This window comes from Xanthomonas sp. CFBP 8151 (genome assembly GCF_011761885.1).
Lineage (GTDB): Bacteria > Pseudomonadota > Gammaproteobacteria > Xanthomonadales > Xanthomonadaceae > Xanthomonas > Xanthomonas arboricola_B.
On record NZ_JAASQZ010000006.1, the window covers coordinates 1 to 57,671 of the forward strand.

The following is a 57,671-nucleotide window of genomic DNA, read 5'->3' on the forward strand; positions in this document are numbered from 1 at the left end:
GCGCTCGGCCCCGGCAAACAGACTGATCATCGGCTCTTACCCTGGATGGCGGTGGAACTATGATGCCAAGGATCGGGGGTTTTTAGAGCTGCCCTTAGGAGGCGTGATGTCCTTACCGGTTCCGGGACCCTTGGCGGCATGGATGCCGCCAAGGAGCCTCCACGGACGGATTCACGGCGTGTCCCGGAAGTGGTGAGGGCATCGCGTCCTCGACCAACCGGCTTTGCTGGTTTGAAACGGCAGACAGAGCTCAAAAGCAGGTTGTCCTGAGCTCAGGCTGCACGCTATGGAAGAAGCGAACACAGCGCACCTGATCTGGCGCTTCGATGCAGGGCCCTTGCCCGCCCACCATCGCAGGACACGCCGCAAGTACGTCCGTCTAGGCTCTTACGCGGCATCCATGCCGCGTAAGGTCCCGCGACGGTGGGCGGGCAAGGACCAAGTGAGGTGGCCGGTGCTCATGGTTGCAAGCAGCGCCAAGTGAGGTGGCCGGTGCTCATGGTTGCAAGCAACGCATGATGTCGTTCTGATCGCCAGATCAGCAGCACATCATTAGAGCGATGCCTGTGCCTGGACGCTGCCTTCAGGCGCGCGCCTTTCCATCCGCGTCGAATCCGATGCCACGGTGCGCTTCAACCAACCCAGCAACTGCGCGGTGACGAACGCCGGATTCTCCAGTGATGCGATATGCCCGGCATCGGGGATCAGCTCGTAGTCGCAACCGATCACCTCGGCCATCAGCCACAGCTCTTCGGGCGGGCGCGGAATATCGTCTGCACCGCCGAGCAGAAACGTGCTGGCCGGATTCAGCGCAGACATCGCCTCCAGGCGATCCGCGCGCCCGAAGATCAGCCGGCCCAGCGGCACGATCGAGGTGCGCAACTGCTCGGCCGGCATCGCCGCCAGGCGCTGCGCAAACGCAGCCGGCAGCGCGGAATTCAGATCGATGCCGGGGCGGAAAAAGATTGGCACGATCGCCTCGATCAACGCAGGCGTCACCTGCCCGGCCGCTTCGATCGCATCCAGCAGAGCGAAATAACGCGTTTGCGTGGCCTGCGGCTCGGCACCCAGGAAGGTATCCATCAGCACCAGGCTGCGCACGCGCTGCGGTGCCAGCAGCGCCAGCTCGGCGCCCCACATGCCACCGACCGACAGGCCGACCACTGCGCAGTGCGGCAGTTCCAGCGCATCCAGCAACAGCAGCATCTGTTTGGCAAGATCGCCCACCGTCTGCGTGCACGTTGGCAGGGCTGCCGATTGCCCGTGCCCCCACAGCTCGGGAACAATGACCCGATAGTGCTGCGAAAGCGCCTGGATCTGCGGTTCCCACATCGCCGCGTCCCAGAGATAACTGTGGCCAAGCAGAACCGGAAACCCTTGACCGTAGTGTGCGTAATGCAGCGTTTGACCAGCGATCGTGCAAGTGGGCATTGGAGATCATCAGAGCGGTGGGAGCGGCGCCACTGTAGACCTCGCGACTTCAGATTTTTGTTGCAATGCGGCAGGCGGGTTAACTGCGATTGCCTTAACTTCCGGCATTGCGCACCCAAGACGAAGTCATCGCCCGAATAACGAAAAACGCCCGGCATTGCCGGGCGTTTTTGAACATGCAGACGACTGGCCGGGTCAGGCAGCGACGGTGTCGGCGACGTCCTGATACTCCTGGATCTGATCGAAGTTCATGTAGCGGTAGATCTGATCGCCACTGGTCTTGATCGCGCCCACATCGGCCATGTACTCGTCCTTGGTCGGGATGCGGCCCAGACGCGAACAGATCGCGGCCAGTTCCGCCGAACCCAGGTACACATTGGTGTTGCGGCCGAGACGGTTGGGGAAGTTACGCGTGGAGGTGGAGAACACCGTGGCGCCCTCGCGTGCCTGCGCCTGGTTGCCCATGCACAGCGAGCAGCCCGGCATTTCCATGCGTGCACCGGCCGCGCCGAAGGTGCCGTAATGGCCTTCCTTGGTCAGCTCGGAGGCGTCCATCTTGGTCGGCGGCGCAACCCACAGACGTGTGGGGATATCCCGCTTGCCTTCCAGCAACTTGGCAGCCGCGCGGAAGTGACCGATGTTGGTCATGCACGAACCGATGAACACCTCGTCGATCGCCGCACCGGCCACGTCGGACAGCGTCTTGACGTCGTCCGGATCGTTCGGGCACGCCACGATCGGTTCAACGATGTCGGCCAGATCGATCTCGATGACGGCGGCGTACTCGGCGTCGGCATCGGGCTGCAGCAGCTGCGGATCGGCCAGCCACTCTTCCATCTTCTTGATGCGGCGGCCCAGCGTGCGCGCATCGGCATAGCCTTCGGCAATCATCCAGCGCAGCAGGGTGATGTTGCTGGTCAGGTATTCGATGATCGGCGCCTTGTCCAGGTGCACGGTGCAACCGGCCGCCGAACGCTCGGCCGAGGCATCGGACAGCTCGAACGCCTGTTCCACCTTCAGGTTCGGCAGGCCTTCGATTTCCAGGATGCGGCCGGAGAAGATGTTCTTCTTGCCCTGCTTGGCCACGGTCAGCAGGCCGTCCTTGATCGCGTACAGCGGAATCGCGTTGACCAGGTCGCGCAGGGTCACGCCCGGCTGCATCTGCCCCTTGAAGCGCACCAGCACGCTCTCGGGCATGTCCAGCGGCATCACACCGGTGGCGGCCGCGAAGGCCACCAGACCGGAACCAGCCGGGAACGAAATGCCGATCGGGAAACGCGTATGCGAGTCGCCGCCGGTGCCGACCGTATCGGGCAGCAGCATGCGATTGAGCCAGCTGTGGATCACGCCATCGCCCGGACGCAGCGACACGCCGCCACGGGTGGAGATGAACTCCGGCAGGGTGTGGTGGGTCTTGACGTCGACCGGCTTCGGGTACGCGGCGGTGTGGCAGAACGACTGCATCACCAAATCCGCCGAAAAGCCCAGGCAGGCCAGATCCTTCAACTCGTCGCGCGTCATCGGGCCGGTGGTGTCCTGCGAGCCCACCGAGGTCATTTTCGGCTCGCAATAGGTACCTGGGCGCATGCCCTGGCCTTCCGGCAGACCGCAGGCACGGCCCACCATCTTCTGCGCCAGCGAGAAACCCTTGCCGGTGTCCGGCGGGTCCATCGGCAGGCGAAACAGATCCGAGGCCGGCAGGCCCAGGAACTCGCGCGCCTTGGCGGTCAGGCCGCGGCCGACGATCAGCGGAATGCGGCCACCGGCGCGCACTTCGTCGAACAGCACGTCCGACTTCATCGCGAACTCGGCGATCACCTGCCCGTCCTTCAGCGCCTTGCCGTCGTACGGCCGCAGCTCGACCACATCGCCGTGCCCCATCTGCGACACGTCCAGCTCGATCGGCAACGCGCCGGCGTCTTCCATCGTGTTGTAGAAGATCGGTGCGATCTTGCTGCCCAGGCACACGCCACCAAACCGCTTGTTCGGAATGAACGGAATGTCTTCGCCGGTCCACCACAGCACCGAGTTGGTCGCCGACTTGCGCGAGGAACCGGTACCGACCACATCGCCCACGTAGGCGACCAGATGGCCCTTGTCCTTGAGATCGGCGATGGCCTGGATCGGGCCGCGCTTGCCGTCTTCTTCCGGTTCGAAGGCCGCGCCATCGCGGGCGTTCTTCAGCATCGCCAGCGCGTGCAGCGGGATGTCCGGGCGCGTGGTCGCATCCGGGGCCGGCGACAGGTCGTCGGTGTTGGTCTCACCCGGCACCTTGAACACGGTGACGGTCATGCTCTGCGGCACTTCCGGCTTGCTGGTGAACCACTCGGCATCGGCCCAGCTCTGCAGCACGGCCTTGGCATGCGCGTTTCCGGCTTCGGCCTTTTCCTGCACGTCGTGGAACGCGTCGAACACCAGCAAGGTGTGCTTGAGCGCTTCGGCGGCGGTGGCGCCCAGCTCGGCGTTGTCGAGCAGATCGATCAGCGGCTGGATGTTGTAGCCACCCAGCATGGTGCCGAGCAGCTCGGTCGCACGCGTCGGGCTGATCAGCGCGGTCTTCTCGGTGCCGAAGGCCACTGCGGCCAGGTACGAAGCCTTGACCTTGGCGGCATCGTCGACGCCGGCCGGCACGCGCTGGCTGAGCAGCTCGACCAGGAACGCCTCTTCGCCCGCCGGCGGAGCCTTCAACAGCTCGATGACCTCGGCGGTCTGCTGCGCGCTCAGCGGCAGCGGCGGGATACCGAGCGCGGCGCGCTCTGCAACGTGGTGGCGGTAGGCTTCCAACATGCGGATTCTCCGAAAGACAACAGTGAATGTGTAGACGCGAAACGTGGATCAGCTTGCGGGTTTGGGAACAACGATCTTCAAACCCTTGAAGTAGTCGCGGAAAAAGCCCTCGTCGCGGGTGATCAACCCGTCGCACTGGAGCATCGCGTGGGCGCCGATCAGAAAATCGGCCACCACCCGCTCGCGCTTGCCGCCGCGCGCGCGGAAGCGCTTGTTCATATGGCCGGCGCGCACCGCCGCCGCTTCCTGGGTAGCTTCGTAACGCACCCCGATCGAGGCCAGGGTCTCCATCAGGTCGACCTGGGTATCGAGCATGGCCAGCACCTCGGCCACCACCGCATCGCAGACCACCACCTCGTCGCGCGCCAGCGCATCGCCGATACAGATCTCCGACACCTCGCCGTAGACCGCGTCGCCGACCAGGATGTCGAGCAGCACCGAGGAATCCAGAGCGATCATGGGTCGAACGGATCCCCGGGGGCGCGGCCACGGATGGCGCGCATCGCCTCGTCGGTGCTGGTCAACCCGTCGACCAGCTTGAACTTGCCGCGCACCTTGCGCAGCGCCTCGCTGACGTCCTTGCGCAGGATGATGCGCCCGCCGTCTAGCTCGATCTTGAGCGTGGTGCCCTTGGTCAGGCCCAGGGCATCGCGCACGGCCTTGGGCAGCGTGATCTGCCCGCGTTCGGCAACTGTGGCTTCCATGGAGGTGGCCCCGGCAGAAAGTATGCAGCGATTTTACATACTTGACTTGTCGTACTCAAGGCCACATACCCCGTCCTGCAACCGAACGTACACACTGAACCGGTCACACTGGTCGAAACAGACCTACAGCCTGCAGCCATAGGAGTGATGCATGAGCGATTCCTTTTCTACCCGCACCTCGCTTGAGGTCCACGGTCAGCGCTACGAGTACTACAGCCTGCCGAAGCTGGGCGAGCGCTTCGAGATCGGCCACCTGCCCTATTCGATGAAGATCCTGCTGGAGAACCTGCTCCGGCACGAGGACGGTGGTGCCACCGTCGGCAAGGACCATATCGAAGCGGTCGCCAAGTGGGACCCCACGGCAGAACCCGATATCGAAATCGCCTTCATGCCGGCCCGCGTGGTGCTGCAGGACTTCACCGGCGTGCCGTGCGTGGTCGACCTGGCCGCGATGCGCGATGCCGTGGTCAAGCTCGGCGGCAACGCCGACCAGATCAACCCGCAGATTCCCTCCGAGCTGGTCATCGACCACTCGGTGCAGGTGGATGTGTTCGGCTCGGCTGATGCGCTCGACCTCAACGGCAAGATCGAGTTCCAACGCAACCAGGAACGCTACGGTTTCCTGCGCTGGGGCCAGAAAGCGTTCGAAAACTTCAAGGTGGTGCCGCCCAACACCGGCATCGTCCACCAGGTCAACCTGGAAAATCTGGCGCGCGTGGTGATGAGCGCGGACAGGGACGGGACCCGGATCGCGTACCCGGACACCGTGTTCGGCACCGACAGCCACACCACCATGATCAACGGCATCGGCGTGCTGGGCTGGGGCGTGGGCGGGATCGAGGCCGAGGCGGCGATGCTGGGGCAGCCCTCGTCCATGCTGATCCCGCAGGTGGTCGGCTTCAAGCTCAGCGGCAAGCTGCCAGAAGGCGCGACCGCCACCGATCTGGTGCTCACCGTCACCCAGATGTTGCGCAAGGCCGGCGTGGTCGGCAAGTTCGTGGAGTTCTACGGCGGAGGCCTGCAGCATCTGCCGCTGGCCGATCGCGCCACCATCGGCAACATGGCACCGGAATACGGCGCCACCTGCGGCATCTTCCCGGTCGACGAGGAATCGCTGACCTATCTGCGCCTGTCCGGCCGCAGCGAGGAGCAGATCGCGCTGGTCGAGGCCTATGCCAAGGCGCAGGGCCTGTGGCACGACGCCAATACCCCGCCGGCGCAGTACAGCGCCACGCTGGAGCTGGACATGGGCGAGGTCAAGCCGTCGCTGGCCGGCCCCAAGCGCCCGCAGGACCGTGTGCTGCTGGAAGACATGCAATCCAACTTCCGCGAGAGTCTCAAGCCGTTCGTGGATGCGCGCAGCAAGCGCCCGACCGATATCAAACAGGAAGATCGCCTGAAGAACGAAGGCGGCGGTGGCACTGCGGTCGGCGCCAAGGCCGCGCAAGCCGAGAGTTCCACCGACAGCGGTGCCGGCTGGCAGCTGCGTGACGGCTCGGTGGTGATCGCCGCGATCACCTCCTGCACAAACACCTCCAATCCGGCAGTGATGCTGGGCGCCGGCCTGCTCGCACGTAACGCGGCGGCCAAGGGGCTGAAGGCGCAGCCGTGGGTGAAGACTTCGCTCGGGCCGGGCTCGCGCGTGGTCACCGATTACCTGAGCAAGGCCGGCGTGCTCGCCGATCTGGAAAAGCTCGGTTTCTACGTGGTCGGCTATGGCTGCACCACCTGCATCGGCAACTCCGGCCCGCTACCGGACGATGTCTCTGCGGCGATCGCCGAGGACGACCTGGTGGTGTCTTCGGTGTTGTCGGGCAACCGCAACTTCGAAGGCCGCGTGCATCCCGAAGTGAAGATGAACTACCTCGCCTCGCCGCCGCTGGTGGTGGCGTATGCGATCGCCGGCACCACCGACATCAACCTCACCACCGACCCGCTGGGTACCTGTAGCGACGGGCAGCCGGTGTATCTGCGCGACATCTGGCCGAGCAACAAGGAAATCGGCGACACCATCGCCGCCACCGTCGGCCCGGAGATGTTCAAGCAGAACTACGCCGACGTGTTCAAGGGCGACAGCCGCTGGAACACCATCGCCTCCCCGGATGGCGCGCTGTACGCATGGGACGCGGCCTCGACCTACATCAAGAATCCGCCCTACTTCGACGGCATGACCATGCAGGTCGGCCATGTTGAGGACGTGCACGGGGCGCGCATCATGGGCCTGTTCGGCGACTCGATCACCACCGACCACATCTCGCCGGCCGGCAACATCAAGAAGGATTCGCCGGCGGGCCGCTTCCTGCAGGAACGCGGCGTGCAACCGGCCGACTTCAACAGCTACGGCAGCCGCCGCGGCAACGACGACGTGATGGTGCGCGGTACGTTCGCCAACATCCGCATCAAGAACCTGATGTTCGGCGGCGAAGAAGGCGGCAACACCCTGTACTACGGAAAGGACGGCGCGGCGCCCGAAAAACTGGCGATCTACGATGCGGCAGTGAAGTACAAGGCCGACGGCGTGCCGCTGGTGGTGCTGGCCGGCAAGGAATACGGCACCGGCTCCTCGCGCGACTGGGCGGCCAAGGGCACCAACCTGCTCGGCGTCAAGGCGGTGATCGCCGAGAGCTTCGAGCGCATCCATCGCTCCAACCTGGTCGGCATGGGCGTGCTGCCGCTGCAGTTCCTCGAGAACGAAAACGCGCAGACGCTGGGCCTGGATGGTTCGGAAGTGCTGGACATCACCGGCCTGCAGGACGGCGCCAGCCGCCGTGCCACGGTGGATGCCACAAAGTCCGACGGCAGCGTCAAGCAGTTCCAGGTCAAGGTGCTGCTGCTGACGCCCAAGGAAGTGGAGTACTTCAAGCACGGCGGCCTGCTGCAGTACGTGCTGCGCCAACTGGCCGCACGCAAGGCGGCCTGATCGCAAGGCGCGCTGCGCCATTGGCTCGAAAACACTCCCGCCGCCTGGCGGGAGTGTCGTTTTGGACGCTCAGAACTCCGCTGCCGCTGGACAGGGGAGCAAGCGTCACGGCCACCGGCCCCAGCGTCACCCCGATCCTGCGATTGCCCAGCAGCTGCAGCTGCATCAATCGCCGCAGGCCGACTGCATCCAGTCCCTGTTCGCCAACAAAGCTCCCTGCTACCGGTGCCATTGCCTCGCCGATCTCGCGTGCCTCGATCGTCCGCTGCATCGCCTCCAACGTTGTGCGCAGCCGTTGCTAGGGTGCAGCACGCGCACAACCGATCAAGGCCACGATGCAAATTGCGGCTAACCCGACCCGTCACCGCGCTTGAATGCTGCTCTGCATCACGCTTCGCCTTTTCCATCCATGACGGTATGCTGCCAGCTGTTGTAGCGCCGTGGAACACACCGCGTCGCCGAATACCCTGGAGGGGGGCAGATGAATCAGGCACGTCCTTGGTTGCAAAGTTATCCGGCCGGCGTCGCCGCCGAGATCGATCTGGAGCAGTTCCGTACCGTGGCCGAGGTGTTCGCCACCTCGGTCAAGCGGTTTGCCGACCGCCCCGCGTACCACAGCTTCGGCAAGACCATCACCTATCGCGAAGCTGATCAGCTGGTCGAGCAGTTCGCCGCCTATCTGCTTGGCGAGTTGCAGTTGAAGAAAGGCGACCGCGTCGCCCTGATGATGCCCAACTGTCTGCAGTATCCGGTCGCCACGTTCGGCGTGCTGCGCGCCGGCATGACCGTGGTCAACGTCAATCCGCTCTACACACCGCGCGAGCTGAAGCATCAGCTGATCGACTCCGGCGCCAGCGTGCTGGTGGTGATCGACAACTTCGGCACCACCGTGCAGCAGGTCATCGCCGACACCCCGGTCAAGCAGGTGATCACCACCGGGCTGGGCGACATGCTCGGCTTCCCGAAGGCGGCGGTGGTCAATTTCGTCGTCAAGTACGTCAAGAAGCTGGTGCCGGATTACCGCATCAATGGCGCGATCCGTTTCCGCGACGCACTGGCGCTGGGCCGCAAACACAGCGTGCCGACGTTGCAGATCGAGCCCGACGACATCGCCTTCCTGCAGTACACCGGCGGCACCACCGGCGTGGCCAAGGGCGCGATGCTCACCCACCGCAATCTGGTGGCCAACATGCAGCAGGCCCACCAGTGGCTTGCCGGCACCGGCAAGCTGGAAGAAGGCGCCGAGGTGGTGATCACCGCGCTGCCGCTGTACCACATCTTTGCATTGACGGCCAACGGCCTGGTCTTCATGAAGATCGGTGGCTGCAACCACCTGATCAGCAATCCGCGCGACATGCCCGGCTTCGTCAAGGAATTGAAGAAGACCCGCTTCACCGCCTTCACCGGGGTCAACACGCTGTTCAACGGCCTACTCAATACCCCAGGCTTCGATCAGGTGGATTTTTCCACGCTCAAGATGACCCTCGGCGGTGGCATGGCGGTACAGCGTTCGGTCGCCGAACGCTGGAAAAAGGTCACCGGCCTGACCCTGGTCGAGGCCTACGGCCTGACCGAAACCTCGCCGGCCGCCTGCATCAACCCGATGGACCTGAAGGACTACAACGGCTCGATCGGCCTGCCGATTCCGTCCACCGATGCCTGCATCAAGGACGACGCCGGCGCGGCGCTGCCGCTGGGCGAAATCGGCGAGCTGTGCATCAAGGGCCCGCAGGTGATGAAGGGCTACTGGAAGAAGCCCGAAGAGACCGCCAAGGTTATGGATGCCGAAGGCTGGTTGCATACCGGCGATATCGCGCGGATGGACGAGCAAGGCTTCGTCTACATCGTCGACCGCAAGAAGGACATGATTCTGGTGTCCGGCTTCAACGTCTACCCGAACGAGATCGAGGACGTGATCGCCGAGATGCCCGGGGTGCTGGAGGTGGCCGCCGTCGGCGTGCCGGACGAGAAGTCCGGCGAGATCGTCAAGGCCGTCATCGTGAAGAAGGACCCTGCCCTGACCGCCGACGCCGTCAAGGCGCATTGCCGCGCCAACCTGACCGGCTACAAGCAGCCGCGAGTGATCGAATTCCGCAAGGATTTGCCAAAGACCAACGTCGGCAAGATCCTGCGCCGCGAACTGCGGGATGCGCCCCCGAAGTAATCGTAGACACGCCTCGGCAGCAAGTGAAGTGCCGTAGCGAAGATGCACAGCAGAGGGCTTTTCCAGCGATGGGAAAGCCCTTTGCGTTCATGGAGATAGTGCCGGTGTAGCATCGATTCGGAGTGGATTGTGCGCGCCCGCCGGCATCCACTCTCCCGCCGCGGGCCTTTCCAGGATCATGCCCATGAACACGATCGAAAAGCGTTACCTCGGCCATCCTCACTCCACCATTCGTGTTGACTCATCGGTCGCCGACGGCACCCACTGGTTGTTCATGCACGCGGACGCGAATGCCGGAGTACGGCCATGCTGCCGCACCGACTTGTTGGAAGACATGTGGGAGATCATGAGCGCCATCACCCGCGCTCCGCACGAGCGTCGCACCGGCGAGCTCCGTCATTTCGTACTCGCCTCCGACGCGGACGCATTCAATCTCGGTGGCGATCTGGACCTGTTCGCACGCTTGATCCGCGAACAGAATCGCGAGCAACTCATGCGCTACGCCATTCGATGCGTGGAAGGCGTCCATCACCTGCATGTCGGCTTCGGTGGGGACGTGCGCAGCATTGCGCTGCTGCAAGGCGATACATTGGGAGGCGGACTGGAGATGGCCCTGGCCTGCCACACCATCGTTGCCGAGGAAGGCATCGGCATGGGACTGCCTGAGGTCCTGTTCGGCTTGTTTCCGGGCATGGGTGCCTATTCCTTCCTGTGCCGCCGCGTCTCGCCCCATCTGGCGGAAAAAATCATTCTCGATGGACGCATCTACAGCAGCGAAGAAATGCATGCGATGGGCATCGTGGACGTGCTGGTGCCCAAGGGACAGGGCATCGCGGCCACCGAAACCCTCATTCGCCGGCAGCAGCGTATCTCCAATTCCTACCTAGCAATGAACGCGGCACGCAATCTGGCACAGGCGGTGCCTTACGACGAGTTGCTGCGCATTACCGAAGTGTGGGTCGATACGGCGCTGGCGCTGAGCGACAAATCGCTGCGTACGATGGACCGCCTGGTCAAGGCACAAAATCGCCGAGCCGGCGCAAGCGTTGCCTGATTTTTGGTCGATCCAATACTGGGGGAATCAGGCCCGGCCGATGGCCGGGCTTTGCTCAGCCGGGATCGCCCTTACCCGTGACGTCGTCGTCGGATGTCTTCTGTGCACGCAAGGCAAGCGCTTCGCGTCCCTGCATCAATCCGCTATCGAGTTGCTCCAGCCGCTGACGCCATTCGGCGCGTAACTGCGCTTCGGAAAGACGCATCAGCTCACCACCCTGCTCGGCCAGTCCAACCAGCCCGAGATTGCTGGAAACGCCCTTGACCGCATGTGCATGCTCGCGTAACCGCTCCCAGTCCTGGTCGGCGGCGGCCTTTCCGAGCTGCACTACACAGGCGGCCGCATCGCTGAGGCACTGTTGAATGAACTCGCGTTCGAATTCTTTCCCCATGCCCAGTGCGGCCAGTTCGTCCAGCACGGCAGGATCGAGCACGACACCGCTCAACGCCGGGCCACGCAGACCAATCGTCAGATCGTTCTGACGTAACTTCTGGTTGACCGCGATGTCGGCCAAGGTGTCCAGCAACTTGACCGCTGCAACGGGCTTTGCCAGAAATGCATAAGCACCGGCTTGCTCGCAACTGCGAATCGACTCGGGTGTTACATCGGCACTCAGCACCACGACCGGTGTGCCCGGTTTGCCGCCCGCCTGCATGACCCGCAATTGCTTGAGCATGTCCAGGCCACTGACGCCGGGCATGTGCAAGTCGACGATGGCAGCGTCGTAGTCGGTTTCGGCCAGTGCGTCCAGGACGGCCTCACCCCCATCCACGCAGGCCACCCGATGTCCCGCCTTCTGCAATAGCCGCTGCAGGACAAGGCGGTTTGCCAGGTGATCGTCTGCCACCAGGATCATCATGCTGCGCACACGGGCACGGTGACGCAGGAATGGATCGGCAAAAGCAATCACGTTGCCCGGTATCGTGGCGGCCTCGGCTTCCTGCAACACCGGCAGTGCCGCAGTTGCCGGCTTGGCGGTCGCCAGAGCGAACGGAAGCTCGAACCAGAACAGGCTACCGCCTTGCGGGTTTTCCTCGAAGCCGATTGCGCCGCCCATCGACTGGACCAGTCCCCGCGCGATGGTCGTGCCCAGACCGCTGCCTTCGAAACGCCGCGCCAGTCCGGTATCGGCCTGTTCGAAAGCCTCAAACAGTCGCGGGCGCATGTCGACCGGCACGCCGATCCCTGTATCCAGGATCTCGAACCGCAGGCGGACCCCCGCGCGGGCATGCCCTGCGATCGCCGCATGAGGATTGCCGACTGCCACGGTCAGCTGCACACGGCCATGATCGGTGAACTTGACCGCGTTGCCCACCAGATTGAGCAGGATCTGCTGCAGGTGCAACGCATCCCCGTGCAACAGCGTTGGCACATCCTCGGCCACGTTCGCCCGATAGTGCAGGCCCTTTGTCTTCGCCTGCGGTTCCAGGATCAACGCGATGGCCTGCAGCGTATCGCGCAATGCAAAATCGGACGCGTTGATGCGGAGCTTGCCGGCTTCGATGGCCGAGATGTCCAGCACCTCCTCTACCAGCGCAAGCAGACTGCGTGTTGAGGCCTGAATCGTTTTCAGGCACTCGCGCTGCTCATCGTCCAGACGGGTCGTTGCCAAGACCTCGGTCATGCCGGACAAGCCGTTGAGCGGTGTCCGAAACTCGTGACTCATGTTTGCCAGAAAGCGGCTCTTGGCCTCGCTGGCACGGCGCGCCTCGGCGGTTGCGCGGGTCAACTGCCGCAGAAGACTGGAGAAATACAGCGGAACTGCGGCCAGACCAACGGCAAGCCCGGCACCAAGCCGCTGGTTGCGTTGCCAATACTCGGTCATCGACAGCGTCGTGGAGAAACTCACCACCGCCATCGCCACCGCAAGGTACAGATAACGGTTGCCATAGCGCAGGCCGTTACCGACGGTGACCCACATCACCACGACATAGACCCAGGCCAGCGGCTCGCCCATCTGGATCATGCCGGCCGCCATCAGCCCGTAGTCGGCCAGCATGCCCAGGATGCGACGCGCATCCGAGCGGTCGGGTCGACACAGCAGCCATCCGAACAATGCAAGACCGAGACCGAGGCCTGTCAGCACAATGACCAACACACCCGTGTGCTGGTGCAACGGCAAGCTGTGCCGGACACTCGGCACAAGCACATACGACAGGATCAAGCTGATCAGAACGATGCGGACGATCGCCTGACCATGTTCGCTGTCAGGTCGATTCATCAACCGCTGCCGGATCCTTCCGAACGGATTCATAGCCTCACACCCCGGGTCGAGCCGATGCGGTGGAGAATTCGCCGCAGATCTGGTCCAACTGCGCACGGCCGCGCAGCAGCGCATCGACGCAACGCGGGTCGAACAGGCGACCCCGTTGGGCGTACAGATAGGCCAGCGCGGCGTCCATGGTCCAGGCCTCCTTGTACGGGCGCGGCGACAACAGCGCATCGAAGACGTCGGCCACCGCCACGATGCGCGCCTCCAGCGGAATCGCCTCGCCCACCAGTCCATCCGGATAGCCGGTACCGTCGTAGCGCTCGTGGTGACGCAGCGCGATCAAGGCCCCCACCTGGATGAAGCGGTTCTGGCTGCCGCTGAGCAGCTCGTAGCCGATTCGCGGATGCCGCTTCATGATGCTCATCTCGTCGTCGGTGAGCTTGCCCGGCTTGAGCAGCACCGCATCGGGAATGGCGATCTTGCCCATGTCGTGCAGCGGTGCGGCCATCTCGATGATGCGCACCTCCTCTTCCGACAACCCGAGCTGCTCGGCGATCAGGCCGGCCACGTGCGACATGCGCTCCAGGAAGGCGCTGGTGCCCGAGTCGCGGTACTCGATGGCGCGCGCCAGCCGCGACAGCGTTTCGCGTTCGCGCTCTTCGACCTCGTTCATGCTGGCCAGCAGACGCTGCTCCAGCGACAGCGCACGCTGCTTGACGCTTTCGCTCTGCTGACGCAACTGCAGCAAATTTGCGCAGCGCGCGCGCAGTTCGCGCGGGCGGATCGGCTTGACCAGGAAGTCGATCACACCCGCTTCCAGCGCCGCCTGCCGGATCGGCTCGTCGCCGACGATGGTGATCAGGATGATCGGAATATCGCGATGGCTGGGCAACCGGCGCAGACGCCGGGCAAATTCCAGGCCATCCATGCCGGGCATGCGGTAGTCGAGCAGCAACAAGTCCACCCGTCCGGCCTCGCACCACGCCAAGGCGTCGAGCGGGTCGCCGAAATCGTGGACCTTCAATTCCGGTGCGATGTCCTCGATGACGTGGCGCAGCATCGTCCGCGCAGACATCTGGTCATCGACAATGACGATGTTCAATCCCAGATCCGCCTTTTCCGACCAGCTTCCCGATGGATCCGCCGACGATACGCCGGCAAGATTACCCAAAACATCCTGCATAGCCGTTGCTCCTCTATCCTGAGAACGGAAAAGCGATGACGCCGGCAGCTGTGCCGGCTCCCCCGACAATACGCCATTCGGGGCTCCGCTCTAGGATATGCAGTATCTGTGCCGTCGGCACGCCGACGACACAAATAATGATCAGGCTTCCGGGCGCATGTACGGAAACAGCAGCACATCGCGGATCGAGGTGCTGCCGGTCAGCAGCATCACCAGGCGGTCGATGCCGATGCCCAGGCCGCCGGTCGGCGCCATGCCGTACTCCAACGCACGGATGTAATCGGCGTCGTAATGCATCGCCTCGTCGTCGCCACCGTCCTTGGCCTGCACCTGCGCCTGAAAGCGCGCGGCCTGGTCTTCCGGGTCGTTCAACTCGGAGAAGCCGTTGGCCAGCTCCTTGCCGTTGATGAACAGTTCGAAGCGGTCGGTGTACCCCGGCTCGGTGTCGCTGGAGCGCGCCAGCGGCGACACCTCGACCGGGTGGTCGGTGATGAAGGTCGGCTGCACCAGGGTGTGTTCCACGGTGGCCTCGAAGATTTCCAGCAACAGCTTGCCCCAGCCGTAGGACGGCTTGACCTTGATCTTCAGCCGCTCGCAGTGGCGCAGCAGCGCATCGCGGTCGGTGCAATCGACCGCGCTGATCTGAGGATTGTGGTGACGAACGGCCTCATCCATGCGCCAGCGCCGGAAAGCCGGCGCCAGATCGATGTCGGCGCCGTCCCAGTTCACCTGGGTGGTGCCGAGGACCGACTGGGCAGTGTCCCGGATCACCTGTTCGGTCAGATCCATGATCTCGTGGTACGTGGCATAGGCCTCGTAGAGCTCGAGCATGGTGAACTCGGGGTTGTGCCGGGTCGACACGCCCTCGTTGCGGAAGTTGCGGTTGATCTCGTAGACCCGCTCCAGTCCACCGACCACCAGGCGCTTGAGGTACAGCTCCGGCGCCACGCGCAGGTACAGGTCCAGATCCAGCGCGTTGTGGTGGGTGGTGAACGGCTTGGCGGTGGCGCCGCCGGGGATGTAATGCATCATCGGCGTCTCCACTTCCAGGAAGCGGCGCGCATCCAGCCACGCGCGCATCGCGCGAATGATCTTGGAGCGCTTGATGAAGACCTCGCGCGCTTCCGGGGTGACGATCAGGTCGACATAGCGCTGGCGATAGCGCTGCTCCACGTCCGACAAGCCATGCCACTTGTCCGGCAACGGACGCAACGACTTGGTCAGCAGGCGTAGCGCGCTGGCCTTGACCGACAGCTCGCCGGTCTTGGTACGGGTCAGCCCGCCCTCCACTGCCACGATGTCGCCGACATCCCAGCCCTTGAACGCGGTATAGGCATCGCCGAGCACATTGCCCTGCAGGAACAGCTGCACGCGCCCGGACTCGTCCTGGATCTGCGCAAAGCTGGCCTTGCCCATCACCCGCTTGGCCATCAGGCGCCCAGCCATCCTGACCGTGCGTCCAGTCGCTTCCAGCGCCTCGGGGGTCCAGGTGTGGGCATCGGCGAATTCGGCCTGCAGATCGCCGGCGAAATGTTCGCGCACGAAATCGTTGGGATAGGCGATGCCCTGGCCGCGCAACGCGCCCAGTTTCGCGCGACGCTCGGCGATGAGGCTGTTCTCGTCGGCGGGGATCTGCGGCGCGGGGGTCTGCTCGGTCATGGCGGAATCGGTCTGCTGTGGATCGGGCGCGTGCCCGGTGGAGAATGCGGAACCGGGCTGGCCGGTTCCTGCGTTTTACGGTGTATCGGTGCCAACTGCACGGCGCAACGGGACTGCGTGGCGATGCGTCGCGCTGCATTGCGCTGCACGCGTGGCGGCAAGCGCGGAGACGTCGATGCGCGGCAGGCGCAGCGACGTCTCCGCGCGATCAGGCATCCAGGCGCTTGGAGCCTGCCGCCAGACCGGCCTTGAGGCTGGCCTCGACGAATTCGTCCAGATCGCCGTCGAGCACTTTCTGCGTATCGCTGCGTTCGATGCCGGTACGCAGATCCTTGATGCGGCTCTGATCGAGCACGTAATTGCGGATCTGACTGCCCCAGCCGATGTCGGACTTGGTGGCTTCCAGCGCGTCTCGCTCGACATTGCGCTTTTGCACCTCCAACTCGTACAACTTGGCGGCCAGCATCTTCATCGCGTTGTCGCGGTTCTGGTGCTGGCTGCGGCCGGTCTGGCAGGCGACCACGGTGTTGGTCGGGATATGCGTGATACGCACCGCCGATTCGGTCTTGTTGACGTGCTGACCACCGGCACCCGAGGAGCGATACACGTCGGTACGCAGATCGGCCGGATTGATGTCGATCTCGATGTTGTCGTCCACTTCCGGCGACACGAACACCGAGGTGAAGCTGGTATGCCGGCGGTTGTCCGAATCGAACGGCGACTTGCGCACCAGCCGGTGCACGCCGATCTCGGTCTTCAGCCAGCCATAGGCGTACTCGCCCTCGATGCGGATCGTGGCCGACTTGATGCCTGCCACTTCGCCGCCGGACACTTCCATCAGCTCGGTCTTCCAGCCGCGCGACTCGGCCCAGCGCAGGTACATACGCAGCAGGATCTCCGCCCAGTCCTGCGCCTCGGTGCCGCCGGCGCCGGCCTGGATGTCGACAAACGCGTTGGCGCCGTCCATCTGGCCGGAGAACATGCGCTGGAATTCCAGCTTTTCGACATGGGTCTGGTACTTGTCCAGATCGGCGATTACCGCCACCGCGGTGTCTTCGTCCTGCTCGCTTTCGGCCAATTCCAGCAGATCGCCGGCATCGCTCAGGCCGGCCAGCACATCGGCGATGCCGATGACGGTTTTTTCCAGCAGCGAGCGCTCGCGACCCAGGGCCTGCGCACGCTCGGCGTCGTTCCACACGTCGGGGCTCTCAAGCTCCCGGCTGACTTCTTCTAGACGCTCTTTCTTGACGTCGTAGTCAAAGATACCCCCTGAGCGAGAGCACGCGATCGCTGAGATCGGTGATGCGCTGGCGGATCGGATTGGTTTCGATCATGACGGATTTCCGGCAAACAAGCCCGGTAGTCTAGCAAGGGGGCGGCGGCGACGGAACGCGGTGAGTAGGCTGTTCAGCCCGGCACAGCCGGCACCGCTGGCGCGTCGGCCTGTCCGGCGGCGCGGCGCAGCGACGCCAGGTAACGACGGCTGCACGGCAGCTGGCCATTGCCGGACAGGTGCACGCGCGCCTCGCCAGCGTCCAGCGGCTCGATCGAAACAACGCACCCCAGGTTGACGATGTAGCTGCGATGGATGCGCACGAACGCGGCCGGGTCGAGCCTGGCCTCGATCGCGGCCATCGTGCTGCGCAGTGGGTAATCGTGGCCCCGCACGTGCAGATTGACGTAGTTACCCGACGCCTGCAGCCATTCGATATCGGCGGCAGCGACCAGGAAATCGCGTCCCAGCTTGCGCACCAGAAAACGTTCCGGGCGATCCAGCGGCTCGACCGGCGGGCCTTCGTCCGGCGCGGCCAGCAACCGCACCTCGCCCTGCAGACGGCGCAGCAAAAACCGATAGCCGTGCATGCACGCAACGATGATCGCGAAGGTGCGCACGTCCTTGAGGTACTCGTAGAACAATTCCTGCGGCCACGCGCCAAAGTCGTAATGCCCGCCCAGCAGCCGATAGGTCAGCATGCGCAGGCCGACCATCGTCAGGACATGCACCACCGAGACCACCATGCTGGCCAACAGATACCAGGGCAGCCGGCGCCACCAGGTATCCAGATGCAACGGCAGCTTCCGCGTGAACCAGGCAATGACGGGGACGAGCATCAGCAGCCAGACCAGGCCGCTGGAGATCTCCCATACCCAGGGTTCCCAGCTCTGGACCGGCAGCCCGGCGCGCCGGCGATCCATCAATTCGGTGACGGCGTTGCCGCTGGCGTTGATCGCCAACACCATCAGCCAGAAGGACATGCCTGCGCTGCGCTGCCAGGGCAGAAAGCGCTCTAGGGTCGTACGTGCCGGGTCGTTACTCATGCCCATATTCTAGGCTGGCAGCGCCGATCGTCACCCCATGGCTGAGCCCATTCGTCCCTGAAGATCGCTGTTTCGTCCCTCCCCGCTGGTCGCCTGCTGCGTCAGCCCATGTAGTTCGGGCATCTCCACGGTGGCAGAGGCAGCCAATGCAAAGGCGTCATGATCTGGACTGGCTGCGCGTCATCGCGTTTGGTCTGTTGGTGCTTTATCACGTCGGGATGTACTACGTGACCTGGGACTGGCACGTCAAAAGTCCCAGGACCCACCTGATGCTGGAGCCCGTCATGCTGCTCAGCAGCCCGTGGCGGATGTCGCTGCTGTTCCTGATTTCCGGTGTCGCCACCGCCTTCATGCTGAGCAACACGCCCCAGGGCTTGCTGTACCGACGTTCGCGCCAGCTGCTGCTGCCGCTGCTGTTCGGTATGGCCGTGATCGTGCCACCACAGTCCTACTATCAAGTCGTCGAACAATTGCCCGGCGCCTACCACCAGGGCTACCTGGCGTTTTATGCCAAGTATCTGAGCGCCTACCAAGGGTTTTGTGGTGCCGATGGCGACTGTCTGCGCCTGCCCACCTGGAATCACCTGTGGTTCTTGCCCTACCTGTGGGCGTACACCCTGGTGGCGTGGTTGCTCTGGCGCCTGCTTCCTGCGGCAGCGAAGCTGCGCCTGCGCGCATGGGCCGCGCTCGCGCTCCGGGGCTGGGGCGCGTTACTGTTACCCATAACGCTACTGGCGGTTGCGCGTCTGATGCTGCTGGCTCGCTTCGAGCCAACCAACTGGTTGTTCGACGATTGGTACAACCACGCGCAGTACCTGCCGGTCTTCCTGATCGAGGTGCTGATCGCGCCAATGGCCGGCGTCTGGGAGTCGTTACAGCGGCTGCGCTGGGTGGCACTGCTGCTGGCCTCGTGCAGCTATGCGCTGATGATCCACACCTGGTACTTCTCCATTTATGACGATGCGCATCCCGCGCCCACCGCCCTGCGCCTGCTCTTGCGTGTCATGTGGGCGGTCGAACAGTGGTGCGCGATTGCCGCCATCCTGGGCTTTGCCTATCGTTTCCGTCATGCCGATAGTGCCGTGCTGCGCTATCTCACCGCTGCCGTGTTTCCGGTGTATGTCCTGCACCAGACGATCATCGTGGTACTGGCGCATGCCATGAAACCATTGGCGCTGCCGCAGCCGGCCGAGAGTGCGACGCTGATCGTCGCGACCGTTGTGCTGTGTTTGGCCGCCTATGAGGTCATTCGCAGGCAGCGCTGGCTGCGGCCGCTGTTCGGCCTGTCGGCAATGGCGACGCCGCGCGCCGCGACTCCAATAAAGAGTGAGACCGCAGCGTAGCAATGCCAGACCTGGCTTCCGACTCGGAATGCAGCCGCGCATCTCGGACAAAACCGCCCACCAGCCGCCCCGGTTCGTCCCTGCGGGACCGCAACTGGTCACTTGGGGACGGCATCGCCCCCCCTGGCGCACCTGCAACCGGCCGGAGTTGCCGAGGATGCGGGCATGCCTCCTGCCGACACGACCATGACCGAACGCCGCCACGATATCGATGCCTTGCGCGTCTTCGCCTTCGCACTGCTGATCCTCTATCACGTGGGCATGGCCTATGTGGCGGACTGGGATTTCCACCTCAAGAGCACACACACGGCGCCGTGGCTGCAATGGCCAATGATCGTGCTCAACCGCTGGCGCATGCCCTTGCTGTTCATGATCTCCGGCATCGCGATCGGACTGTCGCGGCCGCAGGCCAGGCCCTGGCGCTTCGCCCTGCGCCGCTGCGCACGATTGCTGCCGCCGCTGTTGTTCGGCATGTTCGTGGTGGTCGCGGTGCAGGCCTATTGCCAGGGCGTGAGCAACGGCAAGGTCAGCCCGGGCTTCGGCAGCTTCCTGTTGCGCTATTGGCAGGTGCGGCCGTGGCCGGCCGGCAGCTTCGATGGCTGGGAGCACGGCATCACCTGGAACCATCTGTGGTATCTGGCCTATCTGCTGCCCTATACCGTCACGTTGATGGCGCTGGTGTCGCTGACACGCCCGCTGCAGCTGACCGCATTGCCTCGCTTGCCCGCTGCGCTGGCGGTGCCGGCACTGCTGCTGTTGCCGATCCTGTGGGAGACGTTCTGCGTGCTGTGGGTGATGCCGCGCCATCCGCCCACCCATGCGCTGGTCGGCGACTGGTTCGTGCACGCCGAATCGTTCCCGCTGTTCGTGCTGGGGTATCTGCTGGCACGCCGCGAGCACTTCTGGCAGTTGGCCGTGCAACTGCGCTGGCCGACATTGGGTATGGCCCTGGTGGCGATCGGCGCCGAGCTGGGCATTCGCTATGCCGGCATCCATGGGCAGCCTGCGCAACTGGGTACACCGCTGGCCGCGCTGCCGTGGGAGGCAATCGAGCACAGCGCACGTGCCGCCTACACCTGGCTGGCACTGCTGACGATTCTTGGCTGGGCCAGGCACCGGTTGAATCGCCCGTTCCGCTGGCTGCCTTACTGCACGGAGGCAGTGTTCCCGTGGTACATCCTGCACCAGAGCCTGATCATCGTGACGCTGTACTGGCTGATGCCCTTGCATCTGAATGCCTGGCTGGAGCCGGCGCTGGTGATCGCCACCACCGTGATCGGCTGCCTGGCGTTGCATGAGTTTGCGATCCGTCGGGTGCGCTGGTTGCGTCCGTTGTTCGGCTTGCGCACGCCGCGCCTGGCGAGCAAGACCGACAGCGCGCCGGTGCCATCGTGAAGGTGCTGCGCAGGCATGTTCCGCTCCGGCATGCGACGCACTGGACGGCCCGTCGGCAGCAACGCAAGATGCGCGCCGGACACGCTCTTTCGAAGACACCATGCGCCCTACCCTGCTTGCCGCCACCTTGTTGCTCGCGCCCATCGCCGCCCTTGCCGATGCGCCGGTCGGCATCGCCTTCGAGCACCAGGACTGGACCATCGCCTGCGACAACACCCGCACCTGCCGCGCTGCCGGCTATCAGCCGGATGGAGACGACAGCACGCCGGTATCGGTGTTGCTGACGCGCAAGGCCGGTGCCACGCAGCCGGTCGCTGCGGAGTTGATGCTGGGCCAGTACGACGAGGTCAAGATGCCGGCATCGCTCACATTGCGCATCGACCAGCGCGACCTGGGCAGGCTGGCGTTGAATCGCGACAGCGGCACCGCGCCGCTGACCGGCACGCAGGTGACCGCGCTGCTGGCGGCACTGACCCGCAGCAGCAAGATCGTGGCGGTCGGCAACGATGGCCGCCGCTGGCAGCTGTCCGATCGCGGCGCCGCCGCGGTGCTGCTGAAGATGGACGAATTCCAGGGCCGGCTGGGCACGCGCGGCGCACTGGTGCGCAAGGGCGATCGCGACGAGGCTGCAGTGCTGCCGGCGGTGCCGGCACCGCAGGTACGCGCGGCCAAACTCGCAGCAACGCAAGCGGCCGATACGCGCCTGGGCACGCTGCCGGCGCTCTATCAAGCGCTGCGTGCCAGCTTGCCGGCCGACGAGGAATGCAAGGGACTGCAAGCCGGCGACGCAGCCGAGCCGCTGACGGTCACCCGGCTCAGCAGCGACAAACTGCTGGTGTCGACCGACTGCTGGATGGGCGCCTACAACGTCGGCACCGGCTTTTGGGTCATCAATGCACGCGCGCCGTTCGCGCCGACGTTGGTGACCACGCACGCCAGCGATATCGACGGCTCCACCATCCTTGCATCGCACAAGGGCCGCGGCCTGGGCGACTGCTACAGCCAGGCCAGCTGGACCTGGGACGGCCGCCGTTTCGTGCCGACCTCCAAATCCACCTCCGGCCTGTGCCGGCTGGTGGCCGCTGGCGGGGCGTGGGAATTGCCGACCTTGGTGACCGAGGTCAAGACCTCGCCCTGATCGGAGCTAGGAGAGTGCGAGCGCCGATGTGCGCTTGCAGGGTCTTGAAAGACGCTTTGAGCGGCCAGCGTGATTACTTTGCGACCGTCAGGGATGCGGTTCCTAGGGTATTTACCACCGCGTATAGGTCGCCTGCGAGTGCGCCGTCCCGTGTAGAGCGGTTGATGTGCGGCTTGGCTGCAGGGCCCTTGCCCGCCCACCCTCGCGGGACACGCCGCAAGTACGTCCGTGTAGGCTCTGGCGCGGCATCCATGCCGCTCAAGGTCCCGCGACGGTGAGCGGGCAAGGACCTGTCCAGATGGTCGGTGTGCGTGGTTGCAAGCCGAGCATGACGCGTATTTCTTGGATCAGGGCGCGTCCGAACACCTACAGAGTCGTCATCGCGAATCTTGAAAACAAGATGGTGGATTGGCCTGCACTGACCAGGTCGTGGAAACGACAGGCCGGGGATTGGCGGAGAGCGGCACAGGGATGTGCCGCGGCGGCGAGTCAGACAGGATGTCTGACAGAGCCGAGCAGCCGATCCCCGGACGCGCTGTCGCCCCTACCGAAGCCAGCCATTGACAGCCGCACGCTCAGCCAGTGGCTGTTACCGGCTCGCTGTGTTCGACGATCAACTGCACCGCCGTGCCGCCGCGATAGTCGTCGCTGACCAGGCGGTACGCCAGCCGCAACAAGCGTGCCGGCTCGCTGCCGCACCAGCCGTTGAAGTGGATAGCGTTGAGCGGTTCGGCGCGGCCGGCACAGCGCAGGGTGAGCTTGAGATGGCGTTCCTTGAGCAGGCGCCATTGCAGCACTTCGAACCGACCATCGAACAACGGCTCGGGAAAGCCCTGCCCCCACGGCCCCGCCACGCGCAGCGCCTCGGCATGCAGGTGATCGAGTTCGTGCGCGGCCAGTTCGCCGTCGCTATGCAATTCGGCATGCAGCAGCGAGGCGTCGACCATTGCCTGCACCTGGCGCTGGAATGCCTGCTGGAAGCTCGCCAGCGCGGCATGCTCCAGACTCAGCCCGGCCGCCATCGCATGCCCGCCGAACTTCTGGATCAGGCCCGGGTGGCGCGCATCGACAGCCGCCAGCACGTCGCGGATGTGCAGGCCGGGGATCGAGCGCGCCGAACCGCGCAGCTGACTGCTGCCCGGCTCGGCCGGCGCCAATGCAATCACCGGGCGATGCAGGCGGTCCTTGAGCTTGGAGGCGACCAGACCGATCACGCCGGGGTGCCAGTCGGCATCGAACAGGCACGCGGCGATCGGCAACTCACCATCGGCATCCAGCACCACCTTGGCGACGGCCTGCTCGGCATCGTCGGTCATCAACTGCTGCACCGCGCGGCGCTCGGCGTTGATCTGTTCCAGGGTGCCGGCGATCTCGCGCGCACGGTTCCAGTCCTCGCTGAGCAGCAGCTCGATGCCCAGCGCCATGTCTTCCAGCCGGCCGGCTGCGTTGAGACGCGGACCCAACGCAAATCCGATGTCGCTGGCGCTCAGACGCGCAACGTCGCGGCCGCTGGCGTCGATCAAGGCGCGCAGGCCGATGCAACCCTTGCCCTCGCGCAGGCGGCGCAGGCCGGCCGACACCAGCGCACGGTTGTTGGTGTCCAGCGGCACCAGATCGGCGACGGTGCCGACGGCCACCAGGTCCAGCAATACCGACAGATCCGGTTCGGCCCGTTCGGCGAAGGCGCCGCGCGCACGCAGCACGCCGCGCAAGGCCATCAGCACGTAGAAGATCACCCCGACCCCAGCCAGGGATTTGCTCGGGAAGCGATCGTTGGCCAGATTCGGATCGACGATCGCATCGGCCGGCGGCAATACCTCGCCAGGCAAGTGGTGGTCGGTGACCAGCACCGTCCAGCCGCGCGCCTTGGCGGCGGCCACGCCGGCGTGGCAGGCAATGCCGTGATCGACCGTGACCAGCAGATCCGGCTGCAATGCAGCCAGCTCCTCCACCAGTGCCGGCGACAGGCCGTAGCCATGCACCATGCGATTGGGCACGGCGTGATGCACATCCAGCGCGCCGAGCATGCGCAGGCCACGCACGCCGACCGCACAGGCGGTGGCGCCATCGCAGTCGAAATCGCCGACCACCAGGATGCGCCGTTGCTGTGCGATCGCATCGGCCAGCAACTCGGCCGCAACGTCGCTGTTGTGCAGCAACTGCGGCGACAGCAATTGACCCAGGCGCGGGTGCGCGCCTTGCGTATCGGTGACGCCGCGCGCGGCATAGATGCGGCGCAGCAGCGGCAACATGGCATCGGGCCAACTGCCGGCCTGCCCGGGCGGGCGCCGGACGATCCGCGGGGTTGAGGTCATTGCGCCAGCTGTACGCGCGGCTTGCGCCAGAAACGCCAGCGTTGCGCATGCGTCAGCGACACGGTTTCGCCATCCTGGAAATCCAGCACCAGCCGATCCAGTTCGCCACGCGCCATTGCCGCCAGCAACGGCGTCACCGCGTCGTCGCTGACCTGCTGCAGCGAGCGCAGATGGCGCAGGTCCACCAATGCATCCACGCGTTGTTCGCCCTGCGCATCGGCACCGGCGGCCAGCGCCAGCGCACGCAGCAGCGACTCGCGGCTGCGCACCTGACGGTGCGGCGAGCTCACCGCATGCGGCAGCGCGCCGCCGCCCCAGAACCACAGCGAATTGATCGCCGGTTTGCCGCTGGCCACGCGGCCCTCGTTCCAGGGATGCTGATGCAGCAGCACCTGCGCCTCGGTCAGCAAGGCACGCCAGCGCCGGCCGATCTCGCCGGCCGGCAGATGTTCGAACAGGTCGTCGCCGATCGCCAGATCCGGTGGCGCGAATTCCGGCAACGTGGCATCCGGCGACAGCCGCAGATACCAGCGCGCAGGCGTGGGCGCATCCAGCAGGAAGCCGGCATCGCCGAACATCGGCTTGAGGAGGGGCAGCAACACTGCCAGATCCTCGGCAGTGGGGCCGAGCGCCTCGCCGTAGCCCATCAAGCGCGCGCCCTGCATATCCGGCACCACGTAGGCCGGATCGGCACGCACCCAGGTCGCACCGGCCGCATCGCCGACATCGAGTTGGCGGGTCAACGCGGCCACCGGCCAGTGCGCTGGCGTCAGCGTGAAGTGGCGCTGCAGCTGCGCCACTTCGCCGGACTCGGCGCTTTGCTGATCGGCACGCGCCAGCGCGCGCGCCACCGGCGTGTCGCCCAGTTCACCGGGCAGGCGGCGTTTTTTCGGCAGCAGCAGCGTGGCGGTGGTCATCGGGCGGTGGCGTCGTTCAATCCCGGCCAATCAGTCCAGATAGGCAACGCTGACCACTTCGTACTCGCGCTGGCCGGCCGGCGCATCGATGGTGACCGAGTCGCCTTCCAGCTTGCCGATCAACGCACGTGCCAGCGGCGAGGAGATCGCGATCATGCCCAGCTTGATGTCCGCTTCCAGATCGCCAACGATCTGGTAGCGCTTCTCTTCGTCGGTTTCGGTGTCGGCCAGCGTCACCGTGGCGCCGAACACGATCTTGTTGCCGGCCGACAGCTTGGTGATGTCGATGATCTCGGCATGCGAGAGCTCGCCTTCCAGCTGCTTGATGCGGCCTTCGATGAAGCTTTGCTGCTCGCGTGCGGCGTGGTACTCGGCGTTTTCCTTCAGATCGCCGTGCGCACGCGCTTCGGCGATCGCGTTGATCACCGCCGGACGCTTGACCGACTTCAGCTGGTCCAGCTCTTCGCGCAGGCGCTGCGCGCCCTTTGCCGTCATGGGTGCTCTCATGCTTCCAACTCCTTGTGCAGTTCCTGCAGCGACCAGACAGGGCCGGTGCCGCGGAATTCCAGCGAATGCACCAGCGCCTTGGCGCCGGCAACGGTGGTCGAATAGGTCACGCGATGCTGCAACGCTTCACGCCGGATCGAGAACGAGTCGGAGATGGCGGCGCGACCTTCGGTGGTGTTGACGATATACACGATCTCGCCGTTCTTGATCGAATCGACGATATGCGGGCGGCCTTCGGCGACCTTGTTGACGATCTCGCAGCTCAGCCCGTTCTGCTGCAGCCAGGCACCGGTGCCGCGCGTGGCGACCAGCGTATAGCCACGCTCCACCAGCGCCTGCGCCACCGGCAACACGCGCTGCTTGTCCGGATCGCGCACCGACACGAACGCCTTGCCCACCGGCGGTGCCTTGATGCCGCCGGCCTCCTGCGCGCGCGCAAACGCGGCGCTGAAGCTGCGGCCCACACCCATCACCTCACCGGTGGAGCGCATCTCCGGCCCTAGGATCGGATCCACGCCCTGGAACTTGGCGAACGGGAAGATTGCCTCCTTCACCGAGTAATAGCCCGGCACGATCTCCTTGGTGGCGCCCTGCTCGGCCAGCGTCTTGCCGGCCATGCAGCGTGCGGCGATCTTGGCCAGCGGCATGCCGATCGCCTTGGACACGAACGGCACGGTGCGCGAGGCACGCGGGTTTACTTCCAGCAGGAATACCACGTCGTCGCCGGCCTCGTTCACCTGCACTGCGAACTGGGTATTCATCAGGCCGACCACGTTCAGGCCTTCGGCCAGCATCACCACCTGACGGCGCAGCTCGGCCTGGGTCTTGGGCGAGAGCGAATATGGCGGCAACGAGCAGGACGAATCGCCCGAATGCACGCCGGCCTCTTCGATGTGTTCCATCAACCCGCCGATCAGCACGTTGCCGTCCTTGTCGGCAATGATGTCCACGTCCACTTCCACCGCATTGTCGAGGAAGCGGTCCAGCAGCACCGGCGAATCGTTGGACACCTTGACCGCATCGCGCACATAGCGCGCCAGATCGGATTCGCCGTAGACGATCTCCATCGCGCGGCCGCCGAGCACGTAGCTCGGGCGCACCACCAGCGGGTAGCCGACTTCGCGCGCCAGCACCAGGGCTTCCTCGGCATTGCGGGCAATGCGGTTTGGCGGCTGCTTCAGGCCCAGCTTGTCGACCAGTTGCTGGAAGCGCTCGCGGTCTTCGGCCAGATCGATCGAATCGGGCGAGGTGCCGATCACCGGCACGCCATTGGCTTCCAGCGCGCGCGCCAGCTTCAGCGGGGTCTGGCCGCCGTACTGCACGATCACGCCCTTGGGTTTTTCCAGCTCGACGATTTCCAGCACGTCTTCCAGCGTCAGCGGCTCGAAGTACAGGCGGTCGGAGGTGTCGTAATCGGTGGACACGGTCTCCGGGTTGCAGTTGACCATGATGGTCTCGTAGCCGTCGTCGCGCAGCGCCAGCGCCGCATGCACGCAGCAGTAGTCGAACTCGATGCCCTGGCCGATGCGGTTGGGGCCACCGCCCAGGATCATGATCTTGTCGCGGTCGGTCGGCAGCGCCTCGCACTCGTCCTCGTAGGTCGAATACAGATACGCGGTGCTGGTGGCGAACTCGGCGGCGCAGGAATCCACGCGCTTGTAGACCGGGCGCACCTTCAACGCGCGACGCAGCGTGCGCACCGATTCTTCGTTGGTGCCGGTCAGCTCGGCCAGGCGCGCATCGGAGAAACCGGCGCGCTTGAGCGTGCGCAGACGCGCCGCATCCAGTGCCGGCATGCCGTCGTCGGCCAGTTGCTGCTCGTGGCTGATCAGTTCTTCGATCTGATCCAGGAACCACGGGTCGATGAACGACAGCGCATAGACATCGGCCACGCTCATGCCGGCGCGGAAGGCGTCGGCGACATAGAACAGACGCTCCGGACCCGGCGCCTTGAGCTCGCGCTTGAGCGCGGCGATGTCGTCTTCGCTGCTCAGATCCAGGCCGGTCGGGTCCAGCCCGATCTTGCCGGTTTCCAGCCCACGCAACGCCTTCTGCAGCGACTCCTGGAAGGTGCGGCCCATCGCCATCACCTCGCCCACCGACTTCATCTGGGTGGTTAGGCGCGCATCGGCCTGCGGGAACTTTTCGAACGCAAAGCGCGGAATCTTGGTGACCACGTAGTCGATCGACGGCTCGAACGAGGCCGGGGTCAGGCCACCGGTGATCTCGTTCTTCAATTCGTCCAGCGTGTAGCCCACCGCCAGCTTGGCGGCGACCTTGGCGATCGGGAAGCCGGTGGCCTTGGACGCCAGCGCCGAGGAGCGCGACACGCGCGGGTTCATCTCGATCACCACAACGCGGCCGGTGGTCGGGCTGATGCCGAACTGCACGTTGGAGCCGCCGGTATCCACACCGATCTTGCGCAGCACCGCGATCGAGGCATCGCGCAGGCGCTGGTATTCCTTGTCGGTCAGCGTCTGCGCCGGCGCCACGGTGATCGAGTCGCCGGTATGCACGCCCATCGGGTCGAGGTTTTCGATCGCGCAGACGATGATGCAGTTGTCCGCGGTGTCGCGGACCACCTCCATCTCGAATTCCTTCCAGCCCAGCACCGATTCTTCCACCAGCACTTCGGTGGTCGGCGACAGTTCCAGGCCACGGCCGACGATCTCGATCAGCTCTTCGCGGTTGTAGGCGATGCCGCCGCCGCTGCCGCCCAGGGTGAAGCTGGGACGGATGATGGTCGGGTAGCCGACCCGGGTCTGGATATCCAGCGCCTCTTCCAGCGTGTGCGCCACTTCGGCGCGGGGGCAATCCAGGCCGATCTCGCCCATCGCCACGCGGAACAGCTCGCGGTCTTCGGCCATGCGGATGGCTTCGCGCTTGGCGCCGATCAGCTCGACGTTGTACTTCTCCAGCACGCCGTGGTCGGCCAGATCCAGCGCGCAGTTCAGCGCGGTCTGCCCGCCCATGGTCGGCAGCAGGGCGTCGGGCTGTTCCTTGGCGATGATCTTCTCGACCGTCTGCCAGTTGATCGGCTCGATGTACACCGCATCGGCCATATCCGGGTCGGTCATGATCGTGGCCGGATTGCTGTTGACCAGCACCACGCGATAGCCCTCGTCGCGCAGCGCCTTGCACGCCTGCGCGCCGGAGTAGTCGAACTCGCAGGCCTGGCCGATGACGATCGGGCCGGCGCCGATGATCAGGATGGTTTTTAGGTCGGTGCGCTTTGGCATTTCTTTACTCGATTAGGAACATGCGGCGAGCCGCAGGTGCGGAAGAGTGGCCGCGGCGATCGCATCGCGGCGCGGCGCGGCGTGATAGTGCATCGACTCGGCAGAGCCGAGCGCCGGGTTCACCCGGCAGATCCATAGCCCAGGGCGCGCAGGGTGTGCTGAAGCCATTGATACAGCCCGAAGGACGCGGCAAAGCTGCCCAGGATCAGCAGCCAGCCGATCGCGGAGGTCTTGCCCCAGCGACGCACCTTGTCCGGGTCGCTGTTCTGCATGCGATGGTGAAAGGATTCCCCTCCCGCCACATAGCCGACGCCGAAAACCAAGCACATCGGCACCAGCAAGGCCAGCTTCATGCCGCCGTGCAGCGTGATCGACTCGGCACCGGCGCGTGCCTGCTCCAGCGGCATCCACACGCCCCAATACGTCAGGGCGACGCCCATCAGCACGATCAGCACGCCCATCAAACGAGCGCTCATGCGCGCTTGGCATCCTTGGCCATCAACTCCACGAACCGATCGAACAACGGTCCCACATCGCGCGGGCCCGGCGAGGCTTCCGGGTGGCCCTGGAACGAGAACGCAGGGGCGTCGGTCAGCGCGATGCCCTGATTGGTGCCATCGAACAGCGACCGATGGGTCACCCGCACATTGGCCGGCAGCGTGCTTTCGTCGACCGCAAAGCCATGGTTCTGCGAGGTGATCGTCACCCGCCCGCCGTCCAGATCCTGCACCGGATGGTTGGCGCCGTGATGGCCGGTGGTCATCTTGACCGTACGGGCGCCGGCGGCCAGCGCCAGCAGCTGATGGCCCAGGCAGATACCGAAGGTGGGCACCTGCCTGGCGATCAGTTCCTGGATCGCGCTGATGGCGTAGTCGCAGGGCTCCGGGTCGCCCGGGCCGTTGGACAGGAACACGCCATCGGGCTGCATCGCCAGCACCTCGGCCACCGGCGTGCGCGCCGGCACCACAGTGACGTCGCACCCACGGTCGGCCAGCATGCGCAGGATGTTGAGCTTGACGCCGTAATCGTAAGCAACAACCTTGTGCTTCAGCTCGGCGCGCACGAACGTGTCGGAATCCAGATCCAGCGAGCCTTCCTGCCAGCGGTAGCTGGTCTGGGTGGAAACCACCTTGGCCAGGTCCATGCCCTTCAGGCCGGGAAAGCTGCGCGCGGCTTCCAGCGCCTTGGCGACATCGATCTCGCCGGCCATCAGTGCGCCGTTCTGGGCGCCCTTCTGCCGCAACAGGCGTGTCAGCTTGCGGGTGTCGATGCCGGAAATGGCCACCACACCGCGGGCCTGCAGCCACTCCGGCAGTGCGACTTCGCTGCGCCAGCTGCTGGGGCGACGCGGCACGTCGCGCACGATCAGGCCGGCGGCCCAGATCTTGCTGGCCTCGTCATCCTGATCGGTAAAGCCGGTGTTGCCGATATGCGGATAGGTCAGCGTGACCATCTGGCGGGCGTAGGAGGGATCGGTCAGGACTTCCTGGTAACCGGTCATGGCGGTGTTGAACACCACTTCGCCGACGGAAAGCCCGTTGGCGCCTACGGATTCGCCCTCGAACACGGTGCCGTCTTCGAGGACAAGGATTGCGGGTTGGGTCACGTGGGGGTCTCGCTCTGGCTGCCTGGGACTCCGATGCGCTTCCGGCCAAATTCCGGTTGCAGCAAAGCGCGGACGCGGTGCTGAGGACCGGTCCGACGCTGGTTCGGGCAAGCGAGAATTGTAAAGGCAAGTGCCCCGGCATGCCAGCCTGGAGAACACCGGTTATCGTGGCGCCATCGCGATGGCGGGATGAATGCGCCACGGCGATCATTCGCCATTCACATGCGGCAACGCGCCCGGTTACAGCACCAGATCGCGCACGCGATAGCTGCCGGCCGGCTTGCCGAGCAGCCGCTTGGCCGCATGCAGGGCGCCGCGCGCGAAGATGTCGCGGTTGGTGGCGCGGTGCACCAGCTCCATCCGCTCGCCCAGCCCGGTGAACTGCACCGTGTGCTCGCCGACGATGTCGCCGGCGCGCAGGCTGGCAAAGCGCGGCTGCGCGCCGCTGCCGGTGGCCGCCTCCCCCAGCGTCAGTGCGGTCCCGGACGGTGCGTCCTGCTTGTGCACGTGATGCGCTTCGACGATGTCGCAATCCCAGCCCGGCAGGCTGCCGGCGGCACGCTCCACCAGTTCGGTCAGCACCGCAACGCCCAGGCTGAAGTTGGACGCCCACACCAATGGGATCTGTTGCGCGGCCTCCAGCAACGCGGCGCGCTGCGCTTCATCCAGGCCGGTGGTGCCGGACACCAGCGGTTTGCCGCGCTGCGCGCACAAGGTCAGGATCGGTGCGAAACCCTGCGGCAGGCTGAAGTCGATCGCCACATCGAAGGCCGGCGCACCGCCGAGTTCGCTGGCGGCGAAGTACGGCACGCCGTCCACCACGCGCTGCGAAGGCGAACGCCCCACCACCGCACCGACGACGTGCAGCGCCTCGTCTTCGGCAGCCAGGCGCAGCAATGCCTTGCCCATCCGCCCGGAGGCGCCGTGGATCAGAACTTTCACAGGAGACGTTGTCATGGCGGCAGGCTAGCTAGGCGGGGTGGGTTGTACAAGATAGCTGGGAATCGGGAATCGGGAATCGGGAATTGTAAAAGCTGGGATTGGGGAATCGGGATTAGGGAATCGTTGGAGCCGGGAATCGGGATGGGGGATTAGGGAATCGTAAGAGCAGATGCGGATGTGCGCGTTTTACGTGCTATGGCGCTTTGGCTTGGTGGCGTCCGTGGGGTGCGCGTGGTGGTTGGCACACAACGTAGCGAGCGGCCATGGGTTGGTGAGGGTTGCGCCGCTGCACGTTGGTAAGGACATTGAAGAGGACGCATGGCACACGCTGCACCTGGCGCGACTGCGGCCTTTGATCGCGCGCGAGGGTGTTGGCGGCTCTCAGTCGCTTGCGCCGTGCAGGCGCTTGCTCCAGCTCTCTATTTCGCGGCGTTGCAGGCGGCGTGCGAATAGCGCCTGCCACGACGGCACCAGCGGCAGCTGCAACACTTCGTTGATGGCGGCGACATCGACATCGCGCGCATACAACAACCGTTGCAGGCGCGACAGCGTCCATCGCGGATGCGGCCGCTGCTGCAGTGTCAGCGTATCGCCGGGCGCAACGACGCCGGGCTGCAGCACGCGGTAATACCAACCGGTGCGGCCGGTGTCCTGCACGCGGCGCGCCATGTCGCGCAGGCCGAAACGGTCGGACAGCTTCCAGCATGGCTGACGCAGTTGCGACACTTCCACCGCCGCCGTGCCCAATGCAAAACGATCGCCCAGACAGACGTCGGCTTCGGTGAGGCCGCGGCTGCTCAGGTTCTCGCCGAATGCGCCGGCGGTCTCCAGCAACGCATGCGCACCGAGCTCGGCCTGCCAGGCGGCGTAGTGCTCACGGGGATAGTGATGGATCGCCTTGTCCGGCCCGCCATGCACACGCCGGTCGCCCTGCTCGTCGCCCTGCAGACCGTCGGGACCGACGCGCACCCTACTGCCCACCGCTCGCTTGTCGATCGCACTGCGGCTGCCGGGGCGGGTGAAGTCGCGTGCGATACCGATCGCGACGCTGTCGATGGTGATCGCGAGCGCAGGCGCCTGCACGCCAGCGGTCTGCGTGCTCACGCGCCGTGCCCGGGCAATTCGGCCAGCGCCTCGCGCAGCACCTCGCCCAGGACCTGGATGCCGGCGTCGATCCTGTCGCCGGGCACGGTGACGAACGACAGCCGCAGGGTATTGACCTGCGGCAGGGTGGCGTAGAACGGCGCGCCCGGCACGAACGCCACATTGCGCGCGATCGCACGCGCCAGCAGCGCGGTGCCGTCCAGCCCGGGCGGCAGGGTCACCCACAGGAACATGCCGCCTTCGGGGCGATTCCATTGCACCTGGGGTGGGAAATGCCGATCCAGTGCCTCCAGCATCAGGCTGCATTGACGCGCATACAGCGCGCGGATCTGCGGGATGTGCGTGTCCAGGAAATCGTCCTGCAGCGTCTGGTGGACCACGCGCTGGGTGAACGATGGCGTATGCAGATCGGCCGCCTGCTTGGCCTGGATCAGCTTGCCCAGCACCGCTTCGGGCGCGACCACATAGCCCAGCCGCAACCCGGGCGCGAGCACCTTGGAGAACGAGCCCATGTAGATCACGCCGTCCGGGTTGAGCGACAACAGGCTCGGCAATGGCTGGCCACTGTAGTAAAGCTCGCCATACGGGTCGTCTTCGACGATCGGCACGCCAGCCTCCGCCGCCCGCGCCACCAGGGCCTGACGGCGCGCCAGCGGCAGCCGGCGACCGGTGGGATTCTGGAAATTCGGCAGGCAATACAGAAAGCGCGCATCGGCCAGCACTGCAGGATCCAGCGCGTCCACCACCACCCCGTCCTCGTCCGAGGGCATGCCGACGAAGCTCGGCTGGAACAGCGAGAACGCCTGCAACGCGCCCAGGTAGCTCGGCGTTTCCACCAGCACCTTGCTGCCTTCGTCGATGAAGACCTTGCCGAGCAGGTCCAGGCCCTGCTGCGAGCCGGTGGTGATCAACACCTGGCTGGGCCGGATACTGGCGCCGTCGCGGCTCAGGCGTGCCGCTACCCATTCGCGCAGCGGCGCATAGCCTTCGGTGGGGCCGTATTGCAGCGCGGCCTGCGGCGCATCGCGCAGCACCTGATCGCTGGCCGCACGCATGCGCTCCACCGGAAAGGTGGCCGGCGACGGCAGCCCGCCGGCGAAGGAAATGACCTCCGGCCGCTCGGTCACCTTGAGGATTTCGCGAATCGCCGAACTGGTCAGCGCCTGCGCACGTCGGGAGATCTGGAAGGAGGTCGTCATCGCGCAAGCATAGCGAAGGCCTGTGGCCGACGCGCTGTGCACTGCAGCGTCAACGACGCCACTCGGCCAGTGACGGTATTGCTGCTGCACCGGTCATCGCCACGCGTTACGACGCTTGCCTGGGTCGCAGTGACGCGACCGAACACGCGATGCAGTGATGCCATGCACGCGCGTCGACGCCAGCCGGCAAGACAACCGCAATACGCGCATCGCGCCGCGCAGGATGTCGCCTGCTTCTGCCGACACGCGCTGCGCGCGCAGGTCGGCCGGGCGGCGGGCCAGGTCGGCCGGTGCCGATGACAGGCACCGCTTCCGCGCGTCAGTGACGACGTGGCGGCGCCGGCCCGCAACTGTCGCAGCCACCGCAGGCCGCGGCGTCCTGGGCGACCGGCGGGGCCACGCGGCGACCCAGCGCCCGCATCCACGCAGGTCGCCCGTCGCGCAGCAGACCCAGCGCCAGCATGCTGCGCAGACGCCGCAGCGTGCCGGGGAATTGTTTCTTCATCACCACCCACAGACTGAGCAACACCGCCAGGGCGATGACCAGGTATTGCAGCGTGAGCGACAGATCCACCTCAGCCGGCTCCCAGCAGCACGGCCAGCTGGTAGGTCACCAGCGAGGCCAGGTAGGCCAGCGCGAACAGGTACACCGCGCTGACCGTCATCTGCTTCCACGAGTTGGTTTCGCGCTTGATCGTGGCCAGCGTGGAGATGCACATCGGCGCGTAGATGTACCAGACCAGCAGCGACAGCGCGGTGGCCAGCGACCAGCCATCGCTGATCAGCGGCGACAAGGCCTGCGCCGCGGCATCGTCGTCGGCAGCCGACAGCGCGTACACGGTCGCCAGCGAGGCCACCGCCACTTCGCGCGCGGCCAGGCCGGGAATCAGCGCGATGCAGATCTGCCAGTTGAAGCCCAGCGGCGCGAAGAAGATCGCCATCGCATGGCCGATGCGCCCGGCGAAGCTGTAATCGATCGCCGGCAAGGTGGCGTTAGCTGGCGCCGCGGGAAACGACAGCAGGAACCACAGCAGGATGGTCAGGGCCAGAATGATGCCGCCGACGCGCTTGAGGAAGATCAGCGCACGCTCCCACAGCCCCAGCGCCAGGTCGGGCAGATGCGGCAGGCGATAGGACGGCAGCTCCAGCATCAGCGGGTGCTCGCTCTTGTCGCGGCGCCACTTCTTCATTGTCCACGACACCAGCAGCGCGCTGACGATGGCCGCGGCATACAAGCCGAACAGGATCAGGCCCTGCTGGTTGAAGACGCCCCACACGGTCTTCTGCGGGATGAAGGCGCCGATCAGCAAGGCATACACCGGCAGGCGCGCCGAACACGTCATCAATGGCGCGACCATGATGGTGGCGAACCGGTCGCGCGGGTCCTGGATGCTGCGGGTGGACATGATGCCGGGCACCGCACAGGCAAAGCTCGACAGCAACGGGATGAACGAGCGCCCGGACAAGCCGGCGGCAGACATCATGCGGTCGAGCAGGAAGGCCGCGCGCGGCAGGTAGCCGGACTCTTCCAGCGCCAGGATGAAGGCGAACAGGATCAGGATCTGCGGCAGGAACTTGATCACCCCGCCCAGGCCAGTGATGATGCCGTCCTTGAGCAGGCTGTTGAGCGGGCCCTCCGGCAGCGTAGTGCCCGCCCACTCGCCCAGCATCGCGGTGCCGGCATCGATCAGGTCCATCACTGGGTTGGCCCAGGCATACACCGCCTGGAAGATCAGGAACATCACCACCGCCAGCGTGACCAGGCCCCAGAGCGGGTGCAGCAGCCAGCGGTCCAGCGCGTCGTCCACCCGCGAGGTGCGGGTCGGCATGGTCACAGCCGCACTCAGGATCTGCCGCACCTGCGCATGGTAGTTGCCATCTGCAGGCGGCGCGGCGCCCGGTGCCGCGAGGCTCGCGGCCTGCGCGTCGATGCGCTCGACCAGCGCCTTGGCGCCGCCGCGGCGCACCGCCACGGTTTCCACCACCGGCACCCCGAGCGCCTGTTCCAGCGCCGGCAGGTCGATGACGATGCCGCGCCGCTGCGCGGCGTCGACCATGTTCAAGGCCACGATCATCGGCCGGCCCAGCTCGCGCAGCTCCAGCGCAAAACGCAGATGCAGGCGCAGGTTGGTCGCATCCATCACGCAGACCAGCACGTCCGGCGCCGGTTCGCCGGGATAGAAGCCCCGGCACAGGTCACGGGTGATCGCCTCGTCCAGGCTGGCCGGCTGCAGGCTGTAGGCGCCGGGCAGATCCAGCACCGCGAAGTCGCGCCCGGACGGCGCGCGGAAGTGTCCCTCCTTGCGTTCGACGGTGACGCCGGTGTAGTTGGCGACCTTCTGCCGGCTGCCGGTCAACTGATTGAACAGCGCGGTCTTGCCGCTGTTGGGATTGCCAACCAGCGCCAGCCGCAACGGAACGCTCGCCGCGCTCATGCCTGTGCTCCATCGACGCGTACCTGCACGCGTGCCGCCTCGCTGCGGCGCAGGGCGAACCGCGTGTAACCGACCTGTACCAGCAGCGGTTCGCGCCCGACCGGACCGGTCGCCAGCACCGTGACTTCTTCGCCAGCGACAAAGCCCAGTTCGCGCAGGCGCCGGGCGATCGTGTCGTTGGGGAGGCGATCCTCCACGGAATCCACGATGGCGGCGCGATGCAAGGGCATGTCGGACAGCGTCACAAAGACGGCCTGATTGTTAGGAATGGTTCTCAATTCTAGCATCGACGCACCGCGTCATGGCTCGGCCGACCCGTGCCGCTATCATGGTTCGCATCCCATTCATGGACGTTGACGCAATGCAGGACACCGGCTTGATCGTGGAAGACCAGGGAGCGGTCCGCACGTTGCGACTGCACCGCCCGGCGGTGCATAACGCCTTCGATGCGACCTTGATCGGCGCGCTTACCGACGCCTTGCAGCAGGCCGGCCGGGCAGCGCAGATCCGCGTCGTCGTGATCACCGGTGCCGGCGTTGCGTTCTCTGCGGGCGCCGACCTGAACTGGATGCGCGGCATGGCCGGCGCCAGCGAGGCCGAGAACGCGGCCGATGCGCTCGCCCTCGCGCGCCTGATGCGCACGCTGGACGAGTTGCCCAAGCCGACCATCGCACGCGTCAACGGCGCGGCGTTCGGCGGCGGCGTGGGCCTGGTGGCGTGCTGCGATATCGCCATCGGCTGCACCGAGGCGCGCTTCGGACTGACCGAAAGCAAGCTCGGCCTGCTGCCGGCAGTGATTTCACCGTATGTCATCGCAGCGATTGGGGCGCGGCAGGCACGGCGCTGGTTCGCCACTGCCGAGATCTTCGACGCGGCCACCGCACAGTTGCTGGGCCTGTTGCATCAGCTGGTCGCCACCGACCAGCTGGACATCGCGGTGGAGCGTCAGGTCCGCCTGTTGCTGGCGGCCGCGCCATTGGCGGCGGCCAGCGCCAAGGCGCTGGTGCGCGCGGTGCTGCCGCCGATCGACCGCGACGCCATCGACGCCGCCAATGCCGCATGGATCGCACGCCTGCGCGTTTCCGCGGAAGGCCAGGAAGGTTTGGGCGCCTTCCTCGACAAGCGCAGCCCGGCCTGGGTGCCGGAGAGCGCGGCGTGAGCGACTTTGTCCGCATTGTCGAGGTCGGGCCGCGCGATGGCCTGCAGAACGAAGCGATACCGATCGCCACCGCCGACAAGATCGCGCTGATCGATCGACTCTCCGCGACCGGGCTGCGCAGCATCGAGGCGACCAGCTTCGTCAGCCCGCGGTGGGTGCCGCAACTGGCCGACGCGGCCGAGGTGTTCGCCGGCATCAGCCAGGCGCCGGGCATCGCCTATCCGGTGCTGGTGCCGAACCTGCAAGGCTATGCGCGCGCGCGCGCCGCCGGTGCGCAGGAGGTGGCGGTGTTCACGGCGGCGTCGGAGGCATTCAATCGAACCAACACCAACGCCGGCATCGACGAATCGATCGCGCGCTTTTGGGCGATCATGGAACAGGCCGCGCTCGACGGGGTGCGCGTGCGCGGCTACGTCTCCACCGTGCTGGGCTGCCCGTATCAAGGCGAGGTGCCGGTGGCCGACGTGGTCGATGTCGCGCAACGGCTGTACGCACTGGGCTGCTACGAGATTTCGCTGGGCGACACCATCGGCGTCGGCACCCCGGCCAAGGCACGCCGGATGCTGGCCGCGGTGGCGCAGGCGGTCCCGATGCCGGCATTGGCCGTGCACTTCCACGATACCTACGGCCAGGCGCTGGCCAACATCGCCGCCTGCCTGGAGCAAGGCGTGCGCGTGGTCGATGCGGCGGTGTCCGGTGCCGGCGGTTGCCCCTACGCCAGGGGCGCCAGCGGCAACGTCGCCAGCGAAGATGTGGTGTATCTGCTGCATGGGCTGGGCATGCCGACCGGCATCGACCTGCCCGCCCTCGCCCGCACCGGCCGCTGGCTGGCGCAGTTGCTCGGTCGCCAGACCGGCAGCAAGGTCGGCAAGGCGTTAGAGGCCGCCGGCTGAGGCGCCAGTCCCGCACGCCACCGTCGCCGCGCCCGCGCATCTTCCAGGTCGGTCGCACAGACGCTTCGGCTAGAATCGCCGGCTGCGTCGTCACCCGTTCGCCTGCCGGCATCCACCGGCCTCCAGGATTTCAAGGAACCACCGCATGCAGCCTTCTTCTGTTCTTGCCATCGTCACCGGCGGCGTCTCCGGCCTGGGCCTGGCCGTGGCGCAGCGCATTGTGGCCGACGGCGGCAAGGTCGCCCTGTTCGACGTCAACGCCGACAAGGCCGACGCGGCGCTGGCGCTGCTCGGTGCGGGCAATGCGCAGTACTTCGCCACCGATGTCACCGACGAGGCGCAGGTCGCCGCCAACGTGGCGCAGGCCGCGCAGGCACTGGGCGGGCTCAACCTGGCGGTGAACTGCGCCGGCATCCTGGGCTCGGGCCGGGTGCTCGGCAAGGAAGCGCCGATGCCGCTGGCAACCTTCCGCACCACCGTGTTGGTCAACCTGGTCGGCAGCTTCAACGTGGCCAAGGCGGCGGCCGATGTGATGCAGCACAACAGCGCCGGCGACGACGGCGAGCGCGGCGTGATCGTCAACACCGCCTCGGTGGCCGCCTACGAAGGCCAGATCGGCCAGGCCGCCTATGCAGCAAGCAAGGGTGGCGTGGTCGGCATGACCTTGCCGATGGCGCGCGAACTGGCCCGCTTCGGCATCCGCGTAATGACGATCGCACCGGGCGTGTTCTGGACCCCGATGGTGGACGGCATGCCCGAAGCGGTGCAGCAATCGCTGGCCGCGGCCATCCCGTTCCCCTCGCGCCTGGGCCAACCCGACGAATACGCCGACACCGTCGCCTTCATCCTGCGCAATCGCTACCTCAATGGCGACGTGATTCGCCTGGACGGCGGCGTGCGGTTGGCGCTCAAGTAGCCGGGAATCGGGAATCGGGAGTGGGGAATCGTAACCCTACTCTCAGCACCCCGGCCCCGGCTTTTTCGATTCCCCATTCCCAACTCCCGATTCCCATGAAAGCTAACGACATCAAGAAAGGCAACGTCGTCGAATACAACGGCGGCATTTACCAGATCCGCGACATCGAGCGCAGTTCGCCGCAGGGCCGCGGCGGCAACGTGCGCTTCCGCTTCATCATGTACAGCGTGCCCGGCGGCGCCAAGCTGGACGCCAGCTTCGACGCGGACGACAACCTGCCGGAAGTGGAGCTGCTGCGTCGTCTGTCGACGTTCTCGTACAAGGACGGCGAGGCGTTCGTGTTCATGGACGACGAAGACTTCACGCCCTACACGCTGGATGCGGATGTGATCGGCACCGATGCCGGTTACATCATCGACGGGCTGACCGGCATCTACGTGCAGGTGATCGACGACCAGCCGGTGGCCGTGCAACTGCCGCAGACGGTGACGCTGGAGGTGGTCGAAACCCCGCCCGAGCTCAAGGGCGGCACCGCCACCAAGCGGCCCAAGCCGGCCAAGCTCAACACCGGCCTGGAAATCATGGTGCCCGAGTACATCACCAACGGCGAGCGCGTGCTGGTCAACACCACCACCGGCGAATTCGCCGGCCGCGCCGACTGATGCGCAAGCTGGTCGTTGTGGTGACGCTGGGGCTGTTGGCCGCCTGCACGGCGCAACCGGCTCCGGCCCCGGCGCCGACAGCCACGCCCGCACCCGCGCCGGTGGCCTGCACCGACGCCAAGGTGGACGACGAATGGCTGCAACATCCGCCCGGCCTGTGCGGCATGCCGGAGGAGGTGCGCATGCTGGTGGAGGACTACGACACCTGCGAACACTTCGCGGGCGAGGAGCCGTACGACGCAGATCGCCGCCACGAGATCGAGGTGGCGATCGCGCAGTTCTGCACGCCGGCACCGGCACGGCTTGCAACGCTGATGCAGCAGTACCGCAACGACGCGCAGGTCAGCGACTGGCTGCGCAAGTATTCGGTGCAGGCGGATCTGCAACCCGCTGGATGAGGCGCGCCGGCTGGTGTGATAGGTCCCAGTTGGTGCGATGCGTCGTCCCTGGCCGGCGCACCGGGAACTGGGACTTACAGCTGCAGGCGACAGCGCGTCCCTTCTTCCATCGGGAGAAGGTGGCGCAAAGCGCCGGATGAGGGTACGGGCGAAGCCTCATGCAGTTGGACCTATACGAGAGCTTCGCCCCGTACCCTCACCCCGCTCCGCGCCCCGGACCGCGCTAGCAGCGCGGGCGCTCCAAGCCACGCGCGCCAGTGGCGCGCAAGCAGTGCCTTCTCGCCCCGGCCGGAGAGGGGCTCGTACCGCCCTCCGGCGTCGTCCGAATCGCTATTGCGCCCGCAGAGGTATATCCATCTCCGACCGCACTTTGTCGGCAGCCGCATCACCGCGCGCTAGCACGCGCAAGCGTGCGCGCAGACGTTGCACATTCGCCTCGCCCTGCTCCAATGCATTGCGGACGTCGGCCGGCAGTTGCTGCCGCCCGAGCCTCTGCAGCTGTGTCCACCCGTCGACCAATACGCCGGTTTCCTGCGCCACGCGCGCGCTCAGGTATTGCTGCTCGTCTGCTTGCGGCAGTCCGTAGCCGGCGCTGCCCAACAACGTGGCCGGATGACTGAGCTGGGCCTGCCGGGCAAACAGCGACTGCAGCTGACCCTGCACCGAGTCACGCGCGGCCGCGCCCGGTGTCAGCAGGCGCTTGAGCGCATGGCGCGCGCGCAATTCCTGGCGCCGCAGTGCGGCCTGTTCGAGCAACAACGCCGCAGCCGTCTCGCGTAGACCGCCGCGGTCGAACCACTGCGCACGTGCGTCCGCGCGCGCGTCCAGCCATTGCTCCACGTCGGCCTGCGGCACCGGCAGGCCGCGGCGGATCACCTCGAACATGGCCTGGTAATGCGCCGCCGCCGACTCGAAGTAATAACCTTGGCGAATCGCCTGCGCACGGTCGTCCAGCACCTGCATGTCGGCGATGCCGGCGCGCTGCAACCGCAGCCTTACGCCGCGCGGGGTGATCGACGACAGCCCGGCTGCGGACAGCCGCGGCACGCCATCGTGCAGGAGCTTGAAGGTCTCCACCGCGCAGTTGTTGCCGATGAAGTAGTAGCGCCCGTCGTAACTCCAATGCACCTGCGCGGCGCGTGCGAGCAGCGCGGCAATTTCCTCAGGTGTCAGTGTCAGCGGCACCGATGACAGCGCACGCAGCTCCACCTTGGTGTATTCGTCCACGACCTGATTCAACGGCAATACGAACAACCGCGAGGGATACGAGCCGGTCAGCCCGCGCCAGCTGGAAATCTGCACATCGCCGACAAAAGCGCGGAACGACAGTACGCGGTGATACTGCAGATCCAGACGGCAACCGGGACCGGGTGCGCGGCCAGGGGCACAGATCACCAGACGCAACATGCTGTGGCCCCAACGGCTCATCGGCTGCGTGTTGCCCTCGGCCAGCAGGTAGTCCACCGCATACACGCGCGCTGGATCCAGTGCCAGCAGCGACATCGCGCCGGCATCGTTGTCGGCCTGCAGGTACGGCAGCGTCGTCTCGCAACGCGTTGCATCGGGCATGGCGCCCACCTGCTCGGCAAACCAGGCCGCCAATGCCGGACGCCGGCAGTGATAATCGGCATCGAGCACGTAATGTTCGAGATTCACCGCGACGAATTCGGCTGGGCTGCGCCGTTCGTAATCGTCTGGGCTGCGATCGCTGAACCGGTTCGCGCCACGCCCGATCCGCCAGGGGCGCACCTGCCAGCCGGCAAGATCGCGCAGCCGCGGGTCGCGCGACAGGCCACCGTGCGCGCCGCGATCCAGCACATGCGCCAGTTCGTGCACTACGGCGGCCATTGCCGCGCGCGTGGCCGGTGTATCGGGGTCGGTCTGCGCGGCCGTCGCCTGCGCGCTCCACGCGTCCAGCAGGTCACGATCGAGCAGGATGCGCCGGCCGATCGCGCGGCCATGCACGTGTGCCGGTAAATCCGTGCGCCACTGCAGCTGGACCGGTGCGCCGATACGCTGCATCGAGGCAGGCGGCAGACGCTGCGCGACCTGTTCCACCAACGCATGCGTGGCGTCGATCTGCGCCGCAGACAGGCCCTGCGGATCGACATCGATGCGTACTTCGGCCTGCACCGCCGGTGCGATCGCTGCGGCCAGCCACAGCCACCAGCACCGGCGAAGAGACCTCACTGGGCCAGGATGGACTGCGCCAGTTCCAGGTCGCTGGACAGCCGCGCCGCATCGCTGCGACCGCGCAACTGCAGCAGCGCCGCTTCCAGCCGCGCGCCGCGGATCGCGCCATCGCTGGCGACGAAGCCGGCGGCATCTTCGCGTGCGTCGGCCACCACCTTGTCGTCGCCGGAACTGCTGCCGGAGGAATTGGACGAACCGGCCGACGATGCACCCGCCGAGGTTCCGGCCAGGCTGGATGCGAAGGCCGCCAGCGGCAGCAGCGTCAAAGCGCAAAAAACGAGGGGGCGCATCATTGGCGTATCGATTCCATGTGAAGGTGATGAAAGACTAACCGGCGCGCGTGGCGGCAGGCGCGTCGTCCATCTCGAACAGCTTGCCGGGATTCAGCAAAAGATGAGGATCGAGCACATGTTTGATCCCGCGCATCAGCGCGATCTCTTCGGCCGAGCGCGTGCTCCACAAGTAGGCCTTCTTGACCAAGCCGATGCCGTGTTCGGCGGAGATGCTGCCGCCGAAACGCTGCAAGGCCTGCGCCAGCAACTTGGTCACCTGATCGCAGGCCGCCACAAAATCGGCCTGGCTGGTGTCGTCGGGCTTGAGCACGTTGATATGCAGGTTGCCGTCGCCGATATGGCCGAACCACACCACATCGAAATGCGGATACGCATCGTGCAGCAATGCCTGGGTTTCGGCCAGGAACGCCGGCATCGCGGAGATGCGCACCGACACGTCGTTCTTGTACGGCGTGTAGCGCGCCAACGCTTCGGTGATGCCTTCGCGCAGTCGCCACAGTTGCGCAGCCTGCGCATCGCTCTGGCTGATCACCCCGTCGCTGACCCAGCCCTGCTCCATGCAGGTTTCGAATGCCGCCATCGCTGCGGCTTCCTGCGCCTCGTCGCCGGCGGCGAATTCGGTGACCACGTAATACGGATGCACGTCGGCAAACGGCGCCTGCGCGCCGTGCGCCAGCACGTGTTCGAGCGCGCGGTCGGTGAAGAATTCGAACGCTTCCAGCCGCAGCTGCGCGCGGAACGCAGCAAATACCTGCATCAGCACCTCGAACGAGGGCAGCGCCAGCAGCATCACATTGCTGGGCGGCGGCGGGTCGGTCAGTCGCAGCGTCGCTTCGACCACCACGCCGAGCGTCCCTTCGGAGCCGATCATCAGATGGCGGAAATCGTAGCCGCTGGAATTCTTCACCAGTGCTTTGTTGAGCTCCAGCAGTTCGCCGGCACCGGTGACCACCTTCAGGCCGGCCACCCAGTCGCGGGTATTGCCGTAGCGGATCACGCGGATGCCGCCGGCATTGGTGGCGATGTTGCCGCCGATCGAACACGAGCCGCGCGCGGCGAAATCCACCGGATACACAAGCCCATGCTCGCGCGCGGCGTTGTGCACCGCTTCCAGCGGCATGCCGGCCTGGACGGTGAGCGTGCGATCCACTGCGTTGAACTCCAGCGGCTTGTTCAGCCGCTCCAGGCTCAGCACCAGCTCGCCGTCGGCAGCCACCGCACCGCCGGACAGACCGGTGCGCCCGCCCGAGGGCACTACTGCAACCGCATTCGCATTTGCCCAGCGCAGCACCGCCTGCACCTCGTCCACCGAACCGGGCAAGGCGATCGCCAGCGGGTTGGGCGTCCAGCGCCGCGTCCAGTCGCGGCCGTAGTGTTCCAGGTCGGCCGGCTCGGTCTTCAAACGCAACGCCGGCACGGCCTGTTGCAACGAAAGGATGCGGGGATCGGTCATGGCACACGGCGCTGCGGTAGGAACCGCACAGCGTGCCAGTGCGCGCCAGCCTCGTCCAGCTGCACGGCGTGGCGCCGACGCGGCGTTGGATTCAGCTGAAACCGTTGCACTGCAAGGACTTTGCCTGCGCAAACACTGCGTTGCGGGCGCCCCATCGCGCGGCCCATCTGGCATAGTTGCCGACCCGATTGCTGCAATGCGCTCCCCCATGTCGCCGAAGAGAACCTCGTTTCCCAAGCAGGATATCCGCGTCCTGTTGCTGGAAGGCATCAGCCAGACTGCCGTGGATGTGTTCCGCGCCGCCGGTTATTCGCAGATCGAACTGCACGCCAAATCGTTGCCGGAACAGGAACTCACTGCGCGTATCGCCGAGGCGCACATCGTCGGCATCCGCTCGCGCACGCAGTTGAGCGCCGAGGTGCTGGCGCATGCCAAGCGGCTGATCGCAGTGGGCTGCTTCTGCATCGGCACCAATCAGGTCGATCTGGACGCGGCCGAACTGGCCGGCATCCCGGTGTTCAACGCGCCCTACTCCAATACCCGCAGCGTGGCCGAGCTGGTCATCGCCGAGGCGATCCTGCTGCTGCGCGGCATCCCGCAGAAGAACGCCGAATGCCATCGCGGCGGGTGGTCCAAGTCGGCCGCCGGCAGCCACGAAACGCGCGGCAAGGTGCTGGGCATCGTCGGTTACGGGCACATCGGCACCCAGGTCGGCGTGCTGGCCGAGTCGCTGGGCATGCAGGTGATCTTCCACGACATCGAGACCAAGCTGTCGCTGGGCAACGCGCGTGCGGCGATCGATCTGGACGACCTGCTGGCACGCTCGGACGTGGTAACCCTGCATGTGCCGGAGACGCCGTCGACCAAGGACATGATCGGCGCGGCGGAAATCGCGCGCATGAAGCACGGCGCGCACCTGATCAACGCCTCGCGCGGTACGGTGATCGACATCGACGCACTGGACGCGGCGCTGAGCTCGGGCCAGATCGGCGGCGCGGCGGTGGACGTGTTCCCGATCGAGCCCAAGGGCAATGGCGATGCGTTCGAATCAAAGTTGACCGCACACGACAACGTGATCCTGACCCCGCACGTGGGTGGCAGCACGCTGGAAGCGCAGGACAATATCGGCGTCGAAGTGGCCGCCAAGCTGGTGCGCTACAGCGACAACGGCAGCACCCTGTCGGCGGTGAACTTCCCCGAGGTCACCCTGCCCGAACATCCCGACAGCCTGCGCCTGCTGCATATCCACCGCAACGTGCCGGGCGTGCTGTCCAAGATCAACGAACTGTTCTCGCGCCACAACGTCAACATCGACGGCCAGTTCCTGCGCACCGATCCCAAGGTGGGCTACGTGGTGATCGACGTCAGTGCCAGCGAGGCGCAGGCCACCGCGCTTAAGGAAGGCCTGGCCTTGATCGAAGGGACCTTGCGGACGCGCATTTTGTACTGAGCGGACTTTGTACCGAGGCGATCCCTTCTCCCAACGGGAGAAGGTGGCCCGAAGGACCGGATGAGGGGGCGCTGCGGCCACCTTCGGCGCGTCTGCCATGGCAAACGCGTCGCCACGCGCCAGCAAGGGTGACTCGTAGACTGGCAGCCGATGCCTGGCCGTACTCTCCCCCAACCCCCGCTCCGCGCCCCTGCCCGCGCTTGCGGCGCAGCCACTCCCAGGCACGCGCGCCAGTGGCGCGCAGGCAGTGCTTTAGAACTCTAGTCAGCCGTACCCACCCCCTCTCCCGACGGGAGAGGGGCTTTCGCAGACCTGAGCACGAAACAACGTTTCATCACTCTTTCAATGCTTCCAAGGCCATGACAGCGAATGGCCGAGGCAGCAGCGTGGCCGGGGATTGGCGGAGAGCGGCACAGGGAGGTGCCGCGGCGGCGAGTCAGACAGGATGTCTGACCGAGCCGAGCAGCCGATCGCCGGCCGCGCTGCTGCCGCCCACCGAAGCCAGCAAGTGACAGGCAGCACCAGCACTTGCGTCGCACGCGCCAGCGGTGCGCAAGCAGCGCCTTATTACCCCGACGAAAGGGGCTCTAACAAGCTGCTCAACGCGCGCGCGCCACCCACTTCTCGGCCATGCGACGCATCGACGGATCCAGCTGCGGATCGGCAAGCAGCTCGGCGACCGGGCGCCACGCCAGAGCCAGCGATTCCTCGCTGACCTCGAATGCCTCGTCCGCCCCAGCCACCACCACATAGCGCGCGTCGTAATGCCAATGCCCGGCCACCTCGCCGCGCGCGGGGATCCAGTGCCGGTCCAGGTCGAAGATGGCCGCGTCAGCCAGGCGCAAACCGGTCAATCCGGATTCCTCCTGCGCCTCGCGCAAGGCCACCTGCGCCAGGTCGCGGTCGCCGTCGGCGTGCCCGCCCAGCTGCAGCCAGCGTTGCAGCTTGCGGTGATGGGTCAGCAGCGTGCGCGTGCCATCGGCGCTGACCACCCACGCCGAGCCGGTGAAATGACCTTCGACACGCTCGCGCAGGAACGGGTTGGTGGCATCGTCCAGCAGTTGAGCGAACTGCTCGGCCAGCCCGGCTTCGTCCGGCCAGCGCGCGCGGTAGTCGGCCAATCGCTGTTGCAGGGTTGCATCCACCATCTGTCGTTCCCGGTCGCCCGTCGCGGGCCAGGCGGCCATTATCGCCATTCATGCTGCGTACGTGCTTGTCGTGAGCGTGTAGCTTTGGCAAGGTAGGCCGCTTGCCTGTCCCACCGGGACGCGGCGCACCACCTTCGCCCAGGCGCGCGCGCCTTAGCTTTGCCACTTAGGGATGTACCGAATGCTGAAGTCTCTGTTGAGGGTCAAACCGATCGAGCCCGCTGGACATGTCGACGGGGGCGAACCGGTCGAAGGCAGCCTGCAGGGCGAAGCCACCCTGCAACGCACCCTCACCGCCAAGCACCTGATCATGCTCGGCATCGGCGCGGTGATCGGCGCCGGCATCTTCGTGTTGACCGGCCAGGCCGCGGCCAACCACGCCGGCCCGGCGGTGATGCTGTCCTTCGTGTTCGCCGGCATCGCCTGTGCATTCGCCGGCCTGTGCTACGCAGAGTTCGCGGCGATGATGCCGGTGTCCGGCAGCGCCTATTCGTATTCATATGCCACCCTCGGCGAGGGCATCGCCTGGTTCATCGGCTGGTGCCTGGTGCTGGAATACCTGTTCGCCGGCTCCAGCGTTGCGGTCGGCTGGTCCGCCTACCTGATCAGTTTCCTGACCGGCACGCTCGGCTTGCCGTTCCCGGCGGAGCTGGCCGGCGCGCCACTGGCCTGGGACGGCCACAACTTTGTCAGCTCCGGCAACCTCATCAACCTGCCGGCCGTGCTGATCGTGGCGGCGGTGAGCATGCTGTGCTACGTCGGCGTCACCCAGTCGGCATTCGCCAATGCCATCGTGGTGGCGATCAAGGTCGTGGTGATCTGCCTGTTCGTCGGCTTCGGCATCGCCTATATCGATCCGGCCAACTGGCATCCCTTCATCCCGGAAAACACCGGGCCGGGCCAGTTCGGCTGGGACGGCGTGTTCCGCGCGGCATCCATCGTGTTCTTTTCCTATATCGGCTTCGATGCGGTCTCCACCTCCGCCGGCGAGACCAAGGATCCGCAGAAGAACATGCCGATCGGCATCCTGGTGTCGCTGGCGGTGTGCACCGTCATCTACATCATCGTCTGCGCGGTGCTGACCGGCCTGCTGCCCTACACCCAGCTCGGCACCGCCAAGCCGGTGGCCACCGCACTGGAAGCGCACCCGCAGCTGACCTGGCTCAAGACCGCCGTGGAGATCGGCGCGATCGCCGGCCTGTCCTCGGTGGTGCTGGTGATGCTGATGGCGCAGCCGCGCATCTTCTACACCATGGCCAAGGATGGGTTGATGCCCAGACTGTTTGGCAAGGTGCATCCGAAGTTCCATACCCCCTATGTCGGGACGATCTTCGTCGGCGTGGTCGCGGCGCTGCTGGCCGGGTTGATCCCGCTCAGCGTGCTGGGCGAGCTGGTGTCGATGGGCACCCTGCTCGCCTTCGCCACCGTGTGCGCCGGGGTCATGGTGCTGCGCTTCACCAAGCCGGATCTGCCGCGGCCGTTCCGGGTGCCGCTGGCGATGCTGATCTGCCCGCTGGGTGCGCTGGCCTGCCTGTTCCTGTTCTTCCAGGCGTTTCAGGAACACTGGAAGGTGTTCGTGGGCTGGACCATGATCGGCCTGGTCATCTATTTCGGTTATGGCATTCGCCATAGCCGGCTGGCCCGCAAGGCTTGATTGCGAGTCCCTCGCAACAGCCCGCACATCCGTGTGCGGGGATTTGACAACGCCAGTCCCTCGCAACAGTCCGCACATCCCGCACACGCCCGCACCGCCACGTGCAGGGATTCAACAGGAACCGCTGCATGTTCAAGCAACTCTGGGCCACCAAACACCCGCACGCCAGCCATGAGGCGGCCGACGGGCTGGGCCTGCAACGCGCACTCGGGCCCTGGGGGCTGACCGCCCTGGGCATCGGTGCGGTGATCGGCGGCGGCATCTTCGTCATCACCGGCCAGGCCGCGGCCGACCATGCCGGGCCGGCGATCATGCTGTCGTTCGTGCTGGCCGCGGTGTGCTGCGCGTTCTGCGCGATGGCCTATGCCGAATTCGCCGCGATGGTGCCGGTGTCCGGCAGCGCCTACACCTATACCTATGCCACCTTCGGCGAACTGGCAGCCTGGTTCATCGGCTGGATGCTGGTGCTGGAGTATGGCGTCTCCGCCTCGGCGGTGGCGGTCAGCTGGACCGGCTATTTCCTGAGCCTGCTGGAGCATTTCGGCATCCACCTGCCGGCCGCCCTGGTCAGTGCGCCACTGGACGGCAAGCTGCAGCGCACCGGCGCGATCGCCAACCTGCCCGCCGCCGGTATCGTGCTGTTGCTGACCTGGTTGTGCTACGTGGGCATCCGCAAGTCGTCGGCGATGAACATGGCGATGGTGATCCTGAAGACCGGGCTGATCCTGCTGGTGATCGCGGTGGGCTGGAAGTACGTGGATACCGCCAACTGGCACCCGTTCATCCCGGCCAACGAAGGCCCGGGCAAGTACGGCATGGAAGGCGTGCTGCGCGGCGCGGCGATGGTGTTCTTCGCCTATATCGGCTTCGAGGCGGTGTCGGTGGCGGCGCAGGAGTCGCACCGGCCGCAACGCGACCTGCCGATCGGCATGATCCTGTCGCTGGTCATCTGCACCGTGCTCTACATCGCCATGGCGGCGGTGATGACCGGGCTGGTGCCCTACACCCTGCTCGGCACCGACGAGCCGGTGGTGACCGCGGTGGCGGCGCATCCGCAGCTGGCCTGGTTGCGCGTGGTGGTGGAAGTCGGCGCGCTGATCGGGCTGTCGTCGGTAGTGCTGGTGATGATCATCGGCCAGCCGCGCATCTTCATGATCATCGCGCGCGACGGGCTGCTGCCGTCGATCTTCACCCGTATCCATCCGAAGTACCGCACCCCGCACGTCAATACGGTGATTACCGGCGTGGGCATCGCCCTGCTGGCAGCGGTGTTCCCGCTGGATGTGCTGGGCGAGCTGACCTCGATGGGGACGCTGATCGCCTTCGCCGCGGTGTGCGCCGGCGTGCTGATCCTGCGTCGTACCCACCCGGAACTGCCGCGTCCGTTCCGCATGCCGGTGGCCTGGCTGATCTGCAGCGCCGGCGTGTTGAGCTGCCTGGCCCTGCTGTCGGCGATGACCCTGCATAACTGGATGTTGATGGGGGGATGGACGCTGGTCGGGCTGGTGGTCTATTTCGGCTACGGCTATCGCCACAGCCGTCTGCGCGACGGTCGCTGAGCACGCGCGCGCGCCAGCAGCCACTGACAAAACGACCGCCCGCCGGTTTATGGCAGAGCGGTGACAGGTCTTCGGCTGCTGGGCGGCTGATCTGTGGCCTGGTTACAGGACCCTGATCTGCTGGTCTGCAACTTGGCTGCAGGGCCCTTGCCCGCCCACCATCGCGGGACACGCCGTGAATCCGTCCATGGAGGCTCTTACGCGGCATCCATGCCGCGTAAGGTCCCGCGACGGTGGGCGGGCAAGGACCAGTCGAGATGATCGATGTGCCTGGTTAAGAGCAAGGCATGACGTGCGCTGGTCGGATCATTGTGCGTCGATCAGCTTCTCACCACCTTCCCATCGCAAGCCGAGCAGCAGACCAGCTTTTTAAGGCGCAACCTGCAAACGTCTCGCCTGCCGCCGCAGGCCGAGCAACATGCTTTCAAGAAAACAGCCGGCCAACTGTCTGGTGCGGTGTCCTTGCCGGTTGCGGGACCGTGTGGCGGCATGGACGCCGCCACCGAGCCCCAGGGACGGGTTCACGGCGTGTCCCGCAAGCGGTGAGGGCACCGCGCACTCGACCGACCAGGCATTTGACCTGGGCTTCTGACCGCATCCAACAACAGACGGCCGACAACACCACTGCGCTCATTGCCAGTCTCGCGCTCTTCACATTTTGTAGGCCGCTCTAGGTACGGGCCTGGCAGGAACAAACCCTGCTGCGCTGCACCTGACCGTAATCCGGCGGGGCAGTAGAATAGGTCCATGAATGCGACCACTGCCCCCCTGCCCTACAGCGCTGCGCGTCTGCACGAGCTGGCGCACCTGCTGATCGGCAACATCCGCGAGCTGGCCCAGGCCGGCTGGACGCCGGCCACCAGCAGCAATTTCTCCCATCGCCTGGACGAACAGCACGCGGCGATCACCGTGTCAGGCCGCGACAAGGGCCGCCTGGTCGAAGAAGACATCATGGTGGTGGACTTCGACGGCCTGGCGGTCGGCCGTCCGTTGCGCCCGTCCGCAGAAACGCTGCTGCACACCCAGCTGTATCGCCGCTTTCCGGAGATCGGCTGCGTGCTGCACACGCACTCGCCGGTGCAGACCATTGCCTCGCGGCTGTACGCCGGCAGCGGCGTGATCCGGCTGGAAGGCTATGAGCTGTTGAAAGCCTTCGAAGGCAACACCACGCATGAAACGGCAGTGGACGTGCCGGTGTTCGCCAACACGCAGGACATGCAGGTGCTGGCTGCGCAGGTCGAGGCCCTGCTGGACAAACAGAGCCTGTGGGGGTATCTCATCGAAGGGCACGGACTGTATGCCTGGGGCCGCAACATGGCCGAGGCACGCCGTCATCTGGAGGCCTTCGAATTCCTGCTGCATTGCGAACTCGAGCTGCTGAAGCTGCGCGGCCCGCGCTGAGCCCTCGCCACCTCCCCCTTTCCTTGTGAGCCAGATCGCCATGAGCCGACTTCGCATCTACAACGATTCCGATCCCAACCTGCCACAACTCGATAGCCGCGACAGCGAGCAGATTGCCGCCGAGCTGAGCAAGATCGGCGTGACCTTCGAGCGCTGGAAGGCCAATCAGCCCATCGAGCCGGGCGCATCACCCGAGCAGGTGATGGCCGCCTACCGCGAGGATATCGAGCGACTCAGCGCCGAGCGCGGGCTGAAGACCGTCGATGTGGTCAGCATCGCGCCGGACAATCCCAAGCGCGAGGAAATGCGCGCCAAGTTCCTGGACGAGCACTTCCACAAGGAAGACGAGGTGCGCTTCTTCGTCGCCGGCTCGGGCCAGTTCACGCTGCACGTGGACAACAAGGTCTACGAGATCGAATGCGTGAAGGACGACCTGATCGCGGTGCCCGACAGCACCCTGCACTGGTTCGACATGGGGCCGGAGCCGCACTTCGTGGCGATCCGCTTCTTCACCGAGCCCGATGGCTGGGTCGGCCACTTCACCGGCACCGAGATCGCCCAACAATTCCCCCGCTACGCCCCCGAGAAACCTCCAAAGGCCAGCTGACGATGACACGACCGCAAGCGATCCTCACCGATATCGAAGGCACCACCAGCAGCATCTCGTTCGTCAAGGACGTGTTGTTTCCGTATGCGCGCCGCGCCATGCCGGCCTACGTGCAGGAGCACGGCGGTCACCCGCAGGTGCGGCACTGGCTCAATCAGGTGGCCGACGAAATCGGCGAGGACGTGCCGGACGAGGTCCTGGTCAGCACCCTGCAGACCTGGATCGACGAGGATCGCAAGCACACCGCACTCAAGGCCCTGCAGGGGATGATCTGGAGCGACGGCTACAGGACCGCCGACTTCACTGCGCACATCTATGCCGATGCGGCGATCCAGCTGCAGGCCTGGCACGCGGCCGGCATCCCGCTGTACGTGTATTCGTCCGGCTCGGTGCCGGCGCAGAAGCTGTTCTTTGCCCATAGCGATGCCGGCGACCTGAGCGGGCTGGTCAGCGACTGGTTCGATACCGAGGTCGGCCCCAAGCGCGAGAGCGCCAGCTACCGCCGCATCGCCGAACGCATCGGCGTGCCGCCGGGCGAGATCCTGTTCCTGTCGGACGTGATCGAGGAGCTGGACGCCGCCAAGCGTGCAGGCATGCGCACTGCGTTGCTGGACCGTCTCGAGGACTACCCCACCCCACGTTCGGCCGACGAGATCGGCAGTCACCAGCGCGTGGAGAGTTTCACCAAGCTGGCGCTGTAAGCGCGGTAGACAACCAACTGCGCTCACCCTCGGGTGAGCGCAGTCGTTATTCGGTGCTGCATGCGCTCCTGATAGGTTGCGGTCCAAGCACGCCGTCCGCACCTGCATGACGGCATGTTCGCGCGGCGCTTGCAGGCATGAGTCAGCGGGCCTCGACGATGCGGATGGGCGCGGCCTGGCATGCAAGGCCTGCTGCACGCCACGTGCTCTGCAAGATGTGCTTGACGCGGATCGATGGACGTTGTGCAACGCCATGGCCTGTGTTGCGATTACTGCGCCTGCGCGCTCCACCCGTTCTCCCAGACCTCGGCGTTTGTCATGTCGCTGCATTCCCCCTTCGGACTGAACGCCTTGCTGCGGCGCCTGTCCTTGTTGATCGTCATCGTGGCCTTGATGGCCGGCTGTCATCCCGATGCCGGTGCCGCACTGCCGAACCAGGCGGCAGGCAAGGATGAGGTCGACCCGGTCGATCAGACTGCGCTTGCGCAGGCATTGAACGCGCTGCAGCCGCAGCGCCCCGGCGTGACCGACCTGTATGTGGTCGGCTTCGCCGGCGATGCCAGCGACGAGGTGTTTCGCAACGAGACGCTCTACCTCAGGCAGCTGTTCGAACAACGCTTCGATGCACGCGGCCGCGTGGTGACGCTGGTCAACAACCCGGACAATCTGGGCGAGCAGCCGTACGCGCCGCTGGCGACCTACGACAACCTCTACGACACGCTCGCCGCAATCGGCAAGCGCATGGATCGCAAGGAAGACGCGCTGCTGCTGTTCGTCACCACCCATGGCACAGAGGACCACACGCTGTACGTGCAGGTGGACCAGAACGAGGAGGACTTCATCAGCCCGCAGGATCTGCGTCAGGCATTGGACGATGCCGGCATCGGCAATCGCATCATCGTGCTGTCGGCGTGCTACTCGGGCGGCTTCATTCCGGCGCTGCGTTCGCCCAACACGCTGATCCTCACCGCCGCGCGTGCAGACCGGCCCTCGTTCGGCTGCGGCAACACCTCCAATGCGACCTACTTCGGCCAGGCCTGGCTGATCGATGCGATGAACCGCAGCGACGACCCGCTGGCCGCGTTCGATATGGCCAGGACAGCGATCACTGCGCGCGAGCAGCAGGAAGGCGAACTGCCGTCGTTGCCGCAGCAGTCGCTCGGCAAGCGCATCGCGCCGGTGCTGGCACGCTGGCGTGCAGGCCTGCATGCAGGCCCGGCCGTGGCCTACCCGTATCCGCCGCTGGAGACCGCTCCGGACGCCGGGCAGGACCAGGATCCGGAAGCCGATTCCGAGACCAAGTCGCTGGACAGCCCGATCAAGGCCAAGGTGCCGGCCGCAGCCGCCAGCCCACGCAAACCGTCGCCCGTGCCAGCACCAGCGACACCTTGACGATCGCCACGCGCTGAGACTAATTCTCATTTCGTCAGCGCTTGCGCAGCCTCGCTACACTCGCCCGGCCAGCCAGCGCACGCCAGCCAGCATCGATCCCCGCCAGCGCGCCATCGCCTGCCAGCCCGGATCCCAAAACGCCTCCCTTGTGGAGGCGTTTGTGTGTCCGGCGATAGGGTTCAAGCGTGGTCCATGACGCGAACGAATCGACAGGACACCGCAGGGCCGCATGCATGCGCGACGGACTCCACACCGGAGCCCTCGCACCACGCACGCCTCCCCATCAGGGATCGGCGCGCTGCAAGCGATACACCGTGCGTGCGCCGTACTGCCCGGTCGGCAGCGATGCGCGCACGTCCACCGCATGCTCGCCCACCTCCAGCGTGGTCGGCAACGCGCCACGCCACAGATGCGTGGACGGCGTGGCCTCGGGCGAGCGGTCGTAGCCGCGCAATTGCTCGGCCGCATCGTCGCGCACGTTCTCGGCCAGCAGGCGCGGATCGGCGCGCTCCACCCGCTTCATCGGCTGCCATGCGCCCTTGTCGATGCGCATCTCGACGAGGGTGTCGTCCTGGCCCATGAAGACATTGGCGTAGATCCCCCAGGCCGCGTACGCGCCCTGACGCAGCACCTTGGGCGCATGCAGCAGCAGTTGCGCGTCATCGGCCGAGCGTGCGACGTGATAGGCCAGCGTGTAGTCGCCGCCGGGCGCGACCTGCAGCACCGCGTACCCGTTCGGCGTGCCATCGCTCATCGTCGCGTCGGGAATGCCGTCGGCATCCTTGGCACCGGACCAGAACGCACCGCAGGCCGCGCCGACGTTGTATTCGTGCAGCGGGCGGGCGCCCTGCCAACCTTCGTCGGCGCCGTGATCGACCTGTCGCTGGGTATGGCTGTGTGCGCTGAGCACCAGCACATGCGGCACATCCTTCAACAAGGCGAACAGGCGGCGACGATCGGCATGCCGAAATGTCTCCTGTCCCGGCGCCGCGTCGAACAGCGGAATATGCATGCCCAGCACCAGCAGCCGCTCGCGCGGCAGCTGCGCCAGATAGGCCTGCAGGAACGCGAACTGGTCCTCGCGCAGGCCGCCGACATAGGCCGGTTTGCCGCCTGGCGTATAGATCACATCGTCCAGGAACACGAAGCTGGCGTTGGCCTCTTCCACCGCATAGGTGTCCGGGCCGTAGACGGCACGCCAGCTGTCCAGCGAATGCGCATCGTCGCCCGCGTCGAGATTGAGATCGTGATTGCCCGGCACATGGAACCACGGCACGCCCAGCTGGGTGGTGACTTTGTTCAGGGCCGGGTACAGGCTCAGATCGTCGCTGACGATATCGCCCAGCGTGGTGCCCAGCCTGGCCGAGGTCTTGCCGACGATCGGTGCCACGATATCGCGCTGGTAGTAGCCCACGTCGGTCAGGCTGGCAGTCTGGCTGTCGGCAAACACCAGCATCTGGAAGCCCTGCTTGCCGGCGCTGGCGCGCGGGGTCAGCGCGAAATCCCAGTGCTGCGTATTGCGCCCGGTTGCGGCGATGCCTGGGTAGTTGCGCCTGGCCGAGCCCTTGGGCGCGTAGTGACGCCAGAAACCCGGCAGTCCGTCGGCGGCTGGCACGAAGCTGCGCTCGCCCGGTTTGATCACGAACACCGTCTGCCCGTCGCGCACCGGCAGGCGGTAGCGGCCTTGCGCGTCGGTACGCACCAGCTGCTCGCCGTTGGAGACGGTGACATCGGCAATGCCGGGCTCATCGGCGCTGCGCCCGGCACGCCCGTCGCGTTCTTCGTAGACGGTGCCGTCGACCACGGCATCGCGCGCGTACGCGCTTCCCGCGAGCACACCCAGGGCCAACAGAGCGAAGCGAAGCTGCATGCGTTTTCCCGCGCGAAGATCGGCGGAAATTGTACCCGCCCTCGCCAGGCGCACGGCGCGAAAGACACGCCGACACATTCCGTAGGAGCGCACCCGGGCGCGACGGGCCTTACCGATAACGCCCATCGCGCCCGGGTGCGCTGCGACGCGACCGCGTTATTTGTGCCGCGACTCCAGCAACGCCACTGCGTCGCCCAGGCCCAGGCCGCGCGCGCGCAGCAGCACGATCAGGTGATACAGCAGGTCGGCCGACTCGCCGAGCAACTCGGCATCGCCCTGCACCACACCGGCAAGTGCAGTTTCCACGCCCTCCTCGCCCACCTTCTGCGCGATGCGGCGGATGCCCTGTTCGAACAGCTTGGTGGTGTAGCTGCCGTGCGGGCGCTGCTGCTCGCGCGTGGCGATCAAGGCATCCAGGCTGCCGAGGAACTGGCCGGGGGCGCCCGGAAAGCAGCTGGTGCGGCCCACATGGCAAGTCGGCCCGTGCGGGCGCGCCTGCACCAGCAACGTGTCGGCGTCGCAATCGGTCTCGATCGACACCACCCGCAACACGTTGCCCGAGCTCTCGCCCTTGGTCCACAGGCGCTGCTTGCTGCGGCTGAAGAAGGTCACTTCGCCACGCTGCTGCGTCACCGCCAGCGCTTCGGCGTTCATGTAGCCCAGCATCAACACGCGCAGGTTGTCGGCGTCCTGCACCACCACCGGCAACAGGCCGTCGGCCTTGCTCCAGTCCAGCGCGGCGAGCGCGTCGCCCGCTGTCATCTCGTCACTGCCCATCACGTACCTCGATCTGTTGCGCGCGCAGGAATTGCTTGAGTTCCGGGATCGGAATCGCGCCGCTGTGAAACACGCTTGCCGCCAGCGCGCCATCCACATCGGCCTGGTCGAACACGTCGGCAAAATGCTGCATCTCGCCCGCACCGCCGGAAGCGATCAGCGGCACGTGGCACAACGCGCGCACCTGACGCAGCTGCGCGATGTCGTAGCCGCGTCGCACTCCATCGTTGTCCATGCAGTTGAGCACGATCTCGCCGGCACCCAGGCGCTGCGCTTCGGCCACCCAGTCCAGGGTGCGCATCGGCAAGGCCTGGGTCTTGCTCGGGTCGCCGGTGTAGCGGCGCACGCGCCATTGCCCGTCCTGCTCGCGGATCGAGTCGACGCCGACCACCACGCACTGCACGCCAAAGGCGTCGGCCAGTTCGGAGATCAACTGCGGCCTGCCGAGCGCCGGCGAGTTGATCGAAATCTTGTCGGCACCGGCATGCAGCACCGCGCGCGCGGTTTCCACATCGCCGATGCCGCCGGCCACGCAGAACGGGATATCGATCAGCCGCGCCACCCGCTCGACC

At 65.9% G+C, this 57,671-nt stretch carries 46 protein-coding genes and 1 pseudogene (1 of these 47 running past the window's edge); 18 read left to right on the forward strand and 29 right to left on the reverse strand.

Annotated features, from left to right (window positions below):
• Positions 1–552: 552 nt before the first annotated feature.
• The 4 genes from FHT08_RS19415 to FHT08_RS19430 all read right to left on the reverse strand — a co-directional run bounded on the left by FHT08_RS19415 (position 553) and on the right by FHT08_RS19430 (position 4,922).
• On the reverse strand, positions 553–1,431 hold the full coding sequence (locus FHT08_RS19415) for an alpha/beta fold hydrolase (RefSeq protein ID WP_243849098.1): 879 nt from the start codon (positions 1,429–1,431) through the stop codon (positions 553–555).
• Positions 1,432–1,626: 195 nt separating this feature from the next.
• The gene (gene acnB / locus FHT08_RS19420) at positions 1,627–4,218 is read right to left on the reverse strand and encodes a bifunctional aconitate hydratase 2/2-methylisocitrate dehydratase (protein WP_166776466.1); all 2,592 of its coding nucleotides are present in this window, start codon (positions 4,216–4,218) and stop codon (positions 1,627–1,629) included.
• Positions 4,219–4,266: 48 nt separating this feature from the next.
• Positions 4,267–4,677: a type II toxin-antitoxin system VapC family toxin gene (locus FHT08_RS19425; RefSeq protein WP_039515076.1), complete on the reverse strand. Its 411-nt coding sequence runs from the start codon at positions 4,675–4,677 to the stop codon at positions 4,267–4,269.
• Complete coding sequence (locus FHT08_RS19430) at positions 4,674–4,922, reverse strand: AbrB/MazE/SpoVT family DNA-binding domain-containing protein (RefSeq protein ID WP_016903180.1); 249 nt, start codon at positions 4,920–4,922, stop codon at positions 4,674–4,676. Before FHT08_RS19430 ends, FHT08_RS19425 begins: the two co-directional genes overlap by 4 nt.
• Positions 4,923–5,073: 151 nt before the next feature.
• Here FHT08_RS19430 and acnA point away from each other — a divergent pair, with 151 nt between their 5' ends.
• Positions 5,074–7,842, forward strand: a complete 2,769-nt coding sequence (gene acnA / locus FHT08_RS19435; protein ID WP_166776468.1) for an aconitate hydratase AcnA — start codon at positions 5,074–5,076, stop codon at positions 7,840–7,842.
• Positions 7,843–7,954: 112 nt separating this feature from the next.
• Here acnA and FHT08_RS20110 read toward each other — a convergent pair.
• Positions 7,955–8,185, reverse strand: a pseudogene (locus FHT08_RS20110) (nuclear transport factor 2 family protein); the annotation flags it as partial.
• Between the two features lie 138 nt (positions 8,186–8,323).
• On the opposite strand from FHT08_RS20110, the gene FHT08_RS19440 reads away from it, so the two are divergent.
• Both FHT08_RS19440 and FHT08_RS19445 read left to right on the forward strand, forming a co-directional pair.
• On the forward strand, positions 8,324–10,006 hold the full coding sequence (locus FHT08_RS19440) for a long-chain fatty acid--CoA ligase (RefSeq protein ID WP_166776470.1): 1,683 nt from the start codon (positions 8,324–8,326) through the stop codon (positions 10,004–10,006).
• 184 nt (positions 10,007–10,190) lie between these two features.
• Complete coding sequence (locus FHT08_RS19445; protein WP_166776472.1) at positions 10,191–11,060, forward strand: crotonase/enoyl-CoA hydratase family protein; 870 nt, start codon at positions 10,191–10,193, stop codon at positions 11,058–11,060.
• A 55-nt stretch (positions 11,061–11,115) separates the two neighbouring features.
• On the opposite strand, the gene FHT08_RS19450 is transcribed toward FHT08_RS19445, so the two are convergent.
• The 5 genes from FHT08_RS19450 to FHT08_RS19470 form a co-directional block, all read right to left on the reverse strand.
• Positions 11,116–13,314: an ATP-binding protein gene (locus FHT08_RS19450; protein ID WP_104537499.1), complete on the reverse strand. Its 2,199-nt coding sequence runs from the start codon at positions 13,312–13,314 to the stop codon at positions 11,116–11,118.
• A 4-nt stretch (positions 13,315–13,318) separates the two neighbouring features.
• Positions 13,319–14,455, reverse strand: a complete 1,137-nt coding sequence (locus tag FHT08_RS19455) for a two-component system response regulator (protein ID WP_024937712.1) — start codon at positions 14,453–14,455, stop codon at positions 13,319–13,321.
• Positions 14,456–14,596: 141 nt separating this feature from the next.
• Positions 14,597–16,114, reverse strand: a complete 1,518-nt coding sequence (gene lysS, locus FHT08_RS19460) for a lysine--tRNA ligase (RefSeq protein ID WP_166776474.1) — start codon at positions 16,112–16,114, stop codon at positions 14,597–14,599.
• Between the two features lie 208 nt (positions 16,115–16,322).
• A protein-coding gene (prfB, locus tag FHT08_RS19465) for a peptide chain release factor 2 (protein WP_100224782.1) occupies positions 16,323–17,448 on the reverse strand; the annotation gives its coding sequence in 2 pieces (ribosomal slippage) (positions 16,323–17,372 and positions 17,374–17,448; 1,125 coding nt in all).
• Positions 17,449–17,521: 73 nt separating this feature from the next.
• Positions 17,522–18,370 (reverse strand): LytTR family DNA-binding domain-containing protein, encoded by an 849-nt coding sequence (locus tag FHT08_RS19470; protein WP_243849099.1) that lies wholly within the window; start codon positions 18,368–18,370, stop codon positions 17,522–17,524.
• Between the two features lie 209 nt (positions 18,371–18,579).
• Between FHT08_RS19470 and FHT08_RS19475 the strand changes: the two genes are divergently transcribed.
• The 3 genes from FHT08_RS19475 (at position 18,580) to FHT08_RS19485 (ending at position 22,309) form a co-directional block, all read left to right on the forward strand.
• The gene (locus FHT08_RS19475) at positions 18,580–19,776 is read left to right on the forward strand and encodes an acyltransferase family protein (protein ID WP_166776538.1); all 1,197 of its coding nucleotides are present in this window, start codon (positions 18,580–18,582) and stop codon (positions 19,774–19,776) included.
• 186 nt (positions 19,777–19,962) lie between these two features.
• Positions 19,963–21,171 carry an acyltransferase family protein gene (locus FHT08_RS19480; RefSeq protein WP_166776540.1) on the forward strand — a complete coding sequence of 403 codons (1,209 nt, stop codon included), beginning with the start codon at positions 19,963–19,965 and terminating at the stop codon, positions 21,169–21,171.
• A 100-nt stretch (positions 21,172–21,271) separates the two neighbouring features.
• Positions 21,272–22,309 (forward strand): DUF1176 domain-containing protein, encoded by a 1,038-nt coding sequence (locus FHT08_RS19485; protein WP_166776477.1) that lies wholly within the window; start codon positions 21,272–21,274, stop codon positions 22,307–22,309.
• A 575-nt stretch (positions 22,310–22,884) separates the two neighbouring features.
• On the opposite strand, the gene recJ is transcribed toward FHT08_RS19485, so the two are convergent.
• The 12 genes from recJ to FHT08_RS19545 form a co-directional block, all read right to left on the reverse strand.
• On the reverse strand, positions 22,885–24,624 hold the full coding sequence (gene recJ, locus FHT08_RS19490; protein WP_166776479.1) for a single-stranded-DNA-specific exonuclease RecJ: 1,740 nt from the start codon (positions 24,622–24,624) through the stop codon (positions 22,885–22,887).
• Positions 24,621–25,541 carry a phosphoglycerate mutase gene (locus FHT08_RS19495; protein ID WP_166776480.1) on the reverse strand — a complete coding sequence of 307 codons (921 nt, stop codon included), beginning with the start codon at positions 25,539–25,541 and terminating at the stop codon, positions 24,621–24,623. Before FHT08_RS19495 ends, recJ begins: the two co-directional genes overlap by 4 nt.
• Before the next feature lie 30 nt (positions 25,542–25,571).
• Positions 25,572–26,036 (reverse strand): transcription elongation factor GreA, encoded by a 465-nt coding sequence (greA, locus tag FHT08_RS19500; RefSeq protein WP_016903166.1) that lies wholly within the window; start codon positions 26,034–26,036, stop codon positions 25,572–25,574.
• A gap of 8 nt (positions 26,037–26,044) precedes the next feature.
• Complete coding sequence (gene carB, locus FHT08_RS19505) at positions 26,045–29,287, reverse strand: carbamoyl-phosphate synthase large subunit (protein ID WP_166776482.1); 3,243 nt, start codon at positions 29,285–29,287, stop codon at positions 26,045–26,047.
• A 119-nt stretch (positions 29,288–29,406) separates the two neighbouring features.
• Positions 29,407–29,763 (reverse strand): type II secretion system protein M, encoded by a 357-nt coding sequence (locus tag FHT08_RS19510; RefSeq protein WP_166776484.1) that lies wholly within the window; start codon positions 29,761–29,763, stop codon positions 29,407–29,409.
• Positions 29,760–30,893 carry a glutamine-hydrolyzing carbamoyl-phosphate synthase small subunit gene (gene carA, locus FHT08_RS19515; RefSeq protein ID WP_166776486.1) on the reverse strand — a complete coding sequence of 378 codons (1,134 nt, stop codon included), beginning with the start codon at positions 30,891–30,893 and terminating at the stop codon, positions 29,760–29,762. Before carA ends, FHT08_RS19510 begins: the two co-directional genes overlap by 4 nt.
• Before the next feature lie 240 nt (positions 30,894–31,133).
• On the reverse strand, positions 31,134–31,850 hold the full coding sequence (gene dapB / locus FHT08_RS19520) for a 4-hydroxy-tetrahydrodipicolinate reductase (protein WP_166776488.1): 717 nt from the start codon (positions 31,848–31,850) through the stop codon (positions 31,134–31,136).
• 366 nt (positions 31,851–32,216) lie between these two features.
• Complete coding sequence (locus tag FHT08_RS19525) at positions 32,217–32,939, reverse strand: MOSC domain-containing protein (RefSeq protein WP_166776490.1); 723 nt, start codon at positions 32,937–32,939, stop codon at positions 32,217–32,219.
• On the reverse strand, positions 32,936–34,138 hold the full coding sequence (locus tag FHT08_RS19530; RefSeq protein WP_166776492.1) for a PLP-dependent aminotransferase family protein: 1,203 nt from the start codon (positions 34,136–34,138) through the stop codon (positions 32,936–32,938). Before FHT08_RS19530 ends, FHT08_RS19525 begins: the two co-directional genes overlap by 4 nt.
• 319 nt (positions 34,139–34,457) lie before the next feature.
• Positions 34,458–34,712: a DUF6587 family protein gene (locus FHT08_RS19535; protein WP_166776494.1), complete on the reverse strand. Its 255-nt coding sequence runs from the start codon at positions 34,710–34,712 to the stop codon at positions 34,458–34,460.
• A gap of 1 nt (position 34,713) precedes the next feature.
• Positions 34,714–36,573 (reverse strand): ferrous iron transporter B, encoded by a 1,860-nt coding sequence (locus FHT08_RS19540; protein ID WP_166776496.1) that lies wholly within the window; start codon positions 36,571–36,573, stop codon positions 34,714–34,716.
• Positions 36,570–36,818, reverse strand: a complete 249-nt coding sequence (locus tag FHT08_RS19545; protein WP_016904358.1) for a FeoA family protein — start codon at positions 36,816–36,818, stop codon at positions 36,570–36,572. The genes FHT08_RS19540 and FHT08_RS19545 overlap by 4 nt, the downstream gene beginning before the upstream one ends.
• Positions 36,819–36,934: 116 nt before the next feature.
• Here FHT08_RS19545 and FHT08_RS19550 point away from each other — a divergent pair, with 116 nt between their 5' ends.
• The 5 genes from FHT08_RS19550 to FHT08_RS19570 all read left to right on the forward strand — a co-directional run bounded on the left by FHT08_RS19550 (position 36,935) and on the right by FHT08_RS19570 (position 40,601).
• Positions 36,935–37,732, forward strand: coding sequence for an enoyl-CoA hydratase-related protein (locus FHT08_RS19550; RefSeq protein WP_166776542.1), 798 nt, complete (start codon positions 36,935–36,937; stop codon positions 37,730–37,732).
• A complete protein-coding gene (locus FHT08_RS19555) occupies positions 37,729–38,625 on the forward strand; it encodes a hydroxymethylglutaryl-CoA lyase (protein ID WP_166776498.1) in 897 nt (298 codons plus the stop codon). The genes FHT08_RS19550 and FHT08_RS19555 overlap by 4 nt, the downstream gene beginning before the upstream one ends.
• Before the next feature lie 145 nt (positions 38,626–38,770).
• Positions 38,771–39,541, forward strand: coding sequence for an SDR family oxidoreductase (locus FHT08_RS19560; RefSeq protein ID WP_166776500.1), 771 nt, complete (start codon positions 38,771–38,773; stop codon positions 39,539–39,541).
• Between the two features lie 95 nt (positions 39,542–39,636).
• Positions 39,637–40,203 (forward strand): elongation factor P-like protein YeiP, encoded by a 567-nt coding sequence (gene yeiP / locus FHT08_RS19565; RefSeq protein ID WP_016904354.1) that lies wholly within the window; start codon positions 39,637–39,639, stop codon positions 40,201–40,203.
• Positions 40,203–40,601 (forward strand): hypothetical protein, encoded by a 399-nt coding sequence (locus FHT08_RS19570; protein ID WP_104606411.1) that lies wholly within the window; start codon positions 40,203–40,205, stop codon positions 40,599–40,601. Before yeiP ends, FHT08_RS19570 begins: the two co-directional genes overlap by 1 nt.
• 330 nt (positions 40,602–40,931) lie before the next feature.
• On the opposite strand, the gene FHT08_RS19575 is transcribed toward FHT08_RS19570, so the two are convergent.
• Genes FHT08_RS19575 through FHT08_RS19585 form a run of 3 tightly spaced genes read right to left on the reverse strand, consistent with a single transcriptional unit; the run spans position 40,932 to position 44,540 of the window.
• Positions 40,932–42,791 (reverse strand): DUF4105 domain-containing protein, encoded by a 1,860-nt coding sequence (locus FHT08_RS19575; RefSeq protein ID WP_166776502.1) that lies wholly within the window; start codon positions 42,789–42,791, stop codon positions 40,932–40,934.
• A complete protein-coding gene (locus FHT08_RS19580; protein ID WP_104606413.1) occupies positions 42,788–43,087 on the reverse strand; it encodes a DUF2388 domain-containing protein in 300 nt (99 codons plus the stop codon). The genes FHT08_RS19575 and FHT08_RS19580 overlap by 4 nt, the downstream gene beginning before the upstream one ends.
• Positions 43,088–43,121: 34 nt before the next feature.
• Positions 43,122–44,540 carry an FAD-binding oxidoreductase gene (locus tag FHT08_RS19585; protein WP_104606414.1) on the reverse strand — a complete coding sequence of 473 codons (1,419 nt, stop codon included), beginning with the start codon at positions 44,538–44,540 and terminating at the stop codon, positions 43,122–43,124.
• A gap of 208 nt (positions 44,541–44,748) precedes the next feature.
• On the opposite strand from FHT08_RS19585, the gene serA reads away from it, so the two are divergent.
• Positions 44,749–45,990, forward strand: a complete 1,242-nt coding sequence (serA, locus tag FHT08_RS19590) for a phosphoglycerate dehydrogenase (RefSeq protein WP_104606415.1) — start codon at positions 44,749–44,751, stop codon at positions 45,988–45,990.
• Between the two features lie 599 nt (positions 45,991–46,589).
• On the opposite strand, the gene FHT08_RS19595 is transcribed toward serA, so the two are convergent.
• On the reverse strand, positions 46,590–47,177 hold the full coding sequence (locus FHT08_RS19595; RefSeq protein WP_104537521.1) for an NUDIX hydrolase: 588 nt from the start codon (positions 47,175–47,177) through the stop codon (positions 46,590–46,592).
• Between the two features lie 142 nt (positions 47,178–47,319).
• Between FHT08_RS19595 and FHT08_RS19600 the strand changes: the two genes are divergently transcribed.
• The 6 genes from FHT08_RS19600 (at position 47,320) to FHT08_RS19625 (ending at position 54,452) form a co-directional block, all read left to right on the forward strand.
• Entirely contained in the window at positions 47,320–48,792 is a 1,473-nt protein-coding gene (locus FHT08_RS19600) for an amino acid permease (RefSeq protein ID WP_026064795.1), read from the forward strand.
• Between the two features lie 128 nt (positions 48,793–48,920).
• Entirely contained in the window at positions 48,921–50,351 is a 1,431-nt protein-coding gene (locus tag FHT08_RS19605; protein WP_166776504.1) for an amino acid permease, read from the forward strand.
• A gap of 747 nt (positions 50,352–51,098) precedes the next feature.
• Positions 51,099–51,752 carry a methylthioribulose 1-phosphate dehydratase gene (locus tag FHT08_RS19610; protein WP_166776505.1) on the forward strand — a complete coding sequence of 218 codons (654 nt, stop codon included), beginning with the start codon at positions 51,099–51,101 and terminating at the stop codon, positions 51,750–51,752.
• Between the two features lie 40 nt (positions 51,753–51,792).
• Positions 51,793–52,359, forward strand: a complete 567-nt coding sequence (locus FHT08_RS19615; RefSeq protein ID WP_104537908.1) for an acireductone dioxygenase — start codon at positions 51,793–51,795, stop codon at positions 52,357–52,359.
• Between the two features lie 2 nt (positions 52,360–52,361).
• Positions 52,362–53,060, forward strand: coding sequence for an acireductone synthase (mtnC, locus tag FHT08_RS19620; protein ID WP_104537524.1), 699 nt, complete (start codon positions 52,362–52,364; stop codon positions 53,058–53,060).
• Positions 53,061–53,378: 318 nt separating this feature from the next.
• Positions 53,379–54,452, forward strand: coding sequence for a C13 family peptidase (locus tag FHT08_RS19625; RefSeq protein WP_166776507.1), 1,074 nt, complete (start codon positions 53,379–53,381; stop codon positions 54,450–54,452).
• 283 nt (positions 54,453–54,735) lie between these two features.
• Here FHT08_RS19625 and FHT08_RS19630 read toward each other — a convergent pair whose 3' ends face one another.
• The 3 genes from FHT08_RS19630 to hisF all read right to left on the reverse strand — a co-directional run.
• Positions 54,736–56,322 carry a calcineurin-like phosphoesterase C-terminal domain-containing protein gene (locus tag FHT08_RS19630; protein ID WP_166776509.1) on the reverse strand — a complete coding sequence of 529 codons (1,587 nt, stop codon included), beginning with the start codon at positions 56,320–56,322 and terminating at the stop codon, positions 54,736–54,738.
• A gap of 156 nt (positions 56,323–56,478) precedes the next feature.
• Positions 56,479–57,099, reverse strand: a complete 621-nt coding sequence (gene hisIE / locus FHT08_RS19635) for a bifunctional phosphoribosyl-AMP cyclohydrolase/phosphoribosyl-ATP diphosphatase HisIE (protein WP_104537527.1) — start codon at positions 57,097–57,099, stop codon at positions 56,479–56,481.
• Positions 57,089–57,671 carry the 3' portion of an imidazole glycerol phosphate synthase subunit HisF gene (gene hisF / locus FHT08_RS19640; protein WP_104537528.1) on the reverse strand. It continues 194 nt past the right edge of the window, so 583 of the gene's 777 nt are visible here — the last part of the coding sequence; its start codon lies beyond the right edge, outside the window; the stop codon is at positions 57,089–57,091. The genes hisIE and hisF overlap by 11 nt, the downstream gene beginning before the upstream one ends.

Coding starts and splice junctions, on each gene's coding strand:
- FHT08_RS19415 (WP_243849098.1), bottom strand. CDS start 1,431: ATGCCCACTTGCACGATCGCTGGTCAAACGCTGCATTACGCACACTAC.
- acnB (WP_166776466.1), bottom strand. CDS start 4,218: ATGTTGGAAGCCTACCGCCACCACGTTGCAGAGCGCGCCGCGCTCGGT.
- FHT08_RS19425 (WP_039515076.1), bottom strand. CDS start 4,677: ATGATCGCTCTGGATTCCTCGGTGCTGCTCGACATCCTGGTCGGCGAC.
- FHT08_RS19430 (WP_016903180.1), bottom strand. CDS start 4,922: ATGGAAGCCACAGTTGCCGAACGCGGGCAGATCACGCTGCCCAAGGCC.
- acnA (WP_166776468.1), top strand. CDS start 5,074: ATGAGCGATTCCTTTTCTACCCGCACCTCGCTTGAGGTCCACGGTCAG.
- FHT08_RS19440 (WP_166776470.1), top strand. CDS start 8,324: ATGAATCAGGCACGTCCTTGGTTGCAAAGTTATCCGGCCGGCGTCGCC.
- FHT08_RS19445 (WP_166776472.1), top strand. CDS start 10,191: ATGAACACGATCGAAAAGCGTTACCTCGGCCATCCTCACTCCACCATT.
- FHT08_RS19450 (WP_104537499.1), bottom strand. CDS start 13,314: ATGAATCCGTTCGGAAGGATCCGGCAGCGGTTGATGAATCGACCTGAC.
- FHT08_RS19455 (WP_024937712.1), bottom strand. CDS start 14,455: ATGCAGGATGTTTTGGGTAATCTTGCCGGCGTATCGTCGGCGGATCCA.
- lysS (WP_166776474.1), bottom strand. CDS start 16,114: ATGACCGAGCAGACCCCCGCGCCGCAGATCCCCGCCGACGAGAACAGC.
- FHT08_RS19470 (WP_243849099.1), bottom strand. CDS start 18,370: ATGTCCTTCTGGCTGATGGTGTTGGCGATCAACGCCAGCGGCAACGCC.
- FHT08_RS19475 (WP_166776538.1), top strand. CDS start 18,580: ATGCAAAGGCGTCATGATCTGGACTGGCTGCGCGTCATCGCGTTTGGT.
- FHT08_RS19480 (WP_166776540.1), top strand. CDS start 19,963: ATGACCGAACGCCGCCACGATATCGATGCCTTGCGCGTCTTCGCCTTC.
- FHT08_RS19485 (WP_166776477.1), top strand. CDS start 21,272: ATGCGCCCTACCCTGCTTGCCGCCACCTTGTTGCTCGCGCCCATCGCC.
- recJ (WP_166776479.1), bottom strand. CDS start 24,624: ATGACCTCAACCCCGCGGATCGTCCGGCGCCCGCCCGGGCAGGCCGGC.
- FHT08_RS19495 (WP_166776480.1), bottom strand. CDS start 25,541: ATGACCACCGCCACGCTGCTGCTGCCGAAAAAACGCCGCCTGCCCGGT.
- greA (WP_016903166.1), bottom strand. CDS start 26,036: ATGACGGCAAAGGGCGCGCAGCGCCTGCGCGAAGAGCTGGACCAGCTG.
- carB (WP_166776482.1), bottom strand. CDS start 29,287: ATGCCAAAGCGCACCGACCTAAAAACCATCCTGATCATCGGCGCCGGC.
- FHT08_RS19510 (WP_166776484.1), bottom strand. CDS start 29,763: ATGAGCGCTCGTTTGATGGGCGTGCTGATCGTGCTGATGGGCGTCGCC.
- dapB (WP_166776488.1), bottom strand. CDS start 31,850: ATGACAACGTCTCCTGTGAAAGTTCTGATCCACGGCGCCTCCGGGCGG.
- FHT08_RS19530 (WP_166776492.1), bottom strand. CDS start 34,138: ATGACGACCTCCTTCCAGATCTCCCGACGTGCGCAGGCGCTGACCAGT.
- FHT08_RS19540 (WP_166776496.1), bottom strand. CDS start 36,573: ATGAGCGCGGCGAGCGTTCCGTTGCGGCTGGCGCTGGTTGGCAATCCC.
- FHT08_RS19550 (WP_166776542.1), top strand. CDS start 36,935: ATGCAGGACACCGGCTTGATCGTGGAAGACCAGGGAGCGGTCCGCACG.
- FHT08_RS19560 (WP_166776500.1), top strand. CDS start 38,771: ATGCAGCCTTCTTCTGTTCTTGCCATCGTCACCGGCGGCGTCTCCGGC.
- yeiP (WP_016904354.1), top strand. CDS start 39,637: ATGAAAGCTAACGACATCAAGAAAGGCAACGTCGTCGAATACAACGGC.
- FHT08_RS19570 (WP_104606411.1), top strand. CDS start 40,203: ATGCGCAAGCTGGTCGTTGTGGTGACGCTGGGGCTGTTGGCCGCCTGC.
- FHT08_RS19580 (WP_104606413.1), bottom strand. CDS start 43,087: ATGATGCGCCCCCTCGTTTTTTGCGCTTTGACGCTGCTGCCGCTGGCG.
- FHT08_RS19585 (WP_104606414.1), bottom strand. CDS start 44,540: ATGACCGATCCCCGCATCCTTTCGTTGCAACAGGCCGTGCCGGCGTTG.
- serA (WP_104606415.1), top strand. CDS start 44,749: ATGTCGCCGAAGAGAACCTCGTTTCCCAAGCAGGATATCCGCGTCCTG.
- FHT08_RS19595 (WP_104537521.1), bottom strand. CDS start 47,177: ATGGCCGCCTGGCCCGCGACGGGCGACCGGGAACGACAGATGGTGGAT.
- FHT08_RS19600 (WP_026064795.1), top strand. CDS start 47,320: ATGCTGAAGTCTCTGTTGAGGGTCAAACCGATCGAGCCCGCTGGACAT.
- FHT08_RS19605 (WP_166776504.1), top strand. CDS start 48,921: ATGTTCAAGCAACTCTGGGCCACCAAACACCCGCACGCCAGCCATGAG.
- FHT08_RS19610 (WP_166776505.1), top strand. CDS start 51,099: ATGAATGCGACCACTGCCCCCCTGCCCTACAGCGCTGCGCGTCTGCAC.
- FHT08_RS19615 (WP_104537908.1), top strand. CDS start 51,793: ATGAGCCGACTTCGCATCTACAACGATTCCGATCCCAACCTGCCACAA.
- mtnC (WP_104537524.1), top strand. CDS start 52,362: ATGACACGACCGCAAGCGATCCTCACCGATATCGAAGGCACCACCAGC.
- FHT08_RS19625 (WP_166776507.1), top strand. CDS start 53,379: ATGTCGCTGCATTCCCCCTTCGGACTGAACGCCTTGCTGCGGCGCCTG.
- FHT08_RS19630 (WP_166776509.1), bottom strand. CDS start 56,322: ATGCAGCTTCGCTTCGCTCTGTTGGCCCTGGGTGTGCTCGCGGGAAGC.
- hisIE (WP_104537527.1), bottom strand. CDS start 57,099: ATGGGCAGTGACGAGATGACAGCGGGCGACGCGCTCGCCGCGCTGGAC.